Below are 54,710 nucleotides of genomic sequence, written 5' to 3'. Positions count from 1 at the left end.
CGCAACATCCGGGACCCTGGGTGAAGTGTTGGCGGAGCTTGCCGGGCTCGAGGACCCGAGGGTGCGCGAGGCGAACGGAAAGCGCGGCGATGACCACGGGGTGAACCTGTCCCAGCTGCGCGCTGTCGCCAAGCGGCTGAAGACTCAACAGGAACTTGCCCGGGCGCTGTGGGCTACCGGCGACACAGCAGCGAGGTTGCTGGCGCTGCTGGTCTGCCAGCCAAAGGCCTTCGAACGGGACGAACTGGATGCCATGCTGCGGGAGGCGCGCGCGCCCAAGGTGCACGACTGGCTTGTGAACTATGTGGTGAAGAAGAGTCCGCACGCGGAAGACTTGCGCGTGGCCTGGACAGCGGACCCGGATCCCGTGGTCGCAAGCGCGGGCTGGGCCTTGACCAGCGAGCGGGTGGCGAAAAAGCCGGAGGGGCTGGACCTCCCGGGGCTCCTGGACACCATCGAGGCCGAGATGAAGGAAGCTCCGGATCGGCTGCAATGGGCGATGAACACCACGCTGGCCGTCATCGGGATCGAGCACCCCGAGCACCGGGCCCGGGCGCTCGATATCGGCGAACGGCTTGAGGTCCTCAAGGACTACCCGACGCCGCCGAACTGCACCTCGCCGTTCGCGCCGATCTGGATCAACGAGATGGTGCGTCGGCAGTCCAAGGCCTGATCCCGGCGGGGCGGCAGGCTCGCACGCGAAGTCACCGCACGTACCAACGCCTTACAGAACAGGAAGCGTACGACGCCGGGAGGTCCCGGCGTCGTACGCTTCCAGTTCTTTGTGTGGAACAGTTCAGGAGTTTCCGGCGGTGATGCTACCCGCGGACGCTGACAGTGAAGGTGTTGGGGCCGCTGCAGTGAACCGCGATGTGGCCCTTCGGGGCGTTTGCCCTGGCCGAGAGGTCGTTGACGATCCCCTCGAGGGTGTGGTCGATGGCCGACCGGTCCCAGATTTTCAGCGTTACGGAGTCAGTGGTTTCAAACGTCATTGTCAGTACTTTCGCTCATGCAGTTGACGGCCCCTTGTCGTCTTTGAAGGAGCCGCATCCTCGTCGGTGAGGATTGCTGATCTTGGTAATGCGGGAGTGAAGTCCCTTGATCATGGTTCAGGTTCACCTCCGGCGTTCGCAACTGAAAAGGCACAAATGTGAGGGATTACACGCTCTGGCGCACCGGCAGGCGCCTTAGTTACGAACGGCGGCGTAAAGGTTCAGGGACGCCGAAAAAACCAGCCACGAAACGTTCGGCAGCATCAGCACCCCGGCCGTCCGGCTGATGGGGCCGAAGTACGCCACCGTCAGGACCGCGGTGAGGAGGAGAGCTGCGAGAACCGCCAGGGCCAGCCAGAGCGCTGTGGTGCCCAGCAGGGGATACAGCCCGAAGAATGTCATGGGCCAGAGCAGGTTCAGCGCGAGCTGGATTCCGTAGAACCTGAGCGCTACCCGGCCCGGCAGGAGACGCTGCCGCCACACCAGCCATGCAGCGACGGCCATCGCCGCGTACAGCGTGAGCCAGACATACGTAAACATCATGCCCGGCGGACTCCAGGGCGCAAGTTCCATTTGCGCGTACCAGCTTCCGCCGGTGGCCGCGCGGACTGGCATTGATCCCACCAGAGAAACGGCCCAGGACAGCGCCAGGAACCCTAACAGGGCGGCGAGCTGCTGCAGGCCGGAGGGCTGGTCCGATACTTCCGGTCCAGGCGTTCCGATGGGGACATTTGCAGGCACTGACCCACTGTGGGCAATGGCGGGCATCCGCGTCAAACCGGCGGTGTTTGAGTTCCAAATTATGATGGACGCGGCCTCCCGCCAAGCGTAATCTTTCAGCGGGGCACGTTACGAAATGCCCTCTATTCGAAGGTGCCCCGACATCTTATCGGGCGCCAGCTTTTGGGTCCACGCGCTGGGGATGAAGGCCCGCCGTGCCGCCGTCGGCGTCGGTGCCGATCCCGGCCGAGAAAATTCCACGCACCCCAAGCCTGGAAATCGTGTTGCTTCACAAAGAGGTCAAGCAATGAAAATTTATGTCCGTCGATTCCTTATGCTTTTCGTCGCCGCGCTGATCGTCTTCATGACGGGCGTTTCGGCCGCACAGGCGGCCAGCCCGCACTTCAAGAAAAACGGCGAACCGGTCTGTACCATCTCCTACCCAGCGGCCGCCACAGCATCCACAACATGCCATACGGTGCTTGCCGGTCTGGGAAATGATGATCTGCTGGCAACAGTAACTGTCGGAGGGTTCGCCGTTTACCAGTGCGAAAACAATGGCGGCCAGCAGGCGCCGGGACAGAATAAAGTCGTCGAAGGTCCCGTCACGGCGCCAACGTTTATCGACAGCGATGCGATCAAGAACGGTAACCTCACCCTCGACACAAAGGCGGCAGTCCTGGCAGCCAAGGACACCGTAACTGCCACGGAGGCGGGTTGCCCGAATAACAACTGGACGGGCGTAGATCCCGTCCTGACGGTGACCCGAATTGATCTTGTCATCGAACAGCCACTCGGAACGGTGATCTTCAGGTGCAGCGCCTTCAACAAGGACGGCCTGACGAGCCCGGTGACGCTCACCTGCTAGTAACCACAATCTAGTCACCATGGAACGCTGGCGGGGCTTCGGGCCCCGCCAGCGGTCTGATCTTTTGAAAGGAACGTTGAAATGGGAAAAATTGCGCGGAGCGCCGTCACCGCAGCGGCGTTGGGAATCCTGGCATCATTGAGCGCCGCCCCTGCTGCACAGGCCGCTAACGACCACGCCAGTTGCGTGGGAATTATTGTTTCCACGGAGGCTTCGGCGGGGACACTGGACGTAGACAACTACAAGGCATTGGCGGGCGATGCGCCGTTCGGAGAGTTCGTCTCCTTCGGGGCAAAGCTGCATGAGGGGTCATACGAAGCGTGCGTTCCGCAGTAATGCTCCTCCCCTGAGCCAAACCCGTTGACACCTTTGTCCTGCCGGGCGTAATCTACAACCAAATGGTTGTAAATCAGCTCAGTGATACGGACGTCGACCGCCTGTTCCAGGCCTTGGCCGACGCCACCCGGCGGGACATTGTCCGCCGCGTAACAGCCGGGGAGTTTTCCGTCTCCGGCCTCGCTGCCCTCTACGCCATGAGCTTCGCCGCCGTCCAGAAGCATGTGGCGGTGCTGGAGCGCGCTTCCCTGGTGACCAAGGAGAAGCGCGGAAGGGAGCAGATCGTGCGGGGAAACCATGAAGGCCTGCAGAAAGCCCGCCGGCTGCTTGACGAGTATGAAGCGATCTGGCGGCAGCGCGCCGGGCGGATCGCAGACATTCTGGCTGAAGGATAGGAAGGTTGCGCAATGCCTGTTGTCAGTTCCACCAAGAACCTCGAGGCACTGAGCCTCACCCTCGTCGCGGAGTTCGACGCCGGCGTCGAGCGAGTCTGGCAGATTTGGGAGGATCCCCGCCAGCTGGAGCGGTGGTGGGGTCCGCCCAACTATCCGGCCACGTTCGACCGGTTCGACTTCCAGCCGGGCGGAAAAGCAGACTATTACATGACTACACCTGAGGGGGACAAGCCTCGCGGCTGGTGGCGGTTCACCTCCATCGAGGCGCCGCGGAAGCTTGAGTTCGACGACGGCTTCGCCGATGCTGATGGCGCCCCGCAAGATGAATTGGGCAGCTCTCATGCCACCGTGAACCTGGAAGACCTCGGCGGCCGCACCCGGATGACCATCATGTCCACCTTCGAATCCGAAGAGCAGATGGAACAGATGGTCCAGATGGGCATGGAGGAAGGCCTGAAGGAGGCCGCTGGCCAGATCGACGCCATCCTCGCCGAGCACGCCCGCGCCCGGTAGCGCCCAGGAACCACAGCACCCAACGGAAGAGTACGACGGCGGGAAAGCCCGGCGTCGTACTCTTCCATTGTGTCGGCTACTTGGGCCCGGTCAGGACAGGCGTGCCACGCTTCGGCGGCTGGGCCGCGGAAGCGTGCCGTCCGAGAAGAGTTCCGGTGTGGCGGCCTGAATCCGTTTTACATCGTCAAAAACGCCCCGGAGGTGAAGGCGCAGCGAGCTGTCAGCATCCTCTGGCTTGTTGGCCTCGAGGGCGTCCACCACTGCGGTGTGCTGTTGGATGAGAGTTGAGATGGGCCGGGTTTCCAACAGGCTCAAGCGGCGGGCACGGTCAAGGTGGGCCTTGGCGGAGTTGACCGCTGCCCAGGCTGACTCGTGGCCGGCCAGCCGGAGGAGTTCACGGTGAAAGTCCTCGTCGAGGCGGAAGAATTCCTCAATGTCCCCGCCGGCGTCGGCGTCCGTCTGGCTTTGCAGGATCCGGCGCAGCCCGGCGATGCCTTCGCTGTCCACCGAGAGATCGCGCATCGATGCGCACTCGATGGCCTCCCGGACAAACTGGGCCTCGGACACGCGGGCAAGATCCACCAACGAGACGAACGAACCGATCTGCGGGAAGACCTGAACCAGCCCTTCCTCCCGGAGCAGGATCAGGCTCTCGCGGACCGGTGTCCTGCTGACGCCCAGCTCCTGCGCCAGTTCATTTTCCGAGAGCGGCTCCCCGGGTGGAAGCTGCAGGGAAATAATGCGACGCCGGAGTGTCTCCAGGGTCTGGTCCCTGACGGACATTCGCGGCGCGTGCCCCTTGCCGTTCTTCTCGGTTGCCATGGACTCATTCTATTCTCTTGACACACTAGAATGGTAGTGCTTGTATGGTAGTTGTAAACGAGGTGCTGGCGGTCACAATGGCCCGAATGCCGGCACGCTTCTTCCGTTCAACCTCCCCATTGTTTTTCATCGCCTGCAAAGGAGCACCAGATGACTGAGAGCATCTCGCCGCCCATCACCAAACCGGAAGCAAAACCCACCAAGGAACTCGCCAAGGTCGCAGTTTCCGGATGGCTGGGAACCGCCATGGAATTCATGGACTTCCAGCTGTACTCGCTGGCAGCCGCCATTGTCTTCAACAAGATCTTCTTCCCTGACGTCAGCCCCATCATCGGCCTGATCGCTGCCATGGCGACCTACGGCGTCGGCTACGTGGCCCGCCTCGCAGGAGCCATCTACTTCGGCCGCATGGGTGACAGGATCGGCCGCAAGAAGGTCCTCTTCATCACCATCGCGCTGATGGGTGCGTCCACCACCCTCATCGGCGTGCTCCCCACCTACGCGATGATCGGCGTCTGGGCTCCCATCATGCTGGTTGCGCTGCGCCTGGCCCAGGGCTTTGGTGCCGGGGCCGAGATCGCCGGCGCCACCGTCATGCTTGCTGAGTTCGCTCCCGCCCGCCGCCGCGGCCTCATCTCCTCCCTCGTATGCCTCGGCACGAACTCGGGCACCCTGGCCGCCTCCGCCATCTGGGCGATCCTGGTCTCCGCACTGCCCGAAGACCAGCTCCTCAGCTGGGGCTGGCGCATTCCGTTCCTGCTCAGCTTTGTCCTGATGATCTTCGCCGTCTGGGTCCGCCGCTCCCTCAAGGAAAGCCCCGTCTTTGAACAGCGCGCTGACGTTGTGGACGGCGTCGCACTGTCCAAGCGTGAAATCGCCGCCGAAGAAGAGCTCGTCAAGACCAGCACCATCGAGGCTGCACTGCACCAGCGCAAGGGCAAAGCATTCCTCATCGCCCTGGGCCTGCGCTTCGGACAGGCCGGCAATTCCGGCCTGGTCCAGACCTTCCTCGTGGGCTACCTCGCTACAGTCCTCCTGGTGGACAAGAGCGTCGGCACCAGCGCCATCATGTACGGCTCCATCCTCGGCTTCCTGACCATCCCCGTCATGGGCCTGCTCGGAGACCGCTTCGGCCGCCGCCCGCTGTACCTCGTGCTGAGCTCGCTCACAGCGCTCTTCGCCATCCCCATGATGCTGATGGTCACCAGCGGCAACACCGCACTTATCACCATCGCCATGGTCATCGGACTGAACCTCGGTGTGCTGAGCCTCTTCGCCATGGAAAGCGTGACGATGGCCGAGTTCTTCGGAGCCCGCACCCGCTTCACCCAGCTCGCCCTGGCCAAGGAAATCGGCGGCATCCTGGCCACCGCCATCGGCCCGCTGCTGGCAGCCACCCTCACCGCCATCACCGGCCACTGGTGGCCGCTGGCCGCAATGCTCATCGCCTACTCGCTGATCACCCTGATCTCCGCCTTCGTAGGACCCGAGGTCCGTGGCCGCGACATGGTCCGCCTGGAAGACGCTGTATGAAAGCCGTCGTCGTCCACGGCGCGAACGATCTCCGCATTGATGACCGGCCGGAGCCCGTTGTGGGCCCCGGGGAAGTAATTATCGACGTCGAATGGGGCGGGATCTGCGGCTCGGATCTGTCCTACTGGCGCAACGGCGCCTCGGGAACGGCGGCGCTGAAATCGCCGCTCGTCCTGGGGCACGAAGTGGCCGGCCGGATCGCCCAGCTGGGCGCCGGAGTCCAGAACCTCGACGTCGGCCAGCCGGTCACCGTGCACCCGGCGGAACTGGTGGGCGATGGCATCATGCCCGAGCGCCTGGCAGGCCGCACCAACCTGTACCCGCAGATCAGGTACTTCGGTTCGGCAGCCTTTGATCCGCACACCGACGGCGGGTTCAGCGAACGCAAGCTCGCCAAGGCATCCCAGATCCGGGTTCTGCCCGAGGGCGTGGACACCCTGCACGGCGCGCTCGCCGAACCGCTCGCCGTCGCCATGCACGCGGTCAAGCGGGCGGGACCGCTGGCCGGCAAGGACGTGCTGGTCAACGGCGCCGGGCCCATCGGCTCGCTGGTGGTTGCGGCGGCGAAGTTTGCCGGCGCCCGCAGCGTCACTGCCGCCGACATCAACGACTCTGCACTGCGGGTAGCGAAAGCCATGGGCGCGGACCGGGTGGTCAATGTGTCCGAGGACGGTCTCCCGGAGGACATGGAGCTGGTGTTCGAGGCTTCCGGGATCCCCGCTGTACTGGGCGGTGTCCTGCGGGCAACGGCCCGCGGCGGCACCCTGGTCCAGGTCGGGAACCTTCCCGGCGCACCGGCGCCTGCGGCGCTGGGGGACCTGGTGACCCGCGAGATCACCTGGATCGGTTCCTACCGGTTTGTGGATGAAATCAGCGACGCCCTCCAGGCCATGGCCAACGGGCTGGACGTCTCCCCGGTCGTTACGCACACGTTCGGGATCGACCAGGCCGCCGAAGCCATGCGGGTTTTTGGAGATCCGGCGTCCGGCAGCAGCAAAGTCATGCTCCGTCTCAGCTAGCGCCTCCAGCATCACCATTTCCAGACCATCACCACCTGAAGGACCAACCAGTGAAGATCACCGACGCACGGGTAGTGGTTTCGTCTCCCGGACGGAATTACGTCACGCTCGTTATTGAAACCGAGGACGGCATCACCGGCATCGGCGACGCCACCCTCAACGGCCGCGAGCTGGCCGTTGCGTCCTACCTGTCCGAGCACCTCTGCCCGCTGCTGATCGGCCGCGACGCCCGCCGAATTGAGGACGCCTGGCAGTACTTCTACAAAGGCGCCTACTGGCGCCGCGGCCCGGTGACCATGACGGCGATCGCTGCGATCGACGTCGCGCTCTGGGACATCAAGGGCAAGGTCGCCGGAATGCCAGTCTATGAGCTCCTTGGCGGTGCCGCCCGCGAAGGCGTGATGGTCTACGGGCATGCCAGCGGTACCACCCTTGAGGACCTCAGCGCAGACTTCCAGCACCACCTGGATCTTGGCTACAAGGCCATCCGTGCGCAGGCAGCGGTCCCCGGCCTGGACAAGACCTACGGTATCGCGCCGGTGGACGGCAAGCTCTACGAGCCGGCCAGCGGCAACGTCCCGCAGGAGGACGCGTGGGAGACCACCGCGTACCTGGACTTCGCGCCCAAGATGATGGCCCACGTCCGCGAGGAGTTCGGCTACGGCATCCACGTCCTTCACGACGTGCACCACCGCCTCACACCCATCGAGGCGGGCAGGTTGGGGGCCACCTTGGAGGAGTACCGGCCGTTCTGGATCGAGGATCCGACGCCGGCCGAAGACCAGTCGGCGTTCCGGCTGATCCGCCAGCACACCACTACCCCCATCGCGGTGGGCGAGGTGTTCAACTCGATCTGGGACTGCCAGCAGCTGATCACCGAGCGCCTCATCGACTACATCCGGACATCCGTTTCACACGCCGGCGGCATCACGCACCTGCGCCGGATCTTCTCCCTTGCGGACCTCTACGGTGTGCGCTCCGGCTCCCACGGTGCGGGTGATCTCTCGCCGGCTTCGTTCGCGGCGGCCCTGCACGTGGACATGAGCATTCCCAACTTCGGCATCCAGGAATACATGGGACACCGGGAGCCGGCCAACGAGGTTTTCACCACCTCCTACACCTTCAATGACGGCTACATGCACCCCGGGGACGCCCCCGGGATCGGCGTAGAGTTCAACGAGGAAGCCGCCGCCCGCTTCCCCTTTGACCCGAAATACCTCCCCATCAACCGGCGGCTCGACGGATCGGTGCATGACTGGTGAACGACGCAACGCACGAGCGCGAAAACCAGCCGTTCGACGTCGTCGTCATGGGGGAGATTCTCGTTGAGGTGGCCACCGATGTTGCCTTCGGCCACGGCGTACCCGCGCAGCTCGGGATTTCCGGCGATGCACTCAACGTTGCTGCCGCCGCATCGGCCGCCGGGGCTCGGGTGGGCCTGCTCTCGGTACTTACCGACGACGACCTTGGCCAGGCGATTGCCGCCCGGATCGCGGAACTCGGCATCTCAACCCGCCTGGTGAAGTTCCGGACCGGGCAGCAGGGCGTGTACCTGGTGCACTCCGATCCGGAAGGCCAGCGCGAGTTCTCCTACGCCCGCAGCGGCAGCGTCGGATCCAGCCTCGGCCCCGATGATGTCGACCCCGCAGTGTTCGCGGCCGCCGGTGCTGTGGTGGCCGGCGGAATCGCCTGTGCCATCTCCGAATCGTCCCGGGCGGCCGTCCTCAAGGCCGCCGCACTTGCCAGGCGTTTCGTGTTCGATCCCAACTTCCGGCCGAGCCTGACCTCCGTTGAGGACGCGACGGCGGCACTTCTGCAGCTCGCGCCGCGAAGCTACCTGGTGACCCCGTCCTTTCCCGGCGAAACATCGGCCCTTCTGGGCACCTCCACTGCCGGCGAGGCTGCGGCAAAGCTTCTCGGCCTCGGCGCAGCGAACGTTGCCGTGACCTGCGGGGCAGAGGGAATCCAGCTGGAGGGCGAAGGCCTGGACAGCACCTGGATCGACTCGGTTCCTGCCCCGGCTGTTGTGGACCAGACCGGCGCGGGCGATGCCTTCGTAGGCACCATGACCGCGCGGCTGGTGCTGGGCGACCCCCTCCCCGTGGCGGCCCGGTACGGCGCAGCGGCGGCATCCCTGGTGGTGGGCGGCAAGGGCGGGACCGGCTTCATTCCTTCCTTCGAACAGACCAGCGCGCACGCTGCCGGGGCCGTCAAAGGAGAGCTGACATCGCACGCCTAAGCAACGCCACTCTCGCTGCGCTCGGCACCGGAACCGACGACGGCACGGGCACCGCCGCGACGCCCAAGAACCTGCTGCCGCGCGAGGACGTGCGTCCCGGCATCGTGCATTTAGGGCTCGGAGCGTTTGCCCGTGCGCACACCGCGGTGTTCACCGAAAAAGCCATGCTCGCCTCCGGCAACTTCAGCTGGGGGACCGTGGGGGTGACCCAGCGGTCCGATACCGTCGCGCGGCAGCTGGAACCCCAGGACGGTCTCTTCACAGTCGCCGAGCGGGGTACCGGAGCCGCGCCGCTCCGCGTGATGTCCAGCATCGTGGAGGCCATCTCCGGCAGGGACCACCCGGACACCGTGGTGGACCGGATCGCCGCCCCCACCACCCGGATAGTGACGCTCACTGTCACCGAGAAGGGCTACCGGATCGATCCGCGGACCGGTTCACTGAACACCGACGACGAACAGGTGCAGGCTGACCTTGCCGGCAGTCCGCCGCAGACAGCCATCGGACAGATCGCCCGCGGCATCCAGCAGCGCTCCCGCACTGGTGGCGGGCCGCTCACTGTCCTGTCCTGCGACAACCTGCCGGCCAACGGGGAGCTGACCGGAACACTGGTCCGCGCCTTTGCCGAGGCCCTGCCGGACGCTGAGTCCGGGCCGCTGCTCGCCTGGTTGGACGCGAATGTCACGTTCCCGTCCACCATGGTGGACCGGATGGTGCCGGCCACCACCGACGGCGACCTCGCCGCCGTCGAACGCGAACTGGGACTCCGGGACGAGGCCGCCGTGGTTGCTGAGCCCTTTATGCAGTGGGTCATCGAGGACAACTTCGCGGCCGACCGGCCTGCCTGGGAGGAAGCCGGCGCGCTGTTCAGCACCGACGTTGCCGCGTGGGAAGCGGCCAAGCTGCGGCTGCTCAACGCCAGCCACTCCATGCTGGCCTACCTGGGCCTCGCCACCGGCAAAACCACCATCGCCGACGCCGTCGGAGAAGAAGCCTTCCGCACGGCCTGCGCCGGCATGATGGCCGGGGACGCCCTGCCCACCATCGACCTTCCGCCCGGGCTGGACGGTGCGGCTTACTGCGCGCAGGTCCTGGAACGCTTCGCCAACCCTGCACTGGGGCACACCACCGCCAAGGTGGGCAGCGACGGGTCACAGAAAATCGGCCTGCGCCTGCTCACCACAGTCCAGGCAAACCTCGACGCCGGCCGTGAACCCCGCTGGGCTGCGCTCGCCGTCGCCGCGTGGATGCACCATGTGGCCTCCACCCCGACCGCGGACCTGAACGATCCGCTCGCAACCGAATTGCACGCAGCACTTCCGGCAACGCGCACCGCGGCCACTGTGGTCCCTGCGCTGCTTGGCGTGCGGAGCATCTTCGACGCCGCGCTCGCCGCTCATCCCGGCTTCAGCGACCTCCTCCTTCACTGGTACCGCATTGTCGACACGCAGGGCCTGGACGGCCTGAGAAATGAGATCAACCATGGCTGATGCCACCAGCGTCCTGAACGTTTCGCCCGTCATCCCGGTGGTGACCATCGATGACCCGCGGCACGCTGTTCCGGTGGCCCGGGCCCTGGCCGACGGCGGCGTCGGCATCATCGAACTCACGCTCCGCACCGAGAGCGCCCTGACGTCGCTGAAGCTTATTGCCGACGAGGTGCCCGAAATCCTCGTCGGGGCCGGCACTGTACTGACTCCTGCCCAGGCAGACGCCGTCGTGGCCGCCGGAGCGCAGTTCATCGTCAGCCCGGGGGTCACCCCGGCGCTGCTGGACCACCTGCTGACCGTCGGCGTGCCGGTACTGCCCGGCGTTGCCACGGTGGGGGAAGTCATGCTGGTCCTGGAGCGGGGACTGACTGCCATGAAGTTCTTCCCGGCCGGGCCGGCCGGCGGGCCGGACTACCTTGCCGCGATCGGGGCACCCATCCCGCAGGTGCAGTTCTGCCCCACCGGCGGAGTCAGCATCGCCACCGCCCCGAAGTACCTTGCACTGCCGAACGTCTCCTGCGTCGGCGGCAGCTGGCTCACCCCGCGCGCCGCCATCGAGAACGAGGACTGGCGTGAGATCACCCAGCTGGCCCGCGTCACGGCGTCACTCGGAAAGCTCTGACTCCGGGCCCGGCGCCGTCAGCCTAAAGCGGCGGGCTTGACGCGGACCGGGGCAAGGAACGTGATGATCAGGACGGCGGTAACGGCCCCGGCGGCCATGATCGAGGCAAGCACCACAATCTGGAAGCGCCCAGCCTCCAGCGGTGACAGCCCGCCGAAAATGGCGCCGACAAACGCCCCCGGCAGCGTCACCAGCCCGGTCGTCTTCGTCTGGTCAGTGGAGGGGATCAGTGCTGAATAGACAGCACCGCGTGCCAGTTCCAGGGTCGACTGCCGGGGCGTGGCACCCAGCGCGAGCCATCCCTCCACCTCCTCCCAGCGGGCGATCACTGATTCGGTGAAGCGCCGGCCGGCAAGAGTGGTGATGGTCATGGCGTTGCCGATGATGATTCCGCCCACCGCCAGGGCGAACCGCGGGGTGAAGGAAATGGCGCCGGTGAGGAAAACGATGGCAAGCGTCAGGGCAACGCCCGCGGCCATCGCAGCGCCGACGAAAACAAGCTTCTGCCACGCCCAGCCCAGGCGACGGGTGGCAACTGTGGCCGCAACAGTGAACATGACCAGCAGCGCGAGCCCCACGAAGAGTGGCTCAGTGATGATGCCGCTCAGGACCAGGCTGATGACAGCGAGTTGAGCGGCGCCCCGCAGGATGGCTACTGCCGGCGCCGTGCTGTGCGGAGCCTTGTAGGCGCGCAGGACCGCCACAGTCAAAGCCATCAGGAGCCCCACGCCGAGCAGCGTCGGCGTGAAGGTGGCCAGGTCGGTCATTCGCCCAGCCTAAGGCGCAGAAGTCATACGGAGGACCCCTGCACGGATTTAGGGCGGCCGTGCAGGGATCCCGTTTCGGCTACTTGGCCTGCGGAAGAGGCCTACCTCCATGGGCGCCCGGACCCCTGATACTGATCCTTGAACCGGCCGAGGCAGGCCGCGTCGTGGCCTAAGGCTGGACGGTTGCCGGACGCGTCCTCAGCTTCGGAAAGGCCTGACGCCGTGGCGCCTGGCCGGCATCGTCGCCGAACCGGAGTAACCCAAAGCCGCTCCGACCCATCGACTCCACCTGGCAACGCGGGGTCACTCCAGGCCCAAAATCGGGCGTTTTATGGGCCGAAAGTGACCCCGCGTTGGGGGATTGCCGAGCCAACCGGCGGCAGACGGACAGCGAACAGACGCCGACGGCGGGACCTCCCGCCGTCGGCGTCTGTGCGTAAAACTCCGGGGCAACCAGTGTCAGTGCGTCAGGTCCTTGCCCTTCGTCTCCGGGATGGTGAAGACAAATGCGATGCTGATGAGCAGGAGAATCACGGCGTAGACGTTGAACAGGTTGGCCTGTCCGATCGAGCCCAGCCACGCCTGCAGGTAGGGTGCCGTGCCGCCGAATGCCGCCACGCAGATGGAGTACGGGATGCCGACGCCGACTGTGCGGATCTTGGTGGGGAACAGTTCGGCGTACACAGCCGGGACGATGGCGGCGCTTCCGGCGATGAAAAACAGCATGACGGACATGGTCACCGCGAGCTGCCACGGGGAATCCTTCAGCAGCCAGGTCATGGGGAAGTGGAACAGTGCCGCGCCGGCGGCGCTCATGATCATGACCGGCTTGCGGCCGATGCGGTCTGAAAGCCGGCCCCAGAAAGGCAGGGCTGCAATGAACAGCACGTTGGCGATGACGCTGGCCCAGAGGGCTTCGCCGCGGTCCATCTTCAGCACTGACGCGGCGTAGCTTGGGGTCACGACACCCCAGATGTAGTAGCTCACGGTCAGGCCGACGGTCAGGCCGATAACCTGCAGCGCCTGCTTGCGGTGCTTGTAGATCTGGGGCCACAGGGGTTCGTGCTTTTCCTTGGGGGTTTCCGCTTCGAACGCGGCGGTTTCCTTCATCCGGGCCCGCATGAAGAGGGCGTAGAGGCCCATCGCCCCGCCGATCAGGAAGGGAATGCGCCAGCCAAAGGCGTTCATGTCGCCTTTGCTCAGGACGTTGGACAGGACGGCGCCCAGCATTGTTCCGGCGAGGATGCCCACTGTGCCGGAGGTGTAGATGAGTGTTGCCCAGAAGCCGCGCTTTTCCTTGGGTGCCATTTCGGAGAGGTAGGTCTGCGACGACGGCAGCTCCCCGCCGTGGGCGAGGCCCTGGATGAGGCGGGCCACCAGCAGCAGGACCGAGGCGAAGGCACCGACGGCCTCGAAGGTAGGGGCGATGCCGATCAGGAGGCTGCCCAGGGCGGCTAGTCCCACTGCGAAGGTCATGGACGTCTTGCGGCCGATCCGGTCACCGATCCAGCCGAACACGAAGCCGCCGAACGGGCGGGCCACGAAGCCGACGGCGAAGATGGCCAGGGTGGCCAGGAACGCCGACGCCGGATCCTCCTTGCTGAAGAGTGCGCTCGCGATGAAGGGCGAGAAGGTGGCGTAGATGGCCCAGTCGTACCATTCGACGGCGTTGCCGATCCCGGTGCCGATCAGGGTGCGCAGGTGGGACTTGTGGACCTGGACGTCGGCTGGGACGCCTGCTGTTGTGGTCATCTTGTTCTCCAAAGTGGAAGGAAATCAGTTGGCGGCCGAGGCCAGGGCTGCGATGCGGGAAACGGCCAGCTCTGCATAAAGGGCTGTTCCGTCAGACAGGACGCCGTCGTCGAATGCGGCGTACGGGGAGTGGTTGAAAGCTGTTGTGGTGTGGTCGGCGCCGGGGGCGACAGCGCTGAGGCCGATGAAGGTCCCGGGCACTTCCGCGAGGACCCTGGAAAAGTCCTCGGAGCCGCTGAGCGGAGTGGCCCAGCGGGAGAGGCGCGAGCTGCCAAAGAGGTCCTCGATGGTCTTCTCGGCGGTACGTGTCTCATCGTCGTCGTTGATGGTGGGGGGATACTCGTGGCGGTAGTCGACGTCGACCTCCAGCCCGTGGGCGGCGGCGATGCCTTTCAAAAGGGTGGGAACGGCAGCCATCATCCGTTCCCTGGCGGGCTCTGAGAAGGTGCGGACGGTGGCTTCGATGCGGGCCGATTCCGGGATGATGTTGCGCTTCGTGCCGGCCTGGAGAACGCCCACGGTCAGGACAACCGGATCGAACACGTTGAACTGGCGGGTGATCATGATCTGCAGGGCAGTGACCATTTCCGCGGCCGCGGTCACAGGATCCTTGGCGACGTGCGGGGCGGAGCCGTGGCCGCCGGCGCCCAGGACAGTGACGGTCAGTGCATCCGAGGCGCTGAGCATCACCCCTGATTTGGTGGCGAAGCGGCCGTGCGGCTCCAGTGCGGAAAACACATGCATCCCGTAGGCGGCATCAGCCCGGCGTCCGGCCGCGTCCAGCACGCCCTCGCGGATCATGTGTGATGCGCCGTCCCAGCCTTCCTCGCCCGGCTGGAACATCAGGACGACGTCGCCGGCCAGCTGGTCCCGGCGCTCGGCCAACAGGGTGGCGGCTCCGGCCAGCATGGCGGTGTGGAGGTCGTGGCCGCAGGCGTGCATGGCGCCGTCGGTTTTCGACGAGAACACTGCACCGGTCCGCTCCTGGACGGGCAGGCCGTCCATGTCGGCGCGGAGGAGGACGGTCGGTTTGGTCTCCGACGCGTACGGCGCGCCGCCGCGCAGGACCGCAGTGACCGACGTCGTGCTCTGGCCCAGGGTGATTTCGAAAGGCAGGCCGTCGAGCGCCTTGAGGACCTTTTCCTGGGTCCGGGGCAGCTGGAGTCCGATCTCGGGTTCCTGATGCAGCTCGTGGCGAAGCCGGACGATATCGCCTTGCAACTCCCTGGCGTCGGTGGTGATTGACATCTGCGCTCCCTCTGGACCCTGAAGTCCGTTGATGATCTGCTGTCCATTGTGTGGTGACCTGGTTCACAACTCCGGAAGGTACTGGAAAGAATCAAAAGTATGCTGGGAAACGCAGGAATCATTCATTCTCAGGAAGGTCGGACCGAAGTGATGCTCAGCGAGGAGGACCTTGCCCTGATTAACGTCCTGCAGGTTGCGCCGCGGATCAGCTGGGCGGACGCGGCGGAGGTGTTGGGGGTTCATGCCACCACGCTGGCGGCCCGCTGGGACAGGTTGAGGTCGGCGGGCGCGGCGTGGACCACGGCACATCTGATCGGCGACCCCAAACAGATGTGCCTGGCGCTGGTGGATGTGGACTGCGAGATGCGCCTACGCGCAGAGGTCACCGCCGAACTCGCCGCCATTCCGGACGTGGTCACAGTTGAGGAGGCTGCCAGCAACAGGGACCTCATGCTGACGGTCATTTCGCCCACCCTGGAACAGTTCACGGATCACGTTCTTCCGCGGTTCAAGGAGATCCCGGGGTTGCTCAAGTACCGGACATCGCTGGGAACCCGCCTGCACTCCGCCGGCCATACGTGGCGGCTGAACGCCTTGGACAACGCGCAGCAAAATGCCCTGCGTGCCGTTGTCGGCCACGAGACCGCCGGTTCGGCAGGACCTCGGGCCGGATCCCCCCTGCCGCAGAGCCACCTGGACCTGATTCCGTTCCTGGCGCGCGATGGGCGGGCGAGTGCCGCTGATATTGCCCGGAGCCTGGGCCGGAGTCCCGCAACGGTCCAGCGACAGCTGAACAGGGTGGTTTCCAGTGGCCTGCTGACGTTCCGCTGTGACATTGCGCAGAACCTGTCCGGCTACCCGGTGAGCTGCCAGTGGTTCGCCAATGTGCCGCCGGGCCAGCATGAAACTGCCGCCGCGGAGCTCCGCGGCCTGCGGACGGTCCGGCTCAATGCGTCCACCAGCGGGAGGACAAATTTTGTGATCCTGATGTGGCTGAAGTCCCTGGCCGATGTGATGACCGCTGAACTGGCCCTCCAGCAGCGCATTCCGGACATTGAACTCGTGGAAAGCGCGGTGATCCTCAGCCGAGCCAAGCGGATGGGGTGGATGCTGAACCCGGACTCGACGGCGACCGGGGCCGTGGTGGTAGCGGACACCGGTGTCCCGTCGCTGGCGCTTGGCTGAGCCCTCAGGAACACTCCCAGGCCCGTTGAAACACCGGCCGGCGTTCTGAATACTGGAAGACATGCTCGATTTCAGAAGGGGAGGCGGTGTTTTAGCCATGAGCGGGACGGGCGACTTCAAGCGGCGCCTCGAGCGGGTGGCGGAACTCCGCTCCTACCGGGGAGCGGGGATCAGTGCCGAAGAGGAGGCCGAGCTCGACGCCGCCGAGGAGAGTGAGCGGCAGAAGCGCAAGAAGGTGGACGACGCCAAAAGGGCGGAATACCTGATCCGGGACGCGATGGCGCAGGGCAAGTTCGACAACCTCAAATACGCCGGCAAGCCCATCCCCGGCCTCGGTGAGGCCTACGATCCTGACTGGTGGGTCAAAGGACTCATCCAGCGGGAGAACATCAGTGGACTGGGTCCCAAAGCCATCCTGCTCCGCACCGAGGACGCTGAACTGGATGCGCTCCTTGATACCCAGTTCACCGAAAAACAGGTCCGTGACATCCTGGTGGACTTCAACGCCCGCGTCATCGACGCCCGCCGCCAGCTCCAGGGCGGGCCGCCCGTCATCACCAAAACCCGCGACGTCGAGGTGGAAGTTTCCCGCTGGCAGGAACGCCGCGCCGCCCGCGCCGGCGCCGAGACGCCCGAACCGGAACCGGGGACCAGCCGCTCCTGGTGGCAACGGCTGTGGCGCGGCACAACCTAGGCGGGCACCAACCCGGGCGGGCACCCATTGAGGTTGGCGGACGACGGCGGATGCCTCCCGCCGTCGTCGGGCGTCAGGTTCTGCCGGGCGGGACGCCGTTATGCGGCGCTGGGCCCGGAACCTTGGGCCCCGGCAGTAGGGCGGCTGCGCCCGGAGTGCTGGGTGGTGCTGGCGGGGGAGCCGGGGAAGGTGCGGGTGCTGGGGCCGGCGCAGGAGCTGGGGCTGGTGCGGGAGCAGGCGCGGGCGCTGGTGCCGGAGCCGGAGCCGGAGCAGGCGCGGGAGACGGCTTCGGTGGGGCCACCATGGATTCCGGCGGCGGCGGGAAGGGGTTCGCCGGGTAGAGTTTCGCGACCTGCAGCATGTAATTGACCCATTGGGGCCCGGCGATCATGTACCCGTCCAGGCGGGGGTAGAACGTCCCGTTGACGGTCACGTTCTGGCCCGGACGTTTCTGGCCCTCAAGGGCGTCGCCGAAGAAGGACGCTGTGGACAGCCCGGACGTGTACCCGGCAACCCAGGTGGCGCCGTTGTTGTTGGAGGTTCCGGTCTTGGCAGCCACCGGCATCTGGGTATGGATCTTGGGGTTGATCCAGACGCCGGAACCGACCTTGAGGACGTCCTGCAGCACCACGTTGACCCCTCGGGCCACCTCAGGCTTCACGGCATTGCGGCACTCGGGGACAGGAACGGGAAGCTTGCTCCCGTTGACGCTCGTCACTTCCACCAGGGCGATCGGAGTGCAGTAGCGGCCGTCGTTGGCGAATGTGGCAAAGGCGTTGGCCAGATGCAGCGGGGCCACCCCGATGGCGCCCAGGAGGTTGCCCAGCTGGTGCATGTTGATCTGCGCGCCGTCCAGGCCGCTGTGCAGGCCAACGGCGTCCACCATCTTCTGGATGCCGCAAAAGTCCAGCTGGGTGGCGGCAGCGAAGGTGGCGGTGTTGATGGAGTTGTAGAGGCCGTAGTTGACGGGCATCGGGCGGTAGTAGCCCTCGTCAGCGTTCTGCAGGTCATCGGCGGCGCCCAGTTCAGGGTTGTTCTGCGCCGTACTGTAGGCCCCCATCACCTTCCCGCAACTGGACCGCCAGGGGAAGCCCAGCGGATAGACCCGTCGGGAAGCATCCACCACCGCTGTCATCGACTTGCCCTCATTAAGCCACTCGGCGAAGGTGAAGGGCTTCATGGTGGACCCCGGCTGGAAGCCGCCCGCACCGTTGAGGTCGTTGCCTTGAGCGTCCCGTGAATCCACATTGAAATTCAGCTGGGTGTCGAACTTTCCTTCCTCCGGCAGGAACACAGTGTTCTGCGCCATCGCCAGGATCCGGCCGGTCCCCGGCTGGACCGACACCAGCGCTGCGCCCCACCGGTCAGGATTCGCTCCGGCGGTGCTGTCCACCTGCGCCTGCGCGGCCACCTGGAGCCTGCTGTCCAACGTGGTGGTAATCGTCAGGCCGCCGCGGTACAGCAGGCGCTCCCGGTCGATCAGGCTGCTGCCGTAGGCCGGATTGTTCAGGATGAGGTGCGAGATGTAATCACAGAAATAGGGGGCCATCGCCGCGTTGGCGCAGCCCTGCCGGGCAGGGCTGAGTTTGAGTTCGATCGGCGTGGCAACGGCCGCATCATGCTCTGCCTGCGTGATCTTGCGAAGGCGGAGCATTTCGGACAGGACCTGGTTGCGGCGGGCGATGGATTTGTCCGGGTTCAGGGCCGGGTTGTAGAAGCTGGGGCTGTTCACCAGTCCTGCCAGCAGGGCCGCCTGCGGCAACGTGAGGTCTTTGGCAGTGGAGCTGAAGAAGTACCTGGAGGCGGCCTCGATGCCGTAGGCGTCCCGGTTGAAGAACACGATGTTCAGATAGCCCTCAAGGATCTGGTCCTTGCTGAACTGCTTCTCCAAGGCGATGGCCAGCTTCATTTCGCGGAGCTTGTCGCCCATGCTCTTCTGGCCGCTGAGGATCACCTCGTCCGGGCGGTCCTTGGACAGGAATGCCTCGTTGATCACGTTGGTGACGTACTGCTGGGTGATGGTTGAGGCGCCCTGGCGTCCACTGCTGGTCACATTGGAGATGGCTGCCCGGAGGATGCCCTGGGGATCGATGCCGGCGTGCTCGTAATACCGGCTGTCCTCAATGGCCACGATGGCGTTGCGGATATACGGGGACATCTGGTCAAGCGGGACCTTTACGCGGTTTTCCGCAAAGAACGTCGCGATCGGCTGGCCGTCCGATGTCAGGACCTTTGTAGACTGCGACGGCGGCTCGACAGTGAGTTCCTCAGGCAGTTTGTCGAAGAACGTGATCGAGTTGCTGACCCCGAACCCGACGGCGGCAACAGCCGGCGCTATCAGCGTCGCAGCCAGGACTCCGCAGAGTGCGCTCGCAGTGAAGTATCCCAGCACCCTTCCCAGGGCGGCGGCCAGGCGGTGGCCGCGCTTCTTCTTTTTCTGCGCCATTTTTCAGCCTTTAAGCTAGCGACGTGTCAACAGGATACGCCGCAGGACCTGCTTCCTCCAGATGTTGGATCAAGTGATGCCAAGCCGCAATTCTACGGAAGTGAACCCTTGCTTGGCGATACTTACCGATATATCGTTAAGTATCGGTGAACAAGTCACCGACAGGATTCGGCAGCTCGGATCCATCACGTTTGAAAGGAAGACGCACCATGAAGGGCATCAACGACGAGAAGAACCTGGGACCGGAGTTCGGGCGCGGACGTTTCGGACGCGGCCGGGGGCACCGGGGACCGCACGGTCACCGCGGTGGAGGGTTCGGCCCCGGCTTCGGTCCGGGCGGGTTCGGGCCGGGCGGAGGTTTTGGTCCCGGGTTCGGTCCCGGCTTCGGGCCAGGTCCGCGACGGGCCAGCAGGGGCGACGTCCGGTGGGCGATCCTCTCGCTCCTGGCCGAAGCCCCGTCCAACGGGTACGGCCTGATCAAGACCATTGCCGAAAAGACCTCCGGGTCATGGCGGCCCAGCCCGGGGTCCATCTACCCGACGCTCCAGCAACTGGTGGATGAGGAGCTGATCGAGCCCATCGGCGAGGGCCGGCGGACCGACTTCACCCTCACGGAGGCCGGCAAGGCGTACGTCGCCGAGCACGCTGAGCAGTTGGAGAACGCCTGGAACAACGAGGCAGAGGGTTCGGGTCCTGCACTCCATCAGAGCATCGGAAAGCTCATGGGCGTGATTCATCAGTTCCGGTCAGCCGCCACTGAAGAGCAGCGGGCTGCAGCAGTGGAAAAGCTGGACGAGACCCGCCGGGCGCTCTACCGGATACTGGCCGACTGAACCTCACGTTCCGGCACCGGCTGAATGCGCGCGGCGGGGGTGAAGTGTCCGGCCAGAATCTCGCCGAAGGCGTAGGCCGTCTCGGCGTGCTGGGTGAGGTCCACCCCCATGGTCTCGGCCTCATGGCTGACCCGGAAACCGATGGTCCGGTTGATGGCTGTGCCGATCACCAGGGTCACGAGGCCCGACAGCAGCACCGTGACCACGACGGCGGCTGATTGGGCAATAAGTTGCTGGAGACCGCCGCCGTAGAAGAGGCCTCCACCCTGGCCATCCACCGGCAGGGCGATAAAGCCCAGGGCAAGCGTGCCGATCAGCCCGGCGCCGAGGTGGACCCCCACCACGTCCAGGGAATCGTCAAGCCCGAAACGGTACTTGAGGTCGACGAAGACGGCACACGCGGCTCCTGCCACCAAGCCCAGGCCGATTGCGGCCACCGGGCTGACGTTGGCGCAGGACGGTGTGATGGCCACCAGACCGGCAACCACACCCGAGGCGGCGCCGAGGGACGTCGGGTGCCCGTGGCGGACCTTCTCGGTAACCAGCCAGCTGAGCATGGCCGCGGCCGGAGCCACCAGCGTGTTGATCCAGATCAGGCCTGCCTGCTCGGCGGTGGTGGCGGCGCCGCCGTTGAAGCCGAACCAGCCGAACCACAGGATGGCTGCACCAAGCATGATGAAGGGGACATTATGGGGGCGGTGGTTGGGGTCCTTCGCGAAGCCGTGGCGCTGGCCCACAATCACGGCGAGCACCAGTGCCGCGGTGCCCGAGCTGATTTCGACGACGGCGCCGCCCGCGAAGTCAATGACCTGGCCGAAGACTTCGGAGATGGCACCTCCGGCGCTCATAAGCCCGCCGCCCCAGATCATGTAGGCCAGCGGGCAGTAGACCAGCGTGACCCAGACAGGGACAAACACGGCCCAGGCGCCGAACTTGGCGCGGTCCGCGATGGCGCCGCTGATCAGGGCGACGGTGACAATGGCGAACGTGGCGCTGAAGCCTGCCTTGATAAGGTCCGGGGAACCCATGAGGTTCTGCAGCCCGAAGTTGGCGAAGGGGTTGCCGAAAATGCCGAGCACGCCCTCGCCTGTTGTCATGGAGTAGCCCCACAGGACCCAGACAACTCCCACGATGCCGGCTGAGATGAAGCTCATCAGGATCATGTTCAGAGCCGCCTTGGCGCGCGTCATGCCGCCGTAGAACAGGCCAAGCCCCGGGGTCATCAGCAGTACCATCGCGGCCGAAATCATCAGCCAGACGTGTTGCGCAGTGATATCCACGGCGGGTCCCTTCTCATTGATCCTGAAGGCGGGACCCTTCCAGCCGGCCCGCTCAATCCCCTCGATCAATGTTCCCGGCCCTGTGTTTCCGAAAACGCCGCACTAAGTTGCAGGCAGGTTACGCAAAGCGCTGCTGCGTGAAGATCGCGTGACCGTTATGTTTCGGCAATGTAAACGGAAGGGCAAAGTGGGCTAAGCGGGGACCGGGGCGGCCGGTAGGTTTCCTGTTCGTGAACGGGCGCTCACCGTGGTGTCCCGGGGGCTACTGCCGGTACCCCTCCACTTCGTCGACGGATCGGACGGCAGCCTCATTCGGGTCCTCGCCGCTCTTGATCTTGGCCCGGCGTTGGCGGAGCAGGTCCCAAGCCTGGTCCAGGCTTTCCTCCACGTGCTTGAGCCTGGCGTGGTCCGGCTCCTTGTTCCCGGGTGCGTCCCGGAGCTGGTGCTCTTCTTCAACCAGTGCCTGGATGCGGGCGAGGATGTCGTCGTCGTTCATGGTTACCCCTTTTATGCGAAACGGTTCCTTCAGCGTAAGGAGCCGCAATGGAACGCACCAGAGGCCTGGGCAAGGCCAACCACCGGTAGCATCTTGACTATGCCCACTGCGCTAGAAATGGCAGGTCCCATCCTGGAAGTGCTGACCTGGCTGACCCTTCCTGTGGGGCTTGCCCTGCTCTTTTACGCGGGCATCCTCCGGCGCTTTGTGCACCCCTGGACTGTGGCGGAGGCGGTGGTCTACGCAGACGCCAGCGGCACGGGTTTCCGCTGGTTTGACCGCAAATTCCAGGTGCACCACGCGCCGATGTCCCCCCACGACATCAAGAACCTTGCCGTCGGCGACACCCTGCCCATCTACTACCATCCCAAACGCCCCACCCAGTGGCAGACCGCCGCGCCGGAAACGGTGGGGCACACCGCCGTCGTACTTGGCCGTGTCCTCACCGGGATCGGTGCCGTGGCACTGGTGGTGGGGTTCTTCCTGCCGATGTTCTGACCGCCGATGTTCTGACGCCTGGCTAGGGCCATCCGGCACTGGCGGTGGGGAGGGCCCCTCCCTAGCGTGAGGCCCATGGCTGCTGGACCCAACGCGGGGTTAGACGGACCCGCCTCTGATGCAATGCTGAAGCTGGGCCGTTTCTTCACGAAATGGGACCAGACCGACGACGGCAGGGCGGTATTCCGGGAGGGCGGCCGCAAGGGCGACATCTTCTACCGCGACCGCTGGAGCCATGACAAGGTGGTCCGGTCCACGCACGGGGTGAACTGCACCGGCTCCTGCTCCTGGAAGGTGTACGTCAAAGACGGCATCATCACCTGGGAATCCCAGCAGACGGATTACCCCTCGGTGGGCCCCGACAGTCCTGAATACGAACCAAGGGGCTGCCCTCGAGGGGCAGCCTTTTCCTGGTACACCTACTCACCCACGCGCGTCCGCTTCCCCTATGCCCGCGGCGTGCTGGTGGAGATGTACCGCGAGGCGAAGGCCCGGCTCGGCGACCCGGTCCTTGCCTTCGCCGAGATTGCGGCCGACCCGGAGCGCCGGCGCCGGTACCAGCAGGCCCGCGGTAAGGGCGGCCTGGTCCGGGTCTCCTGGCAGGAAGCGATCGAGATTGCTGCCGCCGCCCACGTGAACACCATCAAGACCTACGGGCCGGACCGGTGCGCCGGCTTTTCCCCGATCCCGGCAATGTCCATGGTCTCGCACGCCGTGGGGACCCGCTTCATCCAGCTGATCGGCGGGGTGATGACGTCCTTCTACGACTGGTACGCGGACCTGCCCGTGGCCAGCCCGCAGGTCTTCGGCGACCAGACCGACGTCCCGGAATCCGGCGACTGGTGGGACGCCCGCTACCTCATGATCTGGGGCTCCAACGTCCCCGTGACCCGGACGCCGGACGCGCACTGGATGGCCGAGGTCCGGTACCGTGGCACCAAGGTGGTCACCGTCAGCCCGGACTACGCGGACAACACCAAGTTCGCCGACGAATGGCTGCCCGCCCAGGCCGGCACCGACGCCGCGCTCGCCATGGCCATGGGCCACGTGATGCTGAAAGAGTTCTTCGTGGACCGCGATGTCCCCTTTTTCTCCGATTACGTCCGCCAGTACACCGACCTTCCGTTCCTGGTCAGGCTGGTAAGGACCGACGACGGCGCGCTGACGCCGTCGAAATTCCTCACCGCCGCGGACATCCCGGCGGAGTCCGGGGCTGAGGACGCGGCGTTCCGCACCGTGCTGTTCGACAAAAAGACCGGACGGCCCGCTGTGCCGAACGGCTCCATGGGGTTCCGCTACTCCGGCAGCGGCGAGGGCAAGTGGAACCTGGACCTCGAGGGGATCGAACCGGCACTGTCGCTGCGTGAAGTCTCCGGTGAGAGCGCTGAAGTCCTGCTTCCGTGCTTCGAACAGGCTGACGGCACCGGCAGCGTGCTCCGGCGCGGCGTGCCTGTCCTTGAGGTGGAGGGCCACCTGGTGACCACCGTGTTCGACCTGATGCTGGCCCAGTACGGCGTGGGCCGCGAGGGGCTGCCGGGCGAGTGGGCTGCCGGCTACGACGATGCAGCGACGCCCTACACCCCGGCCTGGCAGGAGGAGATCACCAGCGTTCCGGCGCAGGCCTGCATCCGGGTGGCGCGCGAGTTCGCCCAGAACGCCGAGCAGTCCAAGGGCCGGTCCATGATCATCATGGGCGCCGGGATCTGCCAGTGGTTCCACGGCGACACCACCTACCGGGCCGTCCTGGCGCTGGTGATGCTGACCGGCTGCATGGGCCGCAACGGCGGCGGCTGGGCGCATTATGTGGGTCAGGAGAAGACCCGGCCGGTCACCGGCTGGCTGTCGCTGGCCAATGCGCTGGACTGGTCACGGCCTCCCCGGACCATGATCGGCACCGGTTACTGGTACATGCACACGGACCAGTGGCGGCAGGACGGCTACTCCGCCGACGCCCTGAAATCGCCCCTCTCCACCGGGGCACTGGACGGCCTCCACACCGCGGACGCGCTCGCCCAGTCCGCCCGGCTCGGCTGGATGCCGTTCTACCCGCAGTTCGACCGCAACCCGCTGGACCTTGCCGACGAGGCCGAGGCCGCCGTCGCCGCCGGAACCGCGAAGGACACCCCCGGCTACATCGCGGACGCCCTCAAGAACCGCACCCTGAACCCGGCCATCGAGGACGTGGACGCCCCGGAAAACTGGCCGCGGACCCTGGTGCTCTGGCGCTCCAACCTGTTCGGCTCCTCCGCGAAAGGCAACGAGTACTTCCTGCGGAACCTGCTGGGGACCCACAACAACGTCCTCGGCCAGGACCACGCCGAGGGGCTCAAGCCCACCCACGTGAAGTGGCATGAGCAGGCCCCGGAAGGGAAACTGGACCTGCTGGTCTCCGCCGACTTCCGGATGACCTCCACCACGCTGCTGTCCGACGTCGTATTCCCCGCGGCCACCTGGTACGAAAAACATGACCTGTCCTCCACGGACATGCACCCGTTCGTCCACGCCTTCAGCCCGGCGATCGACCCGCCCTGGGAAACCAAAACCGACTTCGACACCTTCCACCTGCTGGCGCGCGAATTCTCCCGGCTGGCCAAAACCCACCTGGGCGTCCGCCGGGACCTGGTCAGCGTGCCGCTGCAGCATGACACCCCGGGCCAGCTCGCCCAGCCCGGCGGGATCGTCCGGGACTGGCGGGAAACCGGCATCCCCGCGGTCCCCGGCCAGAACATGCCCGTCTTCTCCGTGGTGGAGCGGGACTACACGGCCATCGCGGACAAGCTCGCCGCCGTCGGGCCGCTGGCTGACAGGCTGGGCTTCACGGTCAAGAACGTCACCTACAAACTTGCCGGCCCGCTGGAGAGGCTCAGCCATTCCAACGGCGTGATGCTCGGCGGCGCCGCCGACGGCCGGCCGGCGATCGACACCGATGCGAAAATGGCCGAGGCCATCCTCGCCTTCTCCGGCACCACCAACGGGGCGCTGTCCGTGCAGGGCTTCAAGGACCTGGAAATCCGCACCGGCCGGAAACTGGCGGACCTGTCCGAGGGCTCCGAGGAAAAGTTCATCACGTTCGCCCAGACCCAGGCCGGCCCGGTCCCGGTCATCACCTCGCCGGAATGGTCCGGCTCCGAAACAGGCGGCCGCCGCTACGCCCCGTTCACCATCAACATCGAACGGCTCAAGCCTTTCCACACCCTGACCGGCCGGATGCACTTCTTCCTCGACCACGACTGGATGACCGACATCGGCGAGGGGCTGCCGATCTATAGGCCGCCGCTGGACATGCACCGGCTGTTCGGCGAGCCCAAACTCGGCCGGGACGGGCAGCTTGAGGTGGTGGTCCGCTACCTGACGCCGCACTCCAAGTGGTCCATCCACTCCGAATACCAGGACAACCTGCTGATGCTCTCGCTGTCCCGCGGCGGGCCGACAGTGTGGATGAGCCCCGCGGACGCGGAGTCCATCCAGGTCAAGGACAACGACTGGGTGGAGTGCCTGAACATCAACGGCGTGCTGGTGGCCCGCGCAATCGTCAGCCACCGGATGCCGGCCGGCATTGTCTACGTGCACCACGCCCAGGAACGCACCATTGACGTGCCGAAGTCCGAGGCCACCGGACGCCGCGGCGGAATCCACAACTCCGTGACCCGGCTGCTGGTCAAGCCCTCGCACCTGATCGGCGGCTACGCCCAGCAGGCCTACGCGTTCAACTATCTTGGCCCCACCGGGAACCAGCGCGACATGGTTGCCACCGTCCGCCGTCGTTCCCAGGAGGTGCAGTACTGATGCGTGTCATGGCTCAGATGGGCATGGTCATGAACCTGGACAAATGCATCGGCTGCCACACGTGTTCGGTGACCTGCAAGCAGGCCTGGACCAACCGTGCGGGCACCGAATATGTCTGGTTCAACAACGTCGAAACCCGTCCCGGCCAGGGGTACCCGCGCCGCTACGAGGACCAGGACAAGTGGCAGGGCGGCTGGGTGCTGAACAAGCGCGGCAAGCTGGTGCTGAAGGCCGGTGGCCGGGTGAAGAAACTCTTCGGGATCTTCGCCAGCCCCGTCCAGCCCGAACTCAAGGACTACTACGAGCCGTGGACCTACGACTACAAAACGCTGGTTGACGCACCGCTGGGCGACGACTTCCCCGTTGCCCGGCCCAAGTCATTGATCACCGGCGAGGACACCAAGATCACCTGGTCCGCTAACTGGGACGATGACCTGGGCGGCTCCACGGAGTACGGACACCTGGACCCGATCGTGGAGAAGGTCCGGCGTGAATCCGAGGACAAGATCAAGTTCGCCTACGAGCAGACGTTCATGTTCTACCTGCCGCGGATCTGCGAACACTGCCTGAACCCGTCCTGCATGGCCTCCTGCCCCTCCGGGGCCATCTACAAGCGGGTGGAGGACGGCATTGTGCTGGTGGACCAGGACAAGTGCCGCGGCTGGCGGCAGTGCGTCACCGGCTGCCCCTACAAGAAGATCTACTTCAACCACAAGACCGGCAAGGCCGAAAAGTGCACCTTCTGCTACCCCCGGGTGGAGGTGGGCCTGCCGACGGTCTGCTCCGAGACCTGCGTGGGCAGGCTGCGGTACCTGGGGCTGTTTCTGTACGACGCCGACGCCGTCACCGCGGCAGCGTCGGTCACCGACCCGCAGGAGCTCTACGACGCCCAGATGGACGTGCTGCTGGATCCCAACGATCCGGAAGTCCAGGCGGAAGCCCGGGCGCAGAACATCCCCGAGGACTGGATCGACGCCGCCCGGCGCTCGCCGGTGTATGCCCTGGCCAAGGTCTACAAGGTGGCCCTGCCGCTCCACCCGGAATACCGGACCATGCCGATGGTCTGGTACGTCCCGCCGCTCTCGCCGGTGGTGGACCTGCTGCGGGACCAGGGCCACGACGGCGAGGACCACGGCAACCTCTTCGGCGCCATCGACGCGCTGCGGATCCCGGTGGAGTACCTCGCGGAGCTGTTCACCGCCGGGGACGCGGCCCGGGTCACCGCCGTGCTGAAGAAGCTCGCCGCGATGCGCTCCTTCATGCGCGGCATCAGCCTGGGCAACGACCCCGACGACTCCATCCCGGAGGCTGTGGGCATGGACAGCCAGACGATGTACGAGATGTACCGGCTGATGGCGATCGCGAAGTACGAGGAGCGCTACGTCATCCCCAAAGCCCATGTGGAACAGGCCCACGACCTGGAGGAGATGGGCTGCTCACTGGATTTCGACGGCGGCCCGGGCATGCAGGATTCCTCCCCGTTCGGTGAGGCAAGCGGCAGGCCCGTCCCCGTTGCAGTGGAAACGTTCAACGCCCTCCGTGACCGGCAGACCTCCGGCTCGGCGCCGGGCGAGACGTCACTGCGCGGCCGGGTGAACCTGCTCAACTGGGACGGCACAGGTGCGCCGGCCGGGCTCTTTCCGGACAAGGGGCCCGAACCGGGAACCCTGGCGGCTGCGGAGGACCAGCCGTGAGCCGCCGCCAACAGGTCCTCTACCTCGCGGCAGCCTGGTGCCTGTCCTACCCCGATGAAGAACTCATCGGCCGGGTCCCGCTCATGCGTGCCGGTTTGGCTGAGTTTCCCGGTGCGGCCCGGGATTTCGTCGGCGTCCTGGACCTGCTCGAGTCTTCGGAGCCGATGGAGATCCAGGCCTATTACGTCCGCGAGTTCGATCTTGGCCGCCGCCACGCGCTGCACCTGAGCTACTGGACGGACGGCGACACCCGGCGCCGCGGCGAAGTCCTGGGCAGCTTCAAGAAAACCTACCGGCAGAGCGAAATCCTGGTGGATACCCACGGGGAACTGCCGGACTACCTGCCAATGGTCCTGGAGTACGCCGCCCTGGTGGACATGAATGCCGGGCGGGAGCTCCTGATCCGGTATCGGGCGAGCCTGGAAATGCTCAGGTTCGGGTTGCTCCGGGACGATCTGCCGCACGCCCGGATCCTGCAGGCCGTCTGTGACAGCCTGCCTGGAAAATCGCCGGCGGATGAGCAGGCCGTCATGCGGATGGCCGGCTATGGGCCGCCCACCGAAGCAGTGGGGCTGGACCCTTACGATCCGCGCCTGCTGCCCGTGAAAGGGGCCTGAGAATGCTGACCTTCGAGACCGGGCCCGGCACCGCCGTCGAACTTACCGCCTGGGACACCGTCCTCTGGGGCGTCCTGCCGTACGTCATGGTGGTGGTCCTGGTGGGCGGCCTGATCTGGCGGTACAAATACGACCAGTTCGGCTGGACCACCCGGTCCTCCCAGCTGTACGAATCCAGGCTGCTGCGGATCGCCTCACCGCTCTTCCACTTCGGCCTCCTGGCCGTGATCGCCGGGCACTTCTTCGGCCTCGTCATCCCGATGGCGTGGACCCAGGCGGTGGGCATGAGCCAGGACTTCTACCACTTCAACGCCCTGTTCGTGGGCGGCATTGCCGGTGTGGGGACCCTGGGCGGCATCCTCCTGCTGATCTACCGCCGCCGCACCACGGGGCCGGTCTTCATGGCCACCACCAAAAACGACAAGGCGATGTACGTAGTACTGACCGCCGCCATTGTTTTCGGGCTCTGGACAACTCTGGCCAGCGTCTCTGAGGGCGAACACGGGCATAACTACAGGGAGACCGTGGCGCCCTGGTTCCGGTCGCTGTTCATCTTCCAGCCGGATATCGCGGCGATGGCGGCAGTCCCGTTCTCCTTCCACCTGCACACCCTGGTGGGCATGGCTTTGTTCGTGATCTGGCCGTTCACCCGGCTGGTCCACGCCTTCACGGCGCCGCTGCACTACCTGTTCCGGCCGTACATCGTCTACCGCTCCCGTGACCGGGAACAGACCCGGGGCGGCAGGGTGCCCACAAGGCGCAAGGAGGGCGCCGCTGCAGCCCGCACCACGGGGACAGCGGCCCGCCGCGGCTGGTCCGCCGTCGGGACCCGCGACAGGGACACCCGGAACCGCTGACCGCCATGCCCGCCGACAACAGAAACCCGGACAGAGAAAAGGGGAACACAGTGGCCGGATCCGCCGCTTCAGCGCCGTCCGCTCCAGCGCCGGGACCAGCCGGCCGGACGCGCAATCTTGTCCTCGCCACGTCAGCCTCCGTCGTGTGCTTCTGGGCGTGGAACTCGGTGGCAACACTGGGTTCCTTCTATACCCAGAACCTCCATCTCAATCCGGGCGCCACGGGCGTGCTGGTCGCCATGCCGGTGTTCGTCGGCTCGCTGGGCCGGATCGTCGTCGGTACCCTGACCGACAGGTACGGCGGCCGGGCGATGTTCACCTTCGTGCTGCTCGCCGCCATCGTGCCGATCCTCCTGGTGTCCGTGGGCGGCCTGTTGAACTCCTACGCACTGGTGCTCGGGGCGGGCCTCATCCTCGGGGTGGCCGGCACCGTCTTTGCCGTCGGGATCCCCTTCGTCAGCGCCTGGTACGAGCCGTCGCGGCGCGGCTTCGCCACCGGCGTCTTCGGCGCAGGCATGGGCGGAACGGCACTGGCCGCCTTCCTGAACCCCCGGCTGGTGGCCTGGATCGGATACTTCCCCACGCACCTGCTGATTGCCGGAATCCTTGCCGCGATGGCGGCGCTGGTGTGGGTACTGATGAAGGAATCCCCGGGCTGGACCCGCAACAACGCTCCGGTTCTGCCCAAGCTCCTGGATGCCGCCAAGACACCGGTCACCTGGAAGATGTGCTTCCTCTACGCCGTCGTCTTCGGCGGGTTCGTCTCCTTCGCCACATATCTGCCCACCTACCTGCGCGATGTGTACAGCTTTGATCCCAGCGGCGCCGGCGCCCGCACGGCGGGCTTCGCGCTGGCGGCAGTCCTCGCACGGCCGGTGGGTGGCGTCCTCGCGGACAAATTCGGCTCCAGGCCGGTGGTCCTCGCCTCCCTGGCAGGGGTGGCCGTCCTCGCCTGGGTGGTCAACCTGCAGCCCGACGGCGAAGTCCCCGCCGGACTGACGTTCGTGGCCATGGCGGCCGCGCTGGGCCTGGGGACCGGAGGGGTGTTCGCTTGGGTGGGCGTGCTCGCACCTCCCGGGAAGGTGGGCAGCATCAGCGGTGTTGTCAGCGCAGCCGGCGGCCTGGGCGGCTACTTCCCGCCCCTGGTCATGGGCGCAACGTACGACGCCGCCACCCACAGTTACTCAATCGGCCTGCTGCTGCTGGTGGGCACCGCGCTGGTGGCCTTGGCCTTCACCGCACTGGTGCTGCGCGGCCCCTCAAAGACCCTCCACGTGGCGAAGGCCTGACCTTGCCGAAGAGCTAGGCGGCCAGCACAACGGCGATCCCGAGTGCCCCCAGGGCGATCCCGGCAAAGGCGGTCCACAGCACTGCGGAGGTGTCGGCGTCGACCTTTTCCTGCCTGATTCCCCGCGCGCTGGCGCGGTACCGGCGCCGCTGCGTCAGGTAGATTGCTGCGGCAGCGCCCGCGGACACGGCGAAGAGCAGCAGGATGGGGAGGCCGTGGTGGGGGAGCCAGCGCAGGAAGATGGCGCTGACCGTGACCAGCGCCATCATGGTGCGGCCCCAGGCCAGCGAAGTCCGTTCGGGCTGGAGCCCGGGGTCCCCGTGCTGCCCGTCCGGGTGCCCGATGGTGGTCACCGCTCAGCGCCAGAGAATGGAAACGACGACGACGGCGGCGGCAAGTGCGCCGGCGCCGGCCAACAGCGGCACGATCAGCGGCAGCGGCAGCGGGATGTTGTTGCGCATGCTCCGTTCCACCCGGATCCAGCGCACCGCTGCGCCGGCGCTCAGCAGCATGCCGAGCAGAAGCAGCAGCACAGCCAGTACCCTGCGGACCGGCTCCACGAACAGGTCCGAGGTGAAGGCTTCAATGGCGATGCCTCCCGCGAGCAGCGCCAGCGAGGTGCGGATCCAGGCGAGGAAAGTGCGTTCGTTGGCCAGCGTGAAACGCGGATCCGGTTCGGTCCCGCCCGGCAGCAGCCGTTCCGCGAGCTTACCGCGCGACGGCGGCGTGGGGCCTTCGGGCGGAATCTGGTTGCTGGGCACGGGGACAGTTTAGCCGCCGGGCGCGGGATCGCCAGCTGGCAGTCCGGGCAGGGTGCCCGGGAATGCAGGAGGCTTCGGAGAGGTTGGTGCTGACATGCAACGCATCGGATTTCTGTCCTTCGGCCACTGGGGGCCCGGCCAAGGGTCCCGCACCAGGACGGCGGGGGAGGCACTGCTTCAGGGCATCGAACTGGCTGTCGCAGCAGAGGAGCTGGGGATCGACGGCGCATTCTTCCGGGTGCACCACTTTGCCCGGCAACAAGCGTCTCCGTTTCCGCTCCTGGCTGCCATCGCGGCGCGGACCAAGCGGATCGAGATGGGCACCGGCGTCGTCGACATGCGCTACGAGAATCCCCTGTACCTCGCGGAGGAGGCCGCCGCCACCGACCTGATCAGCGGGGGACGGCTGCAGCTCGGCATCAGCCGCGGCTCACCGGAGCCGGCACGCAACGGGGCCGCAGCGTTCGGGCACATGCCGGAGCCCGGGGAATCTGACGCGGACATGGCCCGCCGGCATACTGCGCAGTTCCGCCACGCCATCACGGGCGCCGGTGTGGCCGAGGCTGACCCGCGGTACGCCGGAGGGGCGCGCGGCCTCCTGCCGGTCCAGCCGCAGTCGCCGGGGCTGGACCAACGGATCTGGTGGGGCGCCGGGAGCCGGAACACCGCCGTGTGGGCAGCGGGCCTGGGCATGAACCTGATGAGCTCCACCCTGCTGACCGAGGACACCGGCGTCCCTTTCGACCAACTGCAGGCCGAACAGATCCAGCTTTTCCGCGAGGCCTGGACCGCCGCCGGACACGCGCACCAACCTCGGGTTTCGGTCAGCCGCAGCGTCCTGCCCATCGTGGACGAGGAGGACAGCCGCTATTTCGGCGGCAGTGCTCTCCGCGATGTCCGGGACCAGGTGGGAATCATCGATGGCGTGACCGCCCGCTTCGGCAAGAGCTACGTGGGCGAGCCTGACGCGCTGGCCGGGCAACTCGCGGCCGACGCCGCAGTCCAGGCCGCGGACACCCTGCTCGTCACCGTCCCCAACCAGCTCGGTGTCGATTTCAACGCCAAAATGCTCGGAAACATCGCCCGCTACGTAGCCCCTGAATTGGGATGGACACCGGCCGGGCCGACGGCGAAGGGACCGGGCGCGTCACTCTGAAAAGGTCCGCTGTGTGTTCTGCGCCGAAGGGAATATTCTTAGAGGGCCGGGCGAAGTGTTTGCCCGGCCCCCATGGCCAGAGAGGCGCCCCATGTCCGAGAAACTCCACCTCACCCCTGACGACGAATTCCCGGATGATCTCGCCGCCCTGCCCGACGGGGAGCTGCAGGTTCTGGACAGCCAGGTCCAGCGACAGCTTGATTACGAGTACGTCAGGGAGGGTGAGCCGAATCCCGAGACTGAGTTCAGGCACCATGACATCGATGATGAATTCCAGGAGCGCGACATCCGTTGAAGTATAGTCAGTATGCTTACTGATGACAGCAGAACAGGAACTATTCCCCGGTCACAGCCGTTAGGCTTGTAGCGGCGTGGGGGGCTACGCCACCCTTATTCCAGCGTGACTGCGGAACGGTCAGGAGAGAGAAATATGGCTCGCGCCGCCTTAGGTACAACTGCATGAACCGCCTACGTCAACTGGCCCAGGCGGCCTCGGTCTTGACCACACCATTGGCGCCTGAAGATGTTCTGGCGCTGTTCAACCCTGTCTTCTCCGCCCGCCAACTGCGCGGCGTGGTGACCCGGGTGGTGCAGGAAACCGCCCAGTCCGCCACCATCTTCTTCCGCCCCGGGCGCGGCTGGCACTCGCACCTGGCCGGCCAATGGGCGCGCATCGGCGTTGAGCTGGACGGCGTCCGGCACTGGCGCTCCTATTCCCTGAGCGCCCCGGCGGGCAAGGACCCCGCCATCACCGTCACTGACGTCGGCGCAGTCTCCGGAACTTTGGTCCGCACCACCAAACCGGGCGATGTCCTGTTCCTCGCGCCGCCGCAGGGTGACTTCATTCTGCCCGAGCACCCCCGGCCGCTGCTGATGATGACCGCCGGCAGCGGCATCACTCCGGTGATGTCCATGATCCGCACGCTTGTCCCGCGCCGCCCGGATGCCGACGTCGTGCTGGTCCATTCCGCTCGCACGCCCGGCGACAGCCTCTTTCGTGAAGAACTCGCCGAGCTGGCGGACCAGTTCCCGAACTTCCGGCTTGCCCACTGGTACACCGGCGAGCAAGGCCGCATGGACCTCACGAACACCGCCGAGCTGGACGAAATCTGCCCCGACTGGAAAGAGCGGGCCGCCTACGCCTGCGGTCCCGACAGCTTCCTGGACGACGCCGAAGCCCTCTGGAAGCAGGCGTCCCTCACGGCGGGGGCGCCGGGTTCCGACGTCGCGGTTGCCGGGGATCCCGGCAACCTGATGATCGAGCGGTTCAACACCGCCTTCGCCGGCGGTGTGGGGTACGACGGCGGCCTGGTCACCTTTGAGGCATCGGACCGGGAAATCGAGGCCGACGGCGACACTCCGCTGTTGGACGTCGGCGAGGACGCCGGGGTGCTCATGCCCAGCGGCTGCCGGATGGGCATCTGCCACAGCTGCCTTACTCCGCTTCTGGCCGGAAAGGTCCGTGACCTCCGCACCAATGAGGTCCACGGAGAACCCGGCGAACTAATCCAAACGTGTGTCTCGGCAGCCGCCGGACCCGTCAACCTCGAACTCTGAGGAGCAATCACCGCATGTCAGTAGTTTCAGCAGCCAAAGCAACCTCGACCGGCTCAAACCGAGCGCGCCCCGGGGCGCTCGCCGAATCCGGCAGCCCTTCGGTCCGCCCGCCCGCCGCAGCGCACCTTTCCGACGAGCAGGTGGCGGAGATGGGCCGTGAGCTCGACGCCATCCGCGACGAAATCCTCGCCAAGCGCGGTGCCACGGATGCCGCCTACATCCGGCGGTTGATCAAGATCCAGCGCGGCCTGGAGCTTTCCGGCCGGGCAGCGCTCCTGGTCAGCAAGAACAAGGCGGCCTGGGTCACCGGAACCACGCTGCTGAGCCTGGCCAAGATTCTCGAAAACATGGAGATCGGGCACAACGTGCTCCACGGCCAGTGGGACTGGATGCGGGACCCTGACATCCACTCCACCACCTGGGAGTGGGACTTCGTCACGCCCTCACGCTCGTGGCAGCACACGCACAACGACCTCCACCACCGCTGGACCAACGTGGTGGGCAAGGACAACGACGTCGGATACAACCTCCTGCGCATGGACGAGAGCCAGCCGTGGGTTCCCATGAACCTGGGCAACCCGCTCTACAACGCCATCCTCGCACCGCTGTTCGAGTGGGGCATCGCCATCTACGACCTCGAACTCACCGATTTCAAAGAAGGCCGGAAGTCCAAGGAAGCGCTGCTCAAGGACCTCAAGGCGCTGGGCAAAAAGGTTGTTACCCAGTTCACGAAGGACTACGCCGCCACCCCCGCCGTCGCAATGCTCACCGGCTCCGGCAAGCAGGCCCTCTACGGAACCCTCACCGCCAACGCGGTCCGCAACGTCTGGGCCCACGCTGTCATCTTCTGCGGCCACTTCCCGGAAGGAACGGACACGTTCACCGAGGAAATGGTGGAGGGTGAAACCCGCGGTGACTGGTACGTCCGCCAGATGATCGGCTCGGCCAACATCTCCGGCTCCAAGTTCATGCACCTCATGACCGGCAACCTGTCACACCAGATCGAGCACCACCTCTTCCCGGACCTGCCGTCCAACCGGTACGCGGAAGTGGCTCCCCGGGTCCAGGAGATCTGCCAGCGGTATGGCCTGAAGTACACCACAGGCCCCATCTGGAAGCAGGTGGGCTCCACCTGGGCAAAGGTCTTCAGGCTCGCACTGCCCCCCAAGGCCGCAAAGGCCTGATTTACAACAGCACAAGAAAAAAAGTGGAGTGGCCAGGCTAAATGCCTGGCCACTCCACTTTTTTTCCTGCCGTTCGGGCGGGCTTTCAGGCGAGGGAGAGGAAGAGCTTCTCCAGCTCTTTCCTGTCCATGGTGGTGTCTTCGCGGACGATGCACTGCTCCAGGCCGCTGGCGATGATGGCGAAACCGGCACGGTCCAAAGCCTTCGAGACGGCGGCAAGCTGCGTGACGATGTCCTTGCAGTCCCGGCCTTCCTCCAGCATCCGCGTGACGGCGGCAAGCTGGCCTTGGGCACGCTTGAGGCGGTTGACCACAGGTGTCAGTTCAGTTGAATCAAGTTGCATGAGGTCTCCAGGGGTCGTGTTCCTGGGATCAACTATATACCCGCCGGGGTGTTTTGACTACCCCCGGGGGTATCTGTAATACTCGGTGGGGTATCCATCCGTCATTCGAGAGGCCATCCATGACTTCCCTTTCCACCGCCACAGCCGTCACAGCGCTCGCGCCGGAGACCCTGCGCAGCTGGGTCACCGAGCACCAGGACCTCGTGGTAATCGATGTGCGCTCCGCCGCCGAATTCGAGTCCATGCACATCCGTGGTTCCTACAATGTGCCCCTTCCGTTGCTGTCCGAACACACCGATGAGCTGGCCGCCCGCCTGGGCAGCCGCGTCGTCCTGGTCTGCCAGTCCGGAGCCCGCGCCGAGCAGGCACGCCAACGCCTTGGCGGGTCCGGCATCAACACGGCCTACGTGCTGACCGGCGGTGTGCCCGGCTTTGCGGCCGCAGGCGGCGAAGTCGTCAAAGGCAAGGACCGCTGGGACCTGGAGCGGCAGGTCCGCCTCGCCGCAGGCTCCCTGGTGGTTCTGGGTTTGGCCGGCGGCAAGTTCGTTTCACCCAGGATCCGGATGCTTGCCGGGGCTATCGGTGCCGGCCTGACCTTCTCCGCAGCCACCAACACCTGCGCCATGGGCCAGGCCATCTCGGCGATGCCGTGGAACAGGTCCACCAAAGAGCCGACCCGTGAAAGCGCCATCATGCAGCTGCCGCTGCCCGAAGCAAAGCAGACCCCCGCAGCATGATCGCCGCCCTGTCGCTGGGGCTTTTGGTTGGCGCCGTGCTCGGTGTGGTGGGTGGCGGCGGCTCGATCATCGCGGTCCCGGCGCTGGTTTATGGCCTGGGCATGAGCCCGGCGGCAGCGATTCCCACCTCCCTTCTGGTGGTGGGCGTCTCATCCCTGGCGGCGCTGATCCCGCGACTGCGCGAAGGCATCAACTGGCCTGTAGTCCTGATCGTCGGTGCTGCGGGAATCCCCGCAGCATGGGGCGGGGCTGCAGTGGGCCGGTTGCTGGACCCGAACATCCTGATGCTCGCCTTCGCCGTCATTATGGTGATCGCGGGGATCCGTATGCTCATGCGGACCACGGAGACCGAGGGATCCTGCAGCATTGGCCCCACCCGGGCGTTCCGCTCCTGCGCCCCCAAGGCCGTAGGGGTCGGGCTCCTGGTCGGCTTCCTCACGGGGCTGCTGGGCGTGGGTGGGGGGTTCCTCATCACCCCTGCGCTCACATTGTTCCTGGGCCTGCGGATGAAACAGGCCGTTGGTTCGTCCCTGGCCATCATCGTTATTAATTCGGCGGCGGGATTCAGTGCCCATGCGGCGGGATTCACCATCGAGTGGCCCACCGTTCTGAGCTTCGCGGTCCCGGCCATCCTCGGATCCCTTGTTGCTGCGCGGCTCGCCCGCAGGCTGCAGGAAAAGCACATCCGGGTCTCGTTCGCGATGCTCATCTTTGCGGTCGCAGCCTGGGTCACGGCAAGCACCGTCACCACCTGACCACATCACACGAAATACAGGAGAACTCCATGGGCCTCATCAGCTCCCTTAAGAAGGCCTTCAGCAAGCCCTACAAGACAATCTCGGTCGCCGAGGCCAAGGAACTCCTGGCCGCAGGTGCCGCCCTGATCGATGTCCGCTCGGCGCAGGAATGGCGCTCCGGGCGGGCGCCGCAGGCCAAGCATGTCCCGCTGGACCGGCTCCAGGCCAGCACTGCCGGAATTCAGAAGACCCGTCCGGTCATCGCCATGTGCCAGTCCGGCGTGCGCTCCGCCTCCGCCGCCAGGCTGCTCGCCGGGAAGGGCTATGAGGCGTATTCCCTCCGCGGCGGCATGGGCGCCTGGCGCCAGGCCGGCGAGCCCGTCCGATGATCCGCAGAACCACATCACACCTCTAGCAACACAGCCGAACCATTCGAAGGAGAAACCCATGGCTGAAATCACCATCACCGAAGCTGACCAGCGCCGTTCAACAGCCGCGATCCTCGACGTCCGCGAGGACTTCGAAATCGCTGAAGGCATGATCCCCGGCGCACTGCACATCCCCATGGGGGAGTTGCAGGCGCGGCTGTCCGAGCTAGACCCTGCCGTCCCGGTGATCGCAGTATGCCGCAGCGGAAACCGTTCGGCCCGCGTTGCCGACGCCCTGAACGGCGCCGGCTTCACTGCCGACACAATGGCCGGCGGCATGATCGCCTGGACCCGCGCAGGCCTCCCCACCATCTGACCCTCCTGCCGAGGGCCCGCACCATCCAAGTACTCCCGCACCACCCAAACACGTCAGAGAACACACCCGGAAGGAAACGAACGTGGTTATGGCAACCATCGACATCACTGAACAGAGCTTCGCTGAAACCCTGGAAAGCAACGACATCGTCTTCGTTGACTTCTGGGCAGCCTGGTGCGGCCCCTGCCGCATGTTCGCACCCATTTACGGCACCGCCGCCGAACGGCACCCGGACATCGTCTTCGCCAAGGTGGACACCGAAGCGGAACAGGCCCTCGCCGCCGCGGCACACATCACCGCCATCCCCACCCTCATGGCCTTCAAAGGCAAGACCCTGGTCTTTTCCCAGCCCGGAGCGCTCAATGCCACCGGGCTCGAAGAGGTCATCCAGGAAGTGAAGAACCTCGACATGAACAGGCTCCGGGCCGATACCGCGCCACAGCACGCCTGACGCCCAGGGTGCCCGGCGACACCGTTGCTGGATACCCCCAAGGGTATTATTATTAATAGCAGAGTAGACAAACACTTCCCCTCCACACCTTCACGAAGGAGAGCACCAGATGCTTATCGAGCGCATTTACGACGAAGACCTTGCCCAGGCCAGCTACCTGATCGGCTGCCAGGCCAAGGGTGAGGCAGTTGTGGTCGACGGCCGCCGCGACATCGCGGTCTACCAGGAGCTGGCCGATAGGAACGGCATGAAGATCGTGGCCGTCACCGAGACCCACATCCATGCCGATTACCTCTCCGGTACCCGCGAACTGGCCGCCGCCACCGGTGCCACGATCTACGTCTCGGGTGAGGGCGGACCGGACTGGCAGTATGAGTTCGACGGCGAACGACTCTTCGATGGTGACAAGATCACCCTGGGCAACATCACCATCCAGGCCGTGCACACCCCGGGCCACACCCCGGAGCACCTGTCCTTCCTGGTCACCGACGGCGCGTTCAGCGACCAGCCCGGCTACCTTCTCTCCGGCGACTTCGTCTTCTCCGGTGACCTGGGCCGCCCGGACCTGCTCGACGAAGCGGCCGGCGGCATCGACACCCGCTTTGTGGGAGCCAAGCAGCTGTTCGCCAGCCTGCGGGACAAGTTCCTGACCCTTCCGGACTACGTCCAGGTCCACCCCGCGCACGGCGCCGGCAGCGCCTGCGGCAAGGCCCTGGGTGCCATCCCCTCCTCCACAGTCGGCTACGAACGCCTCTACGCCTGGTGGGGCCCCTACCTCGCCGGCAACGATGAGCAGGGCTTCATCGACGAACTCCTCGAGGGCCAGCCCGACGCCCACGCCTACTTCGGCCGCATGAAGCGCGAAAACCGTGAAGGCCCGGCCGTCATGGGCGGGCGCGCGCCGCTGAAGGAACTGGACAATGCCGACGTCGCCAGGGAGCTCGCCGAGGACAAAGTCACCTTCATTGACACCCGCTCCAACAGCCAGGTCCACCAGGGCACCGTCACCGGTTCCCTTAATGTCCCGGCCGGCAAGTCCGTGGCCAGCTACGGCGCCTGGGTGGTCAACCCCGAAACGGAGAACCCCCTGGTGCTGCTCGCCGCGGACCAGGAGCAGGCCCAGGACCTGTGGGACCACCTCATCCGGGTCGGCATCGACAACGTGGCCGGCTTCGTCACGAGCCTCGATGGCCTGCCCCTGTCCACGCCAAAGCTCATCCAGCCCGCCGACCTGGCTGACTTCGATGCGGCCATGATCCTGGATGTCCGCAACCGCACCGAGCACACTGCCGGACACATCCCCGGCTCCCACCAGCTCAGCGGCGGCAGGGTCATGTGGCACCTCGATGAACTTCCCACCGAAGGCACCATCGTGACTTACTGCCAGAGCGGGGTCCGGAACTCCGTGGCCGCCAGCGCCCTGCGGCGCGCCGGGTACGACGTCGTCGAGCTCGACGGCAGCTACGCCGGCTGGAGTGCCTGGCAGCAGGCACGGCAGTCCGTCTCCAGCAGCTAAGCGAAGGGCAATGACCTTGATTGCACTGGGACTGCGCCAGAACCTGGCGCAGTTCCTGCTGCTTGTGGCGGTCAACGCCCTCGTGGGCGGCACCCTCGGCCAGGAGCGCACGGTGCTGCCACTGCTTGCGGGACAGGTGTTCCACCTGGACCTGTATACCAGTGTCCTGACCTACATCCTGGCGTTCGGGGTGGCCAAGGCCGCCACCAACTACTTTGCCGGGACCCTCTCGGACCGCTACGGACGCAAACCGGTCCTGGTAGCCGGCTGGCTTATCGCCATTCCAGTCCCGCTGCTGCTGATCTTCGGAGACTCCTGGGGCTGGATCGTCGCCGCCAACGTGGTGCTGGGCATCAGCCAGGGACTCACCTGGTCCACCACGGTGATGATGAAGATGGACCTGGTGGGACCCGAGCGCCGGGGACTGGCCATGGGCCTGAACGAGGCGGCAGGTTATCTTGGCGTCGCCGGCACTGCCCTGGCCACCGGCTACATCGCTTCCGCCTACGGGCTGCGTCCGGGACCCTTCCTGCTGGGGGCGGCGTTCATCGCCGTCGGACTCGGGCTGTCCGTCCTCGCCATCCGGGAAACACACCACCACGCGAAGGCCGAAGCCGCCAGCCACGTCTCCGCCCACGCCGGAGCACATGCAGGGCTGACCAACCGCGAGGTCTTCACCCTGACCAGCTTCCGCGACAAATCCCTGTCCTCAGTCAGCCAGGCGGGCATGGTGAACAACCTCAACGACGGGCTGGCCTGGGGACTGTTCCCGGTCCTGTTCGCCACGGCCGGGCTCAGCATTGAACGCATCGGCATTCTCGCCGCCGTTTACCCGGCCGTCTGGGGCGCGGGGCAGTTGGTCACCGGTGCCCTGTCGGACCGGATCGGCCGCAAACCGCTGATCGTCGGCGGCATGATCGTCCAGGGCGCGGCGCTGGCCATGGTGGCCGTCGGTGCGGACTTCGGGATCTGGCTGGCGGCGGTCATTCTTCTCGGGGCAGGCACGGCCATGGTCTACCCCACCCTGCTCGCCGCGATCGGCGACGTCGCGCACCCGCACTGGCGGGCACGCTCAGTGGGCGTCTACCGGCTGTGGCGCGATGGCGGGTTCGCCGTCGGCGCTCTCCTCTCGGGAATCATCGCCGATGTGTACGGCATTCCGGCAGCGGTGGGCGTCGTTGCGGGCCTGACCGCAGCGTCCGGCGTTCTGGTGGCCGTGCGCATGCGCAGCACGGACCACCATCCAGCGGCCTAGCCGGAGCAGCTATCCGGCTGCATCAGCCTGCTTCTTCAGGAACGCGAGCAGGGCCTCGTTGACCTCGGGCGCGTGCGTCCACAGCAGGCCGTGCGGGGCGCCGTCGATCTCCACGTAGTCCGCGGAAGGCAGCGCCTTGGCGAACCGCCGGCCGGTCACGTCGATGGGGAGGATGTTGTCTGCGGTTCCATGCAGGATCAGGGCCGGCACATCGATTTTCGGAATATCGGCGCGGAAGTCGGTCAGCCAGGTGGGCTGTGCAGCGACCAGAGCGGTGGCCCCGGCCGCGGCGGCGACGTTCCAGCTGGCATCCACTGCTTCCTGGCTGAGCCGCGGGGTGCCCAGGAAGGTGTCGCTGTTGTAGAAGTTCTTGAAGAATTCCCTGAGGAACGCATACGGGTCTGCGGTGACGGCTTCGGTGAGTCCGTCAAAGACCTGCTGGGGGACACCGTCCGGGTTGTCCTCGGCCTGGAGCATGAAAGGCTCCAGTGAACCCAGGAACGCTGCACGGGCCACCCGCGCCGAGCCGTAGGCGCTCAGATAACGCGCCACCTCGCCGGTGCCCATCGAGAAGCCCACGAGCACCACATTGTTGAGGTCCAGGGTTTCCAGGAGGGCCTTGAGGTCCGCCGCGAACGTGTCGTAGTCGTAGCCTTCAGTAGTCTTGCTGGACTTACCGAACCCGCGGCGGTCGTAAGTGATCACCCGGTAGCCCGCCGCCAGAAGCGCGGTGGTCTGCTTTTCCCAGGAGGAGCCATCCAGCGGGTAACCGTGGATCAGGACAACGGGCTGGCCGCTGCCGTGGTCTTCGTAGTAGAGCTCAATTTCGGTGCTGTTCTCGGTTCCAACGGTGACAAATGCCATCTCGGCGGTCCTTTCCAGGCCTCGGAATCAGGGTCAGGGCGCAGCAATGTCCTGCGCCCGGCATTCCTTACTCTAGGCAACGCCGGACGCGGCACCAAGGGCATGGTTACTGGGAAGGTTGAGGCAGAACGCAGTCGACCTTCGGGTTGACCCCCAGGTAGTTCAAGGGGCCGGCGATGATCGTCACGGCCACCGTTCCCGCTTCGGCGCAGGACCCTGGCGATCCGCCGAAGTAGCCGCGCTGCCAGGCAGCCAGTCCGCCGATGATGAGCCAGATGACAATCAGTGCTCCGAGCAACTTCATGGTGTCCTCCTAGGACCGCGGCCGCCTGTGCGTTCAATTATGCGCCGTTAACCGGAATCCCGACAGCACGCATCCCCGCCCGACGCTCTCTCACTTAATGTCGCTTAATTCCAGACGCTCTATCACTCGCTTGAAGAAAGTGATAGAGCGTCGGTCGAAAACCTGCGGTATGTGATAGAGCGTCTGAAGGGGGCGGGGCTAGCGGCGGGGGCCGAAGCCGCCGCCGCCGCCGCCCATGCCGCCGGCGGTGTATTCACCGGCCGTTACAGTGCTGACCTGGTCGGCTCCGTCCAGGGAACCCTCGCCGACGCCGGCGCTGACGGTGGCGGTGCCGCCGGTGTAGACGGTGTATTCCTGGCCTTCGGTGATGGCGGCCGAGGAGAACACCAGCGACGCCGTCGCCTTGGTGGTCACGAAGGCTGCCACCACGGTGCCGGCGGAATCGGCGATCTGCACCACTGTGCCGGCCGGGACTGCCGAGCCGAGTGTCACCTGGACGCCGGACTGCGTGGAGGAGGTGCCCGGTGTGACCACCATGCCCACGCTGCCGGCCGCCGCCACGGTGCCGCCCGTGACGGTCAGTTCACCGTTGACGTCCAGGGCGCCGTTGCCTGAGTTGGTGGGCCCGTTGACGACGACGGTGCCGCCGGAGATGCTGGCGTTGCCGTTGGAGTCGAGGCCGTCGCCCTGGGAGTTGATGGTCAGGGAGCCGCCGGTAACCTCCACCGTGTAGTCGCCGACCGCTTCGCCGCCGCCCATCCCGCCGCCGGAAGCGGAGGTGGTGGAGCCGCCCGAGGCGTTCACGCCGTCGTCGTTCGCGGTGATGTTGGCGGTTCCGCCGGAGATCACGATGTGCTGGGCCTCCAGGCCTTCCTCCGATTCCCCAACCGTGGCGACGCCTGCCGCGATGGTCAGGGTGTTGAAGGCTTTGATGCCGTCGTCCACGGCGCTGACATTGAGGGTGCCGCCGTTGATGAGGACCCAGCCGCGGCCCTCGTCCTCCTCGTTGTCGGACTTGAAGCCGTCGTCGCCCGCGGTGACCTGGTACGCGCCGTCGAGGAGCACGGCGTAGTCCTTGCCGACGATTCCGTCGTCCGTGGCGTCCACGGTGACGTTGCCGGCGGCCAGCACCAGGCCGTCCTTGGAGGAGATGCCGTCGTTGAAGTTGCCGTCTACGCTGAGCGAGCCGGTGCCGGCGATGGTGAGGTCGGCATGGGAGTAGAGGGCGGCGTTGGGGGCGTCCGCGGCGGTGTCCGCGTAGGTGGAGGCGTCGCTGAGGGAGTTGGAGGTGCCGTCTTCGAGGTACACGATGGCCTCGTTGGCGTTCTGGACCACAAACGGTGAACCGGTGGAGCTGGAGATTTCCGCTCCGTCCAGGATGATGCGCACCACGTCTTCCTCACCGGCGGCCACCACAACCTGGCCGTCGGACAGCGACCCGCTCAGGCGGTAGGTGCCGGCCGCGTTGACGGTGACGGTGTCGCCGTCCACCGTCACGGCGTCCGACGACGAGCCGGACGCGACGCTGGACGCGCCGTCCGCCAGTGTCACGGCTACTTCGGAGGCCGCATCCCAGGTGAGGTCGTCGGCGTCGTAGTGCGTATCAGCGGCGAGGGTGTCCAGAGATACTGCGGCCTGGGCGGTGCCGGAAGTGCCGGACGTCGTGGATGAGCCGGTGGACGAATTGCCGGTGGAGGTGGTGCCCGTCAGGGACGTTCCGGTGCTGGTGGGAGCAGTGGCGCAGCCTGCCAGGCCGATGGCGAGGGCGAGGGCGGTGACGGAGAGGGCGTTGCGGAAGCGGTTCATGGTGTGTTCCTTCGGAGGTTCAGGGAGGTGGGGGTCAGGCGGCGGGGCGGAGGTTCATGGTGCGGCGGAGGGTGCGGTTCCAGCGGTTGGCCGGGAGGTCCGGGCAGAGCGCCGCCATGCCGGTGGCGAACTTGGAGATCCGGGAGGGCCGGACGCCGTGGGCCCAGAGGTGCCGGTCCAGCGGGCCGGCGGCCGAGCCGGACTTGGTTTCCAGGATCACCGCACCGGCCAGCACCCAGGCTTGCCCGCCGGGGCGTTGCCAGGTGACACTGGTATCGATGGTGGCCCGGCTGCCGGATTCCGGCAGGTAAAGCGTGGTGCGGCGGTACCGGGTTTCGAGGACCGGTTCGAGAGGCCCGGCAGGGGCTGCGCCCACCGCGGCCGCCAGGGTTTCGTGGACGTAATCCATGCCTTCGGCGGTGATGCGGGCACGGTCGGTGAGCTCGTACGGGATGCGTTCCTTGACTGTTGCTTCGCGGGCGCCTTCGGTCTTGACCTCCAGGAAGCTGATGTTGCTGTCCACATAGGTCCTGGTGCGGACCTTGTAGCGGCGCCGCCGGCCGTGGGCGGCCAGGAGATAGCTGTCCAGCCGTGCGGTGTCGAAGTAGACGGAGTCGTAGGCGAAGCACCGGGAACCGTCCAGCTCCAGGACCCGGACGTCGGCGTCGAACGTGGCCAGCAGTTCCTGGGCCAGCGTCTCGGGGACCACGTATTTGCGGTCAACCCGGGTCTGCAGTGCGGCGTCGGCGTTCAGTTCATCCAGGCCCACGGACGGCAGCCGGCTGAGGGAGCTGACGACGCCGGTGTCTGCTGGGGCGCTCATGCCGCACCTGCCGAAGCGTGAACGGGGGTTTCGATCGTCATGGTTTCGATTGCCGGCGGCCCGGCTGCGGCGATCCGGGCGGCAGGGTTGTAGGCGAAGCGGACGTCCACGATGGTTTTGTCGTTGACCAGGTCCAGTTCCACGATGGTGGCGGAGTGGACCTTCCCGTGCAGGACTTCCTCGAGCCGGGCATGCAGTTCGTGGTCCTCCGCCAGGGCCCGGTCCAGGATCACGGTCTGGTGCCGGTGGGCCGGCAGGACGCGGGGGTGGTCACCGACGAACATCACCAGCAGGATCAGGCCCATCAGCGAGGCGGTCAGCCAGATGGGTTCGATGCCGAGTCCGGCGATCAGGCCGAGGGCGAGGGCCGAGAAGTAGTAGGCCACTTCGTGCTGGGCCAGTTCGGTGGAGCGGAGCCGAATGATGGACAGAACGCCGAAGAGGCCAAGTCCCAGGCCGAGTCCTGCCGAGGAGCCGGACAGTGCGGTGGCGACTGCCAGAACGCCCACGTTCATGCCAAGGTAGGAGACCACCAGGTCACGGCGCCGGTGGCGGCGGAGGTAGAGGACGAACGTGAGGACGCTGATGGCCGCGAGGTCTGCGGCGATGAAAATAAGGGAAGTCATCGGATTCTCCGGAATCTGTTGGTGGGCTGTTCTCTACAATCCGCGGCCAAACTGTGCGGGTGCTGTGACGGGACCTAGGCACGAATATGAGTGTTGGCCGGGAGTTCGGGCTTCGATCGATAGGATCAAACCCGTGATCAATTCCCGTGACCTCGCCCTCCGGCTCAGGCGACTCACGGTTTTCAGCGTTTTTGCGATCTGCGTGATCACTGCGGCGTCATTTTGGGCGCTCCGGCAGTCCGGCCAGTCAGCCGTGGTTATTCCGCCACCGCCAAGGTCTGAGGCCAAACTCGAAACGCTGTCCACCGGGATCACCCCTGCCGTGAACATCACCCGGAACGCGGATGCCAAGTGGCTTGAGCGGGCCGCCGCGCAAACCGGGATTCCTGCCCGCGCGCTCCGGGCCTATGTGGCTGCAGCCGGCGCGGCAAATCTTTCAGCTCCGGACTGCGGGATCGGGTGGAATACGGTTGCAGCGATCGGCTCCATCGAATCCGCCCACGGAGCTTACGGCGGCGGAAAACTGACGCCCGCCGGGCATGCGGCCGGGCCGCTTGTTGGGCCGAGCCTGGACGGCAACGGCTTTGCCGCCATCGCCGATACCGACGGCGGCGTCCTGGACGGCGACGCCCGGTGGGACCGCGCCGTCGGACCCATGCAGTTCATTCCCACCACGTGGGAGTACGCGGGAAGGGACGGAAACGGTGACGGAACAGCGGATCCGTTTAACATTGACGATGCCGCCCTCAGCGCGGCCGGCTACTTATGCGCCAGAGGCCGTGACCTCACCACCGCAACCGGGTGGACGGAGGCCATCTACTCCTACAACCAGTCCGGTTCCTACGTGGTCAAGGTACGCGACCAGGCCGTGTCCTACGCCGAGGCGACGGGCGCCACCGGATAAGGCCACGTGTGGCGGGCACTACCTCGGCTACCGGCGCAACCTCCCGGGGTGGTGGCCGCGTCCCAGGTCCGGAGCCTCATGGTCAGCCTCCCGTACGGTGTTCCTGGCCGTGTTCCCCTTGGCCGTGTTCCCCTTGGCCGTGTTCCCCCTGGCCGTGTTCCCCACAACTTCGTTCCCCGCGAAGAGCCGCTGCTGCACCGCGTAACTGACGGCCAGGAGCGCAACTTCGGCAAGGATCTTCGCCGGCAGGGCCGCGACGGACAATGCGTCAAGCGCATAGATGAGCCCGTAGTTGGCGACCAGCAGGACGGCCACCAGGCTGAAGTAGCGCATCCCGGCGGCAGTTGCGGGCTTGTCCCGGCCATGTTCAAACACCACACGCCGGTTCACCAGGAAATTCACGGCAGAGCTCACCATCCTGGCTCCCACCACCGCCAGCAGCAGCGAGTCGGTGGCCAGGGTCAGGAGCAGGAACACCACCGTGTCCACCAGGAAAGCAGCGAAGGACGAGGCCAGGAATTTGAGGAGCGGCGCGTAGATGCGGACCGAATCTGCCACGGGCCGGAAATGGGACCCCGAGTTGTGGTCCAGGTAGACGGTGGCGATGTCCACGCTGCGGATCGCATAGCCGGCCTGCCCGGCTTCCAACAGCAGGTTCAGTTCGTACTCGTAGCGATCCCCGCGGACCGAGCGCAGCCACGGGAGCATGGCCGCAGGGTAGCCGCGGAGGCCGGTCTGTGTGTCTGAAATGCGCTGACCTGTGGCCAGGGTGAACAGCAGCCTGGTGGCGTTGTTGCCGAACCTGCTGCGGGCGGGGACATTGCCGGTGAAGTTCCGGGTCCCGAGCACCATGGCAGGTGATCCGGCCCGGACCGCGGCCGCGACGCGAAGAATGTCCACGATGGTGTGCTGCCCGTCGCTGTCCGCGCAGACCACGGTCCGGTCCGGCAGGTGGTCCGCGATGAAGCCGAAGCCGGTCTTGAGCGCAAAGCCCTTTCCCCGGTTGCGGGCGTAGCCGATGACGTGGCACCCAAGTGCCTTGACGCCGTCGAACACGTCCTTGTATCCGGGCCCGCTGCCGTCATCGACCACCACCACGGTGGCCCACGGCTCGGCGTCGCGGATGGAACGGATGAGGGCGGGCAGCTGCTGGTCCGGCTCATAGGCCGGAATCAGGATGATCATGGCCGGACCTACTCCGCGATGTAGAGGATGTCGGAGGTGCCGCGTTCCTTGTTCTCACCCAGCGGGTTGTTGACCAGGTCCCCGTTGAAGTACATGGTGGAAGAGCCGCCGCCGTCGATGTTGTAGGCCGTGGTGGCGCCGAGGCCCTGCATGATTTCCGCCAGGCCGGTCATGCTGACGCCGGCGCTGTAGCCGGGGCTGCGGCCGTCCACCACCACGAACACGAGGTGGTTGTCGTCGATGACGCCGACGGCGGTGCGCGGCTGTTCGCCCTGGATCGAGTGGTTGCCGAAGTTGGTGTCCACCTCCACGTCCTCGATGCCCTCGGCCACCTCGCCGTTGTCCAGCAGGGACGGGCCGAAGGAGAGGGTGTTCCAGACGCCGTCGGCCAGGAGCTGCTCGGCGGTGGTGGAGGTCTCGTCGTACACCTTCACGGTGCCGTCGGTGTAGAAGGCCAGGCCCTGGCGGGTGCCTTCATCGCGGAAAACCACGCCGTTGCGGATCACGATGCCGGTGTCGCGGAAGCCGTAGTAGTCGCCGTTGATGGCGAAAACCGCGTTGTTTGCCTCGGCGATTGCTGAGGTGGTTTCGGTGATGTTTTCGCCGAAGCTGTCCTCGGCGAAGGCTGATTTGAGGGTGGTGGCATCGTCCAGCACGACGTCGGCAACGTAGTAGGTGACGCTGCTGTCGCCGCTGCCGGTGGTCACGGTGGAGATGTTGATGTTCGAGCTGTCTGAAACATAGGAGGTGTCGGTGGTGACGGCGGCCGTGCTGCCGGATCCGCTGGTGGTGTCCGTGGTGGTGGTGCTGGTCTGGCGGGTCCCCACCTGGCTGGCCTCGTACGCGGAGACGTCCGAGATTTCCACGTGGTGGACCACGAACCGGTCCAATGCCCAGGCGGTGGCTCCTCCCGCTGAAAGCGTGAGGGCAAGGGCCCCTGCGACGAGGGCGCGCCGTACCCGGCCGCCCTTGCGTTCTGTGTTCTTGAGAGGAGTCATGCATCATTTCTAGGCAGCCAAGCTATCGCTCCGGTTTGCCGTGAATGTGCTGCGCCTGTGAAAGGGTGGGGACATGGCGGAGATGGTCATGGCGGACAGGGACGTGCGGCTGCTGACGGTGGGCCACGGAACGGCAAGCCAGGCCGGGTTTGCGGAACTTCTGTCAGCGGCAGGGGTCCAGGCACTGGTTGACGTCCGGATAGCCCCCAGCAGCCGCAAGTTTCCGCATTTCGGCAAGGACCTCCTGGCTCAGTGGCTGCCCGCGGCGGGCGTTGAGTACCGCTGGGAGAAACGGCTGGGCGGTTTCCGGAAGTTGCCGCCCGATTCACCTGACGTCGTGCTGCGAAACGAGTCATTCCGCGCCTATGCCGCCTACATGAGGTCGCCGGAATTCCTGGCTGCCCTCGGCGGGCTGATCGCGCAGGCCGGGGAGCAGTCCGTGGCAATCATGTGCAGCGAAACGGTGTGGTGGCGTTGCCACCGGCGGCTCATCGCCGATCATGCCCTGTTGCTCGACGGCGTCGACGTCCGGCACCTGATGCCCGGGGGAAAGCTGGCACCGCACCAGCCCACGTCCGGGGTCCGGGTGGACGGCAACGAGCTTGTGTACGACCAGCAGTAGCCGGCAGCCGGCTACTGCTGCCGGTTCGAGGCAGAATCCTCCGTGGCCGGGAGAGCGGGCGGGCAGAGGCTCAGCGCAAGCTCCTGCAGTTCCGTCGGGCGGAAGGGCTTGGTCAGATAAGCTGCGGCCCCGGAAGCCATTCCCGCCAGGACGTCATCCTCTTCGGACCTTGCGGTGAGGAACAGCAGGGGTGCCTTGCTGAGGGCGCGGATGGCGCGGGCAGCGATATGACCGTCCATGTCAGGCAGGCCAAGGTCCAGCGTGATCAGCGAAACGGACGGATCCGCCGCCGCAACTATGCCCTCGGCGCCGCTGGCAACTGCATGCACGTCGAAGCCGGCGCGGGTCAGGACCACCGTGACCAGCATGCGGATGTCGTCGTCGTCTTCGATGACCAGACAGACGCGTTCATTTTTCATTTTTGGAGCCCCCTGGAGCCAGCTTGGAACCAGTGTACGGGCTGGGGCGCAGGGCTGGCCTTACCCGTCGTAATGTGTCTCGACCGGCCCTTGGCCCAGGGCATCAACTATTGACGACGCGACTTTGTGCAGCTTTGAATTGCGTGTACTGGACGCCGCCTTGAGGAGTTCGAACGCTTCCTGCTGGCTGCAGCGGTTCTGGGCCATGATGATGCCCACCGCCATGTCGATCACGGTGCGTGATTCCAGGGTGGCCCGCAGGTTGGCCGCGGTTTCGCTGTAGTGGGCGAAGCGAACAGCAAGCCGCAAGGCCAAAGACGTCTGGCGGACAAAGTCCTCGGCCGCTTGGACAATGCGGCCCTCAAAGCGGCGGGCCCGGGGGGAGTAGATCAGCAAGGCGGACTTGGTTTCGCCGTGCAGCTGGAAGGGAATGGCCAGGACAGAGCGGATTCCCTGGCTCGCCACGGCTTCAGAGTATTCGGGCCATCGCATGTCCTCTTCAGCGTCGGCCACGAGGACTGTTACCCGGTCCACGCAAGCAGCCATGCCGGGGCTGCCGGCGGACTGGTATTCGATCCGGCCCAGGGCCTGGGCAGCTGCGCCGCTGCTGGCGATCGCGGCATCTTTGCGCTTACGCAGGAGAGCCAGGCAGCAGATCACATCATCGCCGGGATCGGAGAGGTTTCGGGCGGCTACGCGCGCGAGCTCGTCAAGGAACTCCTCAACATCGGTGCTGTTGAGCAATTCCTCGTGCAGGTGCTCGGTAATTGATGTAGCTGTGTTTGCAGTTGACTCGCCGGCCACGGTTCTTGGTGCCATTCGCTCAGGTCTAAACGAGCCATAAACTCCCCGCAATCCGCCACAGAGGCAGGAGGCCGCGAAGGTCGCTGGTTCGGACGAACTCTCCAACGGCCTGCTGCTAAACCGATAACCAGAAGTATATACAAGCCCGGGGCCTCGAAAGCGCGACAAGCAGGGCCTCCCCGATGCTGGCGTTGTGTGGCGGTTATGGGCAGAATGAAGCACACCGTTGGCGCTGCCCGCGGTGGACCCGCGACCAGCCGGCTATCACGCCGCGGAGGGACAGAACATGACCAGACTGCTCATCATTGGGCCGCCCGGATCGGGAAAGGGCACCCAGGCGGTACACATCGCGAGGCATTTCAGCATTCCTACCGTATCCACGGGCGACATCTTCCGGACCAACGTCAGCAATGAGACGCCGCTTGGTGTGGAAGCCGCCAGATACCTCGACGACGGCGCCCTTGTGCCGGACGAACTCACCAACGCACTGGTCAAGGACCGGCTCCTGGAATCCGACCTGCAGCCCGGCTTCCTGCTCGATGGCTACCCCAGGACCGCCACCCAGGTGACAGAACTGGACAACATGCTCGCCTCCCAGAGCCAGCGGCTCGACGCCGTCGTCGAACTCCGTGCCCCGGACTCCGAACTTGAGCAACGAATGCTGCAACGGGCCAAGGAGCAGGGCCGGAAGGACGACACCATCGAAGTGTTCCGGCGCCGGCTTGACCTGTACCACAACGAAACCCATGAGGTCGTCGCGGTCTACGCCGGCCGGGGCATGCTGGTTTCGGTCGACGGCAGCGGCGACCCCGGGGACATCACCACGCGGGCCATCGCCGCCGTCGAGAAGTTTCTAGCAGAAGGAGTCACACCATGAGGATTGCTGTAACGGGCGGAAGCGGAAAACTGGGGCGCCACGTCGTCCGCAGGCTCACTGAAGACGGCCACGAGGTGATGAACCTGGACCGTGAAGGAGACAGGAACCCGCGGCTGGCCATCGTCGACCTGCGCAACTACGGCGAAGTCCTGGATGTGCTCCTTAGCCTTGACAGCAGGCACGCCGGGTTCGACGCCGTCGTCCACCTGGGAGCCATTCCCGCGCCGGGCATCATCCCGGACGCCGCCACTTTCGAGAACAACATGCTCTCCACGTACAACGTCTTCCAGGCCTGCCGGCGGGCCGGCATCAAGAAGGTGGTCTACGCATCCAGCGAGACAGTGCTGGGAATTCCGTTCGCCATCGACCCGCCGTACATCCCCGTGGACGAGGAATACCCGGCACGGCCGGAAAGCACCTACTCGCTGGTGAAGCACCTCGAGGAGCAGATGGCCATCCAGATGACCCGCTGGGACCCTGAGCTGAGCATCACCGGCCTCCGCTTTTCCAATGTCATGGATCCCGAGGATTACGAGCGGTTCCCGTCGTTCGACGCCGACGCCAGGGAACGCAAGTGGAACCTGTGGGGCTACATCGACGGGCGTGACGGGGCCCAGGCAGTGGCCCGTGCACTGGAGAAGGGCACACCCGGGTTCCAGGCCTTCATCGTGGCGAACGCGGACACCGTCATGAGCCGCTCAAGCGCCAGCCTTGCTGCCGAAGTGTTTCCCAACGTCAAGGTGACTAAAGAGCTGGGCGAGCACGAGACCCTGCTGTCCATCGACAAGGCCCGGCGCCTGCTGGGGTTTGAACCCGAGCACTCCTGGCGCACTTACCACCCGATCCGCACAACGCCTACGGAAGACTGAGCTCCGCGGCCACGGCGCCCGCGTTCTCATGCGATTTGCGCAACCGGCCAAGGATTTCCGCAGGATCAGGGAAGATTCCGTTTTCGCCGGGCGGGGGCTCCTAAGCTTTTTGTCGGGACGGTGTATCAGTTCCGCCTACCAGCCGCCACAAGCCACGCTTAGGACCCCCCATGCGCACCCGACGTTTTGTGCTGCCCGCCGCCAACGCAACCCTGCTTGCCGTCGCCGTTCTGGCCTCAGCCGCCCTCCCGGCGGAGGCCGTTGGCGGAGCCGGGAACGACGACGGTGCAAGGAACCGTTACATCGTCCAGTACGCCGCGGCAGCGGACGTCCCTGCCGAGGTGACGCGGTTGAAGGCCCAAGGCATCGCCGTCGGCCGTTCCTATTCCCACGCCCTGCGCGGCGCCCTGGTCACGGCCACGCCCGCCCAGGCCGCGGCGCTCGCCCGCACGGCCGGCGTCGCGTCGGTGGAGGTGGATGCCCCGGTGGGGATCACCGAGACGCAGCAGCCGGCACCGTGGGGACTGGACCGGGTGGACCAGCGGGCCCTGCCTCTTTCGGGTTCCTATTCGTGGACGGCGGCGGGAGCCGGGGTCAGCGCCTATGTGGTGGACACCGGCGTCCTGGCCTCCCACTCGGAGTTCGCCGGACGGGTTACTGCCGGCTGGAGCGCTGTGGCCGACGGACGCGGTTCCGGGGACTGCAACGGCCACGGCACCCACGTTGCGGGGACGGTCGCCGGATCAACCTATGGCGTTGCCAAGAGCGCGACGATCGTTCCGGTCCGTGTCCTCGACTGCAACGGTTCCGGCTACAACTCCGACGTCGTGGCCGGCCTGGACTGGATCGCCGCCAACCATGCTGCCGGAACCCCGGCGGTGGTCAACCTGAGCCTGGGTGGAGCTGCGAGTTCGGCGGTGGATACCGCCTTGCAGGGGGTCATCAACGACGGCGTCGCCGCCGCGGTGGCGGCCGGCAACTCCGCCGTGGATGCGTGCGCCGGCTCACCCGCGCGGCTCCCGGCCGCCGTCACGGTTGCTGCCAGCGACTCCGCCGACCGCCAGGCGTCCTTCTCCAACTTCGGCTCCTGCGTGGACCTCTACGCACCCGGCGTCGGCATCACGTCCGCTTCCTACACGTCAACAACAGCAACCGCTTCCATGTCCGGCACGTCCATGGCGACGCCGCACGCAGCGGGCGCAGCGGCAGTCCTGCTCTCCCAAAACCCGTCCCTGACGCCCGCCCAGGTAGCCTCGGCGCTTACCTCGAACGCCACCGCCGGCGTCATCAGCGGTGCCGGGACCGGCACGCCCAACCGGCTGCTGTATGCGGCGGGCACGGCACCGGCTCCGCCTGCCGCACCCGCGCCCACGGTGACTTCCCGGACACCCGGTGCGAACTCGACGGCGGTGCCCGCTGGGAGCAACGTCACCGCCACCTTCAGCACGGCGGTCCAGGGTGTCGGCGCCGGAACCTTCGTGCTCCGGAACGCCGCCGGCGCGCTGATCCCGGCGGCCGTGGGCTATGACGCTGCGACGAGGACGGCAACCCTCGATCCCGCCTCCGCCCTGCCCGCTGACGCCACCCTGACAGCCACGCTGACCGGCGGTGCCACGGCAATCCGGGATGCGGCAGGAACACCGCTGGCCAGCACCAGCTGGACCTTCCTCACCGGTCCGCCGCCCACGGTCACCGCTTTCACTCCCGGCAGCAACGCCCTCCTGGTACGGCGGAGCAACAACATTTCCGTCACCTTCAGCGAGGCAGTCCAGGGCGCCGGAACGGCCACGTTCACGGTGAAAAACTCTGTCACCGGCGCAGTGGTCGCCGCCGCCGTCTTCCGCAACGGCACCACCAACCAGTGGATCCTGGACCCGCAGCAGGCCCTGGCGGCCAAGACCAAGTACACGGTCACGGTCACCGGCGGCCCTTCGGCAATCCGCGACCTTGCCGGCAATCAGCTGGCCACCACGTCCTGGCAGTTCACCACCGGTTCGTTCTAGCCGGTCAGTTCCGAGGGGGCGGGCAGGGCGTCCGACGGCGGCAGTTGGGGGGCGCCGTCGGACTTTCCTGATTGGCGCTCGGGTGTGTCCGCGCCGCTCTGGTGATGCTCGGACCAGATGTGGCTCATCTCCTCAGAGGACTGTTCCACAATCCTGCTCATCGCCGCATGTGCGG

The 54,710-nt window shown here is 66.0% G+C and carries 58 protein-coding genes (2 of these 58 running past the window's edge); 36 read left to right on the top strand and 22 right to left on the bottom strand.

All coding sequences use genetic code 11. From position 1 onward, the window contains the following. Positions 1 to 673: the 3' portion of a DNA alkylation repair protein gene (locus ABIA70_RS19040; protein WP_354149142.1), read on the top strand. Its footprint begins 11 nt before the window's first position; 673 of the gene's 684 nt are visible here — the last part of the coding sequence; its start codon lies off the left edge, out of view; it ends in the stop codon at positions 671 to 673. A 145-nt stretch (positions 674 to 818) separates the two neighbouring features. Here ABIA70_RS19040 and ABIA70_RS19035 read toward each other — a convergent pair whose 3' ends face one another. Continuing rightward, on the bottom strand, positions 819 to 992 hold the full coding sequence (locus tag ABIA70_RS19035; RefSeq protein WP_354149141.1) for a hypothetical protein: 174 nt from the start codon (positions 990 to 992) through the stop codon (positions 819 to 821). A gap of 195 nt (positions 993 to 1,187) precedes the next feature. Then, positions 1,188 to 1,733 (bottom strand): TspO/MBR family protein, encoded by a 546-nt coding sequence (locus tag ABIA70_RS19030; protein ID WP_354149140.1) that lies wholly within the window; start codon positions 1,731 to 1,733, stop codon positions 1,188 to 1,190. A gap of 286 nt (positions 1,734 to 2,019) precedes the next feature. Between ABIA70_RS19030 and ABIA70_RS19025 the strand changes: the two genes are divergently transcribed. The 4 genes from ABIA70_RS19025 (at position 2,020) to ABIA70_RS19010 (ending at position 3,824) form a co-directional block, all read left to right on the top strand. Further along, on the top strand, positions 2,020 to 2,580 hold the full coding sequence (locus tag ABIA70_RS19025) for a hypothetical protein (protein WP_354149139.1): 561 nt from the start codon (positions 2,020 to 2,022) through the stop codon (positions 2,578 to 2,580). Between the two features lie 81 nt (positions 2,581 to 2,661). Continuing rightward, positions 2,662 to 2,916, top strand: a complete 255-nt coding sequence (locus ABIA70_RS19020; RefSeq protein WP_354149138.1) for a hypothetical protein — start codon at positions 2,662 to 2,664, stop codon at positions 2,914 to 2,916. A 62-nt stretch (positions 2,917 to 2,978) separates the two neighbouring features. Continuing rightward, positions 2,979 to 3,311: an ArsR/SmtB family transcription factor gene (locus ABIA70_RS19015; protein WP_354149137.1), complete on the top strand. Its 333-nt coding sequence runs from the start codon at positions 2,979 to 2,981 to the stop codon at positions 3,309 to 3,311. A 12-nt stretch (positions 3,312 to 3,323) separates the two neighbouring features. After that, the gene (locus ABIA70_RS19010) at positions 3,324 to 3,824 is read left to right on the top strand and encodes an SRPBCC family protein (RefSeq protein ID WP_354149136.1); all 501 of its coding nucleotides are present in this window, start codon (positions 3,324 to 3,326) and stop codon (positions 3,822 to 3,824) included. 90 nt (positions 3,825 to 3,914) lie between these two features. On the opposite strand, the gene ABIA70_RS19005 is transcribed toward ABIA70_RS19010, so the two are convergent. Continuing rightward, entirely contained in the window at positions 3,915 to 4,646 is a 732-nt protein-coding gene (locus ABIA70_RS19005) for a GntR family transcriptional regulator (RefSeq protein ID WP_354149135.1), read from the bottom strand. 150 nt (positions 4,647 to 4,796) lie between these two features. On the opposite strand from ABIA70_RS19005, the gene ABIA70_RS19000 reads away from it, so the two are divergent. The 6 genes from ABIA70_RS19000 (at position 4,797) to eda (ending at position 11,549) form a co-directional block, all read left to right on the top strand. Further along, on the top strand, positions 4,797 to 6,179 hold the full coding sequence (locus tag ABIA70_RS19000; protein WP_354149134.1) for an MFS transporter: 1,383 nt from the start codon (positions 4,797 to 4,799) through the stop codon (positions 6,177 to 6,179). Then, on the top strand, positions 6,176 to 7,198 hold the full coding sequence (locus ABIA70_RS18995) for an L-idonate 5-dehydrogenase (protein WP_354149133.1): 1,023 nt from the start codon (positions 6,176 to 6,178) through the stop codon (positions 7,196 to 7,198). The genes ABIA70_RS19000 and ABIA70_RS18995 overlap by 4 nt, the downstream gene beginning before the upstream one ends. 50 nt (positions 7,199 to 7,248) lie before the next feature. Continuing rightward, positions 7,249 to 8,460, top strand: coding sequence for a D-mannonate dehydratase ManD (gene manD / locus ABIA70_RS18990; protein ID WP_354149132.1), 1,212 nt, complete (start codon positions 7,249 to 7,251; stop codon positions 8,458 to 8,460). Positions 8,461 to 8,507: 47 nt separating this feature from the next. Then, a complete protein-coding gene (locus ABIA70_RS18985) occupies positions 8,508 to 9,437 on the top strand; it encodes a PfkB family carbohydrate kinase (protein ID WP_354149276.1) in 930 nt (309 codons plus the stop codon). Between the two features lie 89 nt (positions 9,438 to 9,526). Beyond that, on the top strand, positions 9,527 to 10,927 hold the full coding sequence (locus ABIA70_RS18980; RefSeq protein WP_354149131.1) for a mannitol dehydrogenase family protein: 1,401 nt from the start codon (positions 9,527 to 9,529) through the stop codon (positions 10,925 to 10,927). Then, positions 10,920 to 11,549 (top strand): bifunctional 4-hydroxy-2-oxoglutarate aldolase/2-dehydro-3-deoxy-phosphogluconate aldolase, encoded by a 630-nt coding sequence (gene eda / locus ABIA70_RS18975; protein ID WP_354149130.1) that lies wholly within the window; start codon positions 10,920 to 10,922, stop codon positions 11,547 to 11,549. The genes ABIA70_RS18980 and eda overlap by 8 nt, the downstream gene beginning before the upstream one ends. A 17-nt stretch (positions 11,550 to 11,566) precedes the next feature. Here the strand turns inward: eda and ABIA70_RS18970 are convergent, their stop codons facing one another. From ABIA70_RS18970 to ABIA70_RS18960, 3 genes are all read right to left on the bottom strand, one after another. After that, on the bottom strand, positions 11,567 to 12,316 hold the full coding sequence (locus ABIA70_RS18970) for an ABC transporter permease (protein ID WP_354149129.1): 750 nt from the start codon (positions 12,314 to 12,316) through the stop codon (positions 11,567 to 11,569). A 459-nt stretch (positions 12,317 to 12,775) separates the two neighbouring features. Beyond that, positions 12,776 to 14,068, bottom strand: a complete 1,293-nt coding sequence (locus tag ABIA70_RS18965) for an MFS transporter (RefSeq protein ID WP_354149128.1) — start codon at positions 14,066 to 14,068, stop codon at positions 12,776 to 12,778. Between the two features lie 24 nt (positions 14,069 to 14,092). Then, complete coding sequence (locus tag ABIA70_RS18960; protein ID WP_354149127.1) at positions 14,093 to 15,316, bottom strand: M20 metallopeptidase family protein; 1,224 nt, start codon at positions 15,314 to 15,316, stop codon at positions 14,093 to 14,095. Positions 15,317 to 15,466: 150 nt separating this feature from the next. Here ABIA70_RS18960 and ABIA70_RS18955 point away from each other — a divergent pair, with 150 nt between their 5' ends. Together ABIA70_RS18955 and ABIA70_RS18950 are read left to right on the top strand one after the other, a co-directional pair. Further along, a complete protein-coding gene (locus ABIA70_RS18955) occupies positions 15,467 to 16,501 on the top strand; it encodes an Lrp/AsnC family transcriptional regulator (RefSeq protein ID WP_354149275.1) in 1,035 nt (344 codons plus the stop codon). A 61-nt stretch (positions 16,502 to 16,562) separates the two neighbouring features. Then, entirely contained in the window at positions 16,563 to 17,195 is a 633-nt protein-coding gene (locus ABIA70_RS18950) for a DnaJ family domain-containing protein (RefSeq protein ID WP_502917235.1), read from the top strand. A 73-nt stretch (positions 17,196 to 17,268) separates the two neighbouring features. On the opposite strand, the gene ABIA70_RS18945 is transcribed toward ABIA70_RS18950, so the two are convergent. Next, positions 17,269 to 19,641 (bottom strand): transglycosylase domain-containing protein, encoded by a 2,373-nt coding sequence (locus ABIA70_RS18945; RefSeq protein WP_354149126.1) that lies wholly within the window; start codon positions 19,639 to 19,641, stop codon positions 17,269 to 17,271. 209 nt (positions 19,642 to 19,850) lie between these two features. On the opposite strand from ABIA70_RS18945, the gene ABIA70_RS18940 reads away from it, so the two are divergent. Further along, positions 19,851 to 20,474, top strand: a complete 624-nt coding sequence (locus ABIA70_RS18940; protein WP_354149125.1) for a PadR family transcriptional regulator — start codon at positions 19,851 to 19,853, stop codon at positions 20,472 to 20,474. Here ABIA70_RS18940 and ABIA70_RS18935 read toward each other — a convergent pair. Beyond that, entirely contained in the window at positions 20,453 to 21,754 is a 1,302-nt protein-coding gene (locus ABIA70_RS18935; protein WP_354149124.1) for an ammonium transporter, read from the bottom strand. The two genes, ABIA70_RS18940 and ABIA70_RS18935, sit on opposite strands and share 22 nt — an antisense overlap. Positions 21,755 to 22,016: 262 nt before the next feature. After that, positions 22,017 to 22,250 (bottom strand): DUF2630 family protein, encoded by a 234-nt coding sequence (locus ABIA70_RS18930; protein WP_354149123.1) that lies wholly within the window; start codon positions 22,248 to 22,250, stop codon positions 22,017 to 22,019. 99 nt (positions 22,251 to 22,349) lie between these two features. On the opposite strand from ABIA70_RS18930, the gene ABIA70_RS18925 reads away from it, so the two are divergent. From ABIA70_RS18925 to ABIA70_RS18900, 6 genes are all read left to right on the top strand, one after another. Then, positions 22,350 to 22,748: a DUF3592 domain-containing protein gene (locus tag ABIA70_RS18925; RefSeq protein WP_354149122.1), complete on the top strand. Its 399-nt coding sequence runs from the start codon at positions 22,350 to 22,352 to the stop codon at positions 22,746 to 22,748. A 75-nt stretch (positions 22,749 to 22,823) separates the two neighbouring features. Further along, on the top strand, positions 22,824 to 26,534 hold the full coding sequence (locus ABIA70_RS18920) for a nitrate reductase subunit alpha (RefSeq protein ID WP_354149121.1): 3,711 nt from the start codon (positions 22,824 to 22,826) through the stop codon (positions 26,532 to 26,534). Next, a complete protein-coding gene (gene narH, locus ABIA70_RS18915) occupies positions 26,534 to 28,228 on the top strand; it encodes a nitrate reductase subunit beta (RefSeq protein ID WP_354149120.1) in 1,695 nt (564 codons plus the stop codon). The genes ABIA70_RS18920 and narH overlap by 1 nt, the downstream gene beginning before the upstream one ends. Further along, positions 28,225 to 28,845: a nitrate reductase molybdenum cofactor assembly chaperone gene (gene narJ / locus ABIA70_RS18910; RefSeq protein ID WP_354149119.1), complete on the top strand. Its 621-nt coding sequence runs from the start codon at positions 28,225 to 28,227 to the stop codon at positions 28,843 to 28,845. The genes narH and narJ overlap by 4 nt, the downstream gene beginning before the upstream one ends. A 2-nt stretch (positions 28,846 to 28,847) precedes the next feature. After that, the gene (narI, locus tag ABIA70_RS18905; RefSeq protein WP_354149118.1) at positions 28,848 to 29,702 is read left to right on the top strand and encodes a respiratory nitrate reductase subunit gamma; all 855 of its coding nucleotides are present in this window, start codon (positions 28,848 to 28,850) and stop codon (positions 29,700 to 29,702) included. 5 nt (positions 29,703 to 29,707) lie between these two features. Further along, positions 29,708 to 30,991 carry an MFS transporter gene (locus tag ABIA70_RS18900; protein WP_502917234.1) on the top strand — a complete coding sequence of 428 codons (1,284 nt, stop codon included), beginning with the start codon at positions 29,708 to 29,710 and terminating at the stop codon, positions 30,989 to 30,991. A 13-nt stretch (positions 30,992 to 31,004) separates the two neighbouring features. Here the strand turns inward: ABIA70_RS18900 and ABIA70_RS18895 are convergent, their stop codons facing one another. Beyond that, the gene (locus tag ABIA70_RS18895) at positions 31,005 to 31,343 is read right to left on the bottom strand and encodes a DUF202 domain-containing protein (protein WP_502917233.1); all 339 of its coding nucleotides are present in this window, start codon (positions 31,341 to 31,343) and stop codon (positions 31,005 to 31,007) included. A 3-nt stretch (positions 31,344 to 31,346) separates the two neighbouring features. Then, positions 31,347 to 31,751, bottom strand: coding sequence for a YidH family protein (locus ABIA70_RS18890; protein ID WP_354149116.1), 405 nt, complete (start codon positions 31,749 to 31,751; stop codon positions 31,347 to 31,349). Positions 31,752 to 31,845: 94 nt separating this feature from the next. On the opposite strand from ABIA70_RS18890, the gene ABIA70_RS18885 reads away from it, so the two are divergent. The 4 genes from ABIA70_RS18885 to ABIA70_RS18870 all read left to right on the top strand — a co-directional run bounded on the left by ABIA70_RS18885 (position 31,846) and on the right by ABIA70_RS18870 (position 35,648). Further along, positions 31,846 to 32,907, top strand: a complete 1,062-nt coding sequence (locus tag ABIA70_RS18885) for an LLM class flavin-dependent oxidoreductase (RefSeq protein ID WP_354149115.1) — start codon at positions 31,846 to 31,848, stop codon at positions 32,905 to 32,907. Positions 32,908 to 32,998: 91 nt separating this feature from the next. Beyond that, the gene (locus tag ABIA70_RS18880) at positions 32,999 to 33,202 is read left to right on the top strand and encodes a hypothetical protein (RefSeq protein WP_354149114.1); all 204 of its coding nucleotides are present in this window, start codon (positions 32,999 to 33,001) and stop codon (positions 33,200 to 33,202) included. A gap of 164 nt (positions 33,203 to 33,366) precedes the next feature. Then, a complete protein-coding gene (locus ABIA70_RS18875) occupies positions 33,367 to 34,464 on the top strand; it encodes a ferredoxin reductase (protein ID WP_354149113.1) in 1,098 nt (365 codons plus the stop codon). Between the two features lie 14 nt (positions 34,465 to 34,478). Next, complete coding sequence (locus ABIA70_RS18870) at positions 34,479 to 35,648, top strand: fatty acid desaturase family protein (protein ID WP_354149112.1); 1,170 nt, start codon at positions 34,479 to 34,481, stop codon at positions 35,646 to 35,648. An 85-nt stretch (positions 35,649 to 35,733) separates the two neighbouring features. On the opposite strand, the gene ABIA70_RS18865 is transcribed toward ABIA70_RS18870, so the two are convergent. After that, complete coding sequence (locus ABIA70_RS18865) at positions 35,734 to 35,991, bottom strand: metal-sensitive transcriptional regulator (protein WP_056626479.1); 258 nt, start codon at positions 35,989 to 35,991, stop codon at positions 35,734 to 35,736. A gap of 119 nt (positions 35,992 to 36,110) precedes the next feature. Here ABIA70_RS18865 and ABIA70_RS18860 point away from each other — a divergent pair, with 119 nt between their 5' ends. From ABIA70_RS18860 to ABIA70_RS18830, 7 genes are all read left to right on the top strand, one after another. Beyond that, entirely contained in the window at positions 36,111 to 36,728 is a 618-nt protein-coding gene (locus ABIA70_RS18860) for a rhodanese-like domain-containing protein (RefSeq protein WP_354149111.1), read from the top strand. Next, complete coding sequence (locus ABIA70_RS18855; protein ID WP_354149110.1) at positions 36,725 to 37,483, top strand: sulfite exporter TauE/SafE family protein; 759 nt, start codon at positions 36,725 to 36,727, stop codon at positions 37,481 to 37,483. Before ABIA70_RS18860 ends, ABIA70_RS18855 begins: the two co-directional genes overlap by 4 nt. 29 nt (positions 37,484 to 37,512) lie before the next feature. After that, complete coding sequence (locus ABIA70_RS18850; protein WP_354149109.1) at positions 37,513 to 37,854, top strand: rhodanese-like domain-containing protein; 342 nt, start codon at positions 37,513 to 37,515, stop codon at positions 37,852 to 37,854. 58 nt (positions 37,855 to 37,912) lie between these two features. Beyond that, positions 37,913 to 38,209: a rhodanese-like domain-containing protein gene (locus ABIA70_RS18845; RefSeq protein WP_354149108.1), complete on the top strand. Its 297-nt coding sequence runs from the start codon at positions 37,913 to 37,915 to the stop codon at positions 38,207 to 38,209. An 88-nt stretch (positions 38,210 to 38,297) separates the two neighbouring features. Next, positions 38,298 to 38,660 (top strand): thioredoxin family protein, encoded by a 363-nt coding sequence (locus tag ABIA70_RS18840; RefSeq protein WP_354149107.1) that lies wholly within the window; start codon positions 38,298 to 38,300, stop codon positions 38,658 to 38,660. 109 nt (positions 38,661 to 38,769) lie between these two features. Continuing rightward, positions 38,770 to 40,176: an MBL fold metallo-hydrolase gene (locus tag ABIA70_RS18835; protein WP_354149106.1), complete on the top strand. Its 1,407-nt coding sequence runs from the start codon at positions 38,770 to 38,772 to the stop codon at positions 40,174 to 40,176. Between the two features lie 10 nt (positions 40,177 to 40,186). After that, positions 40,187 to 41,431, top strand: coding sequence for an MFS transporter (locus ABIA70_RS18830; RefSeq protein ID WP_354149105.1), 1,245 nt, complete (start codon positions 40,187 to 40,189; stop codon positions 41,429 to 41,431). Positions 41,432 to 41,440: 9 nt separating this feature from the next. On the opposite strand, the gene ABIA70_RS18825 is transcribed toward ABIA70_RS18830, so the two are convergent. The 5 genes from ABIA70_RS18825 to ABIA70_RS18805 all read right to left on the bottom strand — a co-directional run bounded on the left by ABIA70_RS18825 (position 41,441) and on the right by ABIA70_RS18805 (position 45,854). Then, positions 41,441 to 42,295, bottom strand: a complete 855-nt coding sequence (locus ABIA70_RS18825; RefSeq protein WP_354149104.1) for an alpha/beta fold hydrolase — start codon at positions 42,293 to 42,295, stop codon at positions 41,441 to 41,443. Between the two features lie 106 nt (positions 42,296 to 42,401). Beyond that, on the bottom strand, positions 42,402 to 42,599 hold the full coding sequence (locus ABIA70_RS18820) for a hypothetical protein (RefSeq protein ID WP_354149103.1): 198 nt from the start codon (positions 42,597 to 42,599) through the stop codon (positions 42,402 to 42,404). 198 nt (positions 42,600 to 42,797) lie between these two features. Then, positions 42,798 to 44,405, bottom strand: coding sequence for a carbohydrate-binding domain-containing protein (locus ABIA70_RS18815; protein WP_354149102.1), 1,608 nt, complete (start codon positions 44,403 to 44,405; stop codon positions 42,798 to 42,800). A 34-nt stretch (positions 44,406 to 44,439) separates the two neighbouring features. After that, entirely contained in the window at positions 44,440 to 45,228 is a 789-nt protein-coding gene (locus ABIA70_RS18810; RefSeq protein ID WP_354149101.1) for a polyphosphate polymerase domain-containing protein, read from the bottom strand. After that, positions 45,225 to 45,854, bottom strand: a complete 630-nt coding sequence (locus ABIA70_RS18805; RefSeq protein ID WP_354149100.1) for a DUF4956 domain-containing protein — start codon at positions 45,852 to 45,854, stop codon at positions 45,225 to 45,227. Before ABIA70_RS18805 ends, ABIA70_RS18810 begins: the two co-directional genes overlap by 4 nt. 133 nt (positions 45,855 to 45,987) lie before the next feature. On the opposite strand from ABIA70_RS18805, the gene ABIA70_RS18800 reads away from it, so the two are divergent. Continuing rightward, complete coding sequence (locus ABIA70_RS18800; RefSeq protein WP_354149099.1) at positions 45,988 to 46,758, top strand: lytic transglycosylase domain-containing protein; 771 nt, start codon at positions 45,988 to 45,990, stop codon at positions 46,756 to 46,758. Positions 46,759 to 46,785: 27 nt separating this feature from the next. On the opposite strand, the gene ABIA70_RS18795 is transcribed toward ABIA70_RS18800, so the two are convergent. Then, complete coding sequence (locus tag ABIA70_RS18795; protein WP_354149098.1) at positions 46,786 to 47,943, bottom strand: GtrA family protein; 1,158 nt, start codon at positions 47,941 to 47,943, stop codon at positions 46,786 to 46,788. An 8-nt stretch (positions 47,944 to 47,951) separates the two neighbouring features. Then, positions 47,952 to 48,941 (bottom strand): phosphodiester glycosidase family protein, encoded by a 990-nt coding sequence (locus ABIA70_RS18790; protein ID WP_354149097.1) that lies wholly within the window; start codon positions 48,939 to 48,941, stop codon positions 47,952 to 47,954. A gap of 73 nt (positions 48,942 to 49,014) precedes the next feature. Between ABIA70_RS18790 and ABIA70_RS18785 the strand changes: the two genes are divergently transcribed. Beyond that, positions 49,015 to 49,563 carry a DUF488 domain-containing protein gene (locus ABIA70_RS18785; RefSeq protein ID WP_354149096.1) on the top strand — a complete coding sequence of 183 codons (549 nt, stop codon included), beginning with the start codon at positions 49,015 to 49,017 and terminating at the stop codon, positions 49,561 to 49,563. Between the two features lie 11 nt (positions 49,564 to 49,574). Here the strand turns inward: ABIA70_RS18785 and ABIA70_RS18780 are convergent, their stop codons facing one another. Next, positions 49,575 to 49,982: a response regulator transcription factor gene (locus ABIA70_RS18780; protein WP_354149095.1), complete on the bottom strand. Its 408-nt coding sequence runs from the start codon at positions 49,980 to 49,982 to the stop codon at positions 49,575 to 49,577. A gap of 60 nt (positions 49,983 to 50,042) precedes the next feature. After that, positions 50,043 to 50,786, bottom strand: a complete 744-nt coding sequence (locus ABIA70_RS18775; protein ID WP_502917238.1) for a GAF and ANTAR domain-containing protein — start codon at positions 50,784 to 50,786, stop codon at positions 50,043 to 50,045. A gap of 286 nt (positions 50,787 to 51,072) precedes the next feature. Between ABIA70_RS18775 and ABIA70_RS18770 the strand changes: the two genes are divergently transcribed. The 3 genes from ABIA70_RS18770 to ABIA70_RS18760 all read left to right on the top strand — a co-directional run bounded on the left by ABIA70_RS18770 (position 51,073) and on the right by ABIA70_RS18760 (position 54,535). Continuing rightward, on the top strand, positions 51,073 to 51,663 hold the full coding sequence (locus ABIA70_RS18770; RefSeq protein ID WP_354149093.1) for an adenylate kinase: 591 nt from the start codon (positions 51,073 to 51,075) through the stop codon (positions 51,661 to 51,663). Beyond that, positions 51,660 to 52,532: an NAD-dependent epimerase/dehydratase family protein gene (locus ABIA70_RS18765; RefSeq protein ID WP_354149092.1), complete on the top strand. Its 873-nt coding sequence runs from the start codon at positions 51,660 to 51,662 to the stop codon at positions 52,530 to 52,532. The genes ABIA70_RS18770 and ABIA70_RS18765 overlap by 4 nt, the downstream gene beginning before the upstream one ends. A gap of 170 nt (positions 52,533 to 52,702) precedes the next feature. After that, entirely contained in the window at positions 52,703 to 54,535 is a 1,833-nt protein-coding gene (locus tag ABIA70_RS18760) for a S8 family serine peptidase (RefSeq protein WP_354149091.1), read from the top strand. Here the strand turns inward: ABIA70_RS18760 and ABIA70_RS18755 are convergent. Beyond that, positions 54,532 to 54,710: the 3' portion of a FadR/GntR family transcriptional regulator gene (locus tag ABIA70_RS18755; protein WP_354149090.1), read on the bottom strand. Its footprint extends 646 nt past the window's final position; only the last 179 of its 825 coding nucleotides appear in the window; its start codon lies off the right edge, out of view — the gene reads right to left on this strand; its stop codon occupies positions 54,532 to 54,534. The genes ABIA70_RS18760 and ABIA70_RS18755 overlap by 4 nt on opposite strands.

It is taken from the genome of Arthrobacter sp. 754 (assembly GCF_040548695.1).
Taxonomy (GTDB): Bacteria; Actinomycetota; Actinomycetes; order Actinomycetales; family Micrococcaceae; genus Arthrobacter.
Note: the sequence above shows the minus strand (reverse complement) of the source record. Positions and strands in the feature narration are given on the sequence as shown.

Bases quoted from the DNA above. Each gene is read 5' to 3' on its own strand.
- ABIA70_RS18795 (WP_354149098.1), bottom strand. From the start codon at position 47,943: ATGATCATCCTGATTCCGGCCTATGAGCCGGACCAGCAGCTGCCCGCC.
- narI (WP_354149118.1), top strand. From the start codon at position 28,848: ATGCTGACCTTCGAGACCGGGCCCGGCACCGCCGTCGAACTTACCGCC.
- ABIA70_RS18900 (WP_502917234.1), top strand. From the start codon at position 29,708: ATGCCCGCCGACAACAGAAACCCGGACAGAGAAAAGGGGAACACAGTG.
- ABIA70_RS18940 (WP_354149125.1), top strand. From the start codon at position 19,851: ATGAAGGGCATCAACGACGAGAAGAACCTGGGACCGGAGTTCGGGCGC.
- ABIA70_RS18810 (WP_354149101.1), bottom strand. From the start codon at position 45,228: ATGAGCGCCCCAGCAGACACCGGCGTCGTCAGCTCCCTCAGCCGGCTG.
- ABIA70_RS18955 (WP_354149275.1), top strand. From the start codon at position 15,467: ATGCTCAGCGAGGAGGACCTTGCCCTGATTAACGTCCTGCAGGTTGCG.
- ABIA70_RS18760 (WP_354149091.1), top strand. From the start codon at position 52,703: ATGCGCACCCGACGTTTTGTGCTGCCCGCCGCCAACGCAACCCTGCTT.
- ABIA70_RS18840 (WP_354149107.1), top strand. From the start codon at position 38,298: ATGGCAACCATCGACATCACTGAACAGAGCTTCGCTGAAACCCTGGAA.
- ABIA70_RS18830 (WP_354149105.1), top strand. From the start codon at position 40,187: ATGACCTTGATTGCACTGGGACTGCGCCAGAACCTGGCGCAGTTCCTG.
- ABIA70_RS19020 (WP_354149138.1), top strand. From the start codon at position 2,662: ATGGGAAAAATTGCGCGGAGCGCCGTCACCGCAGCGGCGTTGGGAATC.
- ABIA70_RS18790 (WP_354149097.1), bottom strand. From the start codon at position 48,941: ATGACTCCTCTCAAGAACACAGAACGCAAGGGCGGCCGGGTACGGCGC.
- ABIA70_RS18945 (WP_354149126.1), bottom strand. From the start codon at position 19,641: ATGGCGCAGAAAAAGAAGAAGCGCGGCCACCGCCTGGCCGCCGCCCTG.
- ABIA70_RS18815 (WP_354149102.1), bottom strand. From the start codon at position 44,405: ATGAACCGCTTCCGCAACGCCCTCTCCGTCACCGCCCTCGCCCTCGCC.
- ABIA70_RS18875 (WP_354149113.1), top strand. From the start codon at position 33,367: ATGAACCGCCTACGTCAACTGGCCCAGGCGGCCTCGGTCTTGACCACA.
- ABIA70_RS18885 (WP_354149115.1), top strand. From the start codon at position 31,846: ATGCAACGCATCGGATTTCTGTCCTTCGGCCACTGGGGGCCCGGCCAA.
- ABIA70_RS18865 (WP_056626479.1), bottom strand. From the start codon at position 35,991: ATGCAACTTGATTCAACTGAACTGACACCTGTGGTCAACCGCCTCAAG.
- ABIA70_RS18925 (WP_354149122.1), top strand. From the start codon at position 22,350: ATGCCCACTGCGCTAGAAATGGCAGGTCCCATCCTGGAAGTGCTGACC.
- ABIA70_RS18930 (WP_354149123.1), bottom strand. From the start codon at position 22,250: ATGAACGACGACGACATCCTCGCCCGCATCCAGGCACTGGTTGAAGAA.
- ABIA70_RS18970 (WP_354149129.1), bottom strand. From the start codon at position 12,316: ATGACCGACCTGGCCACCTTCACGCCGACGCTGCTCGGCGTGGGGCTC.
- ABIA70_RS19035 (WP_354149141.1), bottom strand. From the start codon at position 992: ATGACGTTTGAAACCACTGACTCCGTAACGCTGAAAATCTGGGACCGG.
- ABIA70_RS18995 (WP_354149133.1), top strand. From the start codon at position 6,176: ATGAAAGCCGTCGTCGTCCACGGCGCGAACGATCTCCGCATTGATGAC.
- ABIA70_RS19005 (WP_354149135.1), bottom strand. From the start codon at position 4,646: ATGGCAACCGAGAAGAACGGCAAGGGGCACGCGCCGCGAATGTCCGTC.
- ABIA70_RS19010 (WP_354149136.1), top strand. From the start codon at position 3,324: ATGCCTGTTGTCAGTTCCACCAAGAACCTCGAGGCACTGAGCCTCACC.
- narH (WP_354149120.1), top strand. From the start codon at position 26,534: ATGCGTGTCATGGCTCAGATGGGCATGGTCATGAACCTGGACAAATGC.
- ABIA70_RS19000 (WP_354149134.1), top strand. From the start codon at position 4,797: ATGACTGAGAGCATCTCGCCGCCCATCACCAAACCGGAAGCAAAACCC.
- ABIA70_RS18780 (WP_354149095.1), bottom strand. From the start codon at position 49,982: ATGAAAAATGAACGCGTCTGTCTGGTCATCGAAGACGACGACGACATC.
- ABIA70_RS18805 (WP_354149100.1), bottom strand. From the start codon at position 45,854: ATGACTTCCCTTATTTTCATCGCCGCAGACCTCGCGGCCATCAGCGTC.
- ABIA70_RS18960 (WP_354149127.1), bottom strand. From the start codon at position 15,316: ATGTCAATCACCACCGACGCCAGGGAGTTGCAAGGCGATATCGTCCGG.
- ABIA70_RS19025 (WP_354149139.1), top strand. From the start codon at position 2,020: ATGAAAATTTATGTCCGTCGATTCCTTATGCTTTTCGTCGCCGCGCTG.
- ABIA70_RS18985 (WP_354149276.1), top strand. From the start codon at position 8,508: ATGGGGGAGATTCTCGTTGAGGTGGCCACCGATGTTGCCTTCGGCCAC.
- ABIA70_RS18950 (WP_502917235.1), top strand. From the start codon at position 16,563: ATGCTCGATTTCAGAAGGGGAGGCGGTGTTTTAGCCATGAGCGGGACG.
- ABIA70_RS18845 (WP_354149108.1), top strand. From the start codon at position 37,913: ATGGCTGAAATCACCATCACCGAAGCTGACCAGCGCCGTTCAACAGCC.
- ABIA70_RS18825 (WP_354149104.1), bottom strand. From the start codon at position 42,295: ATGGCATTTGTCACCGTTGGAACCGAGAACAGCACCGAAATTGAGCTC.
- ABIA70_RS18785 (WP_354149096.1), top strand. From the start codon at position 49,015: ATGGCGGAGATGGTCATGGCGGACAGGGACGTGCGGCTGCTGACGGTG.
- ABIA70_RS18765 (WP_354149092.1), top strand. From the start codon at position 51,660: ATGAGGATTGCTGTAACGGGCGGAAGCGGAAAACTGGGGCGCCACGTC.
- ABIA70_RS18860 (WP_354149111.1), top strand. From the start codon at position 36,111: ATGACTTCCCTTTCCACCGCCACAGCCGTCACAGCGCTCGCGCCGGAG.
- ABIA70_RS18880 (WP_354149114.1), top strand. From the start codon at position 32,999: ATGTCCGAGAAACTCCACCTCACCCCTGACGACGAATTCCCGGATGAT.
- ABIA70_RS18850 (WP_354149109.1), top strand. From the start codon at position 37,513: ATGGGCCTCATCAGCTCCCTTAAGAAGGCCTTCAGCAAGCCCTACAAG.
- ABIA70_RS18835 (WP_354149106.1), top strand. From the start codon at position 38,770: ATGCTTATCGAGCGCATTTACGACGAAGACCTTGCCCAGGCCAGCTAC.
- ABIA70_RS18770 (WP_354149093.1), top strand. From the start codon at position 51,073: ATGACCAGACTGCTCATCATTGGGCCGCCCGGATCGGGAAAGGGCACC.
- ABIA70_RS19015 (WP_354149137.1), top strand. From the start codon at position 2,979: ATGGTTGTAAATCAGCTCAGTGATACGGACGTCGACCGCCTGTTCCAG.
- ABIA70_RS18870 (WP_354149112.1), top strand. From the start codon at position 34,479: ATGTCAGTAGTTTCAGCAGCCAAAGCAACCTCGACCGGCTCAAACCGA.
- ABIA70_RS18965 (WP_354149128.1), bottom strand. From the start codon at position 14,068: ATGACCACAACAGCAGGCGTCCCAGCCGACGTCCAGGTCCACAAGTCC.
- ABIA70_RS18820 (WP_354149103.1), bottom strand. From the start codon at position 42,599: ATGAAGTTGCTCGGAGCACTGATTGTCATCTGGCTCATCATCGGCGGA.
- ABIA70_RS18855 (WP_354149110.1), top strand. From the start codon at position 36,725: ATGATCGCCGCCCTGTCGCTGGGGCTTTTGGTTGGCGCCGTGCTCGGT.
- ABIA70_RS18920 (WP_354149121.1), top strand. From the start codon at position 22,824: ATGGCTGCTGGACCCAACGCGGGGTTAGACGGACCCGCCTCTGATGCA.
- eda (WP_354149130.1), top strand. From the start codon at position 10,920: ATGGCTGATGCCACCAGCGTCCTGAACGTTTCGCCCGTCATCCCGGTG.